Origin of the sequence: Exiguobacterium sp. E4787 (assembly GCF_018618375.1) — a bacterium.
Taxonomy (GTDB): Bacteria; Bacillota; Bacilli; order Exiguobacteriales; family Exiguobacteriaceae; genus Exiguobacterium; species Exiguobacterium chiriqhucha.
This window is the reverse complement of sequence record NZ_JACSLY010000001.1, coordinates 169,560-226,234: the sequence shown is the minus strand read 5'-3', so window position 1 is coordinate 226,234 and position 56,675 is coordinate 169,560. Positions and strand designations below refer to the sequence as shown.

General features: G+C 52.6%; 62 protein-coding genes and 2 tRNA genes (2 of these 64 cut by a window edge). 57 read left to right on the top strand and 7 right to left on the bottom strand.

Annotated features, from left to right (window positions below; genetic code table 11):
- Positions 1–1,444, top strand: partial view of a methyl-accepting chemotaxis protein gene (locus tag KNP80_RS01230; RefSeq protein WP_214831858.1) — the 3' portion only. 242 nt of this gene lie to the left of the window's left edge; only the last 1,444 of its 1,686 coding nucleotides appear in the window; its start codon lies beyond the left edge, outside the window; it ends in the stop codon at positions 1,442–1,444.
- Positions 1,445–1,487: 43 nt separating this feature from the next.
- Here KNP80_RS01230 and KNP80_RS01225 read toward each other — a convergent pair whose 3' ends face one another.
- Positions 1,488–1,934 (bottom strand): hypothetical protein, encoded by a 447-nt coding sequence (locus KNP80_RS01225; RefSeq protein ID WP_251128648.1) that lies wholly within the window; start codon positions 1,932–1,934, stop codon positions 1,488–1,490.
- A gap of 180 nt (positions 1,935–2,114) precedes the next feature.
- Here KNP80_RS01225 and KNP80_RS01220 point away from each other — a divergent pair, with 180 nt between their 5' ends.
- The 22 genes from KNP80_RS01220 to KNP80_RS01115 all read left to right on the top strand — a co-directional run bounded on the left by KNP80_RS01220 (position 2,115) and on the right by KNP80_RS01115 (position 24,593).
- On the top strand, positions 2,115–3,758 hold the full coding sequence (locus KNP80_RS01220) for a Na/Pi cotransporter family protein (protein ID WP_214714620.1): 1,644 nt from the start codon (positions 2,115–2,117) through the stop codon (positions 3,756–3,758).
- Positions 3,759–3,866: 108 nt separating this feature from the next.
- Positions 3,867–3,943: transfer RNA gene (locus KNP80_RS01215), tRNA-Met, on the top strand.
- Positions 3,944–3,948: 5 nt separating this feature from the next.
- Positions 3,949–4,022: transfer RNA gene (locus tag KNP80_RS01210), tRNA-Ile, on the top strand.
- Between the two features lie 125 nt (positions 4,023–4,147).
- Complete coding sequence (locus tag KNP80_RS01205) at positions 4,148–5,617, top strand: alpha-amylase (RefSeq protein WP_021065720.1); 1,470 nt, start codon at positions 4,148–4,150, stop codon at positions 5,615–5,617.
- An 84-nt stretch (positions 5,618–5,701) separates the two neighbouring features.
- Positions 5,702–6,310 carry a superoxide dismutase gene (locus KNP80_RS01200; RefSeq protein WP_021065721.1) on the top strand — a complete coding sequence of 203 codons (609 nt, stop codon included), beginning with the start codon at positions 5,702–5,704 and terminating at the stop codon, positions 6,308–6,310.
- A 166-nt stretch (positions 6,311–6,476) separates the two neighbouring features.
- Positions 6,477–8,534, top strand: coding sequence for a peptidoglycan D,D-transpeptidase FtsI family protein (locus KNP80_RS01195; protein WP_198662263.1), 2,058 nt, complete (start codon positions 6,477–6,479; stop codon positions 8,532–8,534).
- Positions 8,535–8,687: 153 nt separating this feature from the next.
- Positions 8,688–9,623 (top strand): PstS family phosphate ABC transporter substrate-binding protein, encoded by a 936-nt coding sequence (locus tag KNP80_RS01190; protein ID WP_029595243.1) that lies wholly within the window; start codon positions 8,688–8,690, stop codon positions 9,621–9,623.
- Positions 9,624–9,706: 83 nt separating this feature from the next.
- A complete protein-coding gene (pstC, locus tag KNP80_RS01185) occupies positions 9,707–10,651 on the top strand; it encodes a phosphate ABC transporter permease subunit PstC (protein WP_214717376.1) in 945 nt (314 codons plus the stop codon).
- A gap of 1 nt (position 10,652) precedes the next feature.
- Positions 10,653–11,564: a phosphate ABC transporter permease PstA gene (pstA, locus tag KNP80_RS01180; RefSeq protein WP_214717374.1), complete on the top strand. Its 912-nt coding sequence runs from the start codon at positions 10,653–10,655 to the stop codon at positions 11,562–11,564.
- Between the two features lie 103 nt (positions 11,565–11,667).
- A complete protein-coding gene (pstB, locus tag KNP80_RS01175; RefSeq protein WP_052013661.1) occupies positions 11,668–12,429 on the top strand; it encodes a phosphate ABC transporter ATP-binding protein PstB in 762 nt (253 codons plus the stop codon).
- 15 nt (positions 12,430–12,444) lie between these two features.
- Positions 12,445–13,107 (top strand): phosphate signaling complex protein PhoU, encoded by a 663-nt coding sequence (phoU, locus tag KNP80_RS01170; RefSeq protein WP_021065727.1) that lies wholly within the window; start codon positions 12,445–12,447, stop codon positions 13,105–13,107.
- Between the two features lie 117 nt (positions 13,108–13,224).
- On the top strand, positions 13,225–13,995 hold the full coding sequence (locus KNP80_RS01165; RefSeq protein ID WP_029595247.1) for a DUF4912 domain-containing protein: 771 nt from the start codon (positions 13,225–13,227) through the stop codon (positions 13,993–13,995).
- A gap of 14 nt (positions 13,996–14,009) precedes the next feature.
- Positions 14,010–16,211, top strand: coding sequence for a 1,4-alpha-glucan branching protein domain-containing protein (locus KNP80_RS01160; RefSeq protein ID WP_214833413.1), 2,202 nt, complete (start codon positions 14,010–14,012; stop codon positions 16,209–16,211).
- Between the two features lie 84 nt (positions 16,212–16,295).
- Entirely contained in the window at positions 16,296–16,460 is a 165-nt protein-coding gene (gene rpmG / locus KNP80_RS01155; protein WP_255313299.1) for a 50S ribosomal protein L33, read from the top strand.
- Between the two features lie 54 nt (positions 16,461–16,514).
- Positions 16,515–17,069, top strand: a complete 555-nt coding sequence (locus tag KNP80_RS01150) for a 5-formyltetrahydrofolate cyclo-ligase (protein WP_029595249.1) — start codon at positions 16,515–16,517, stop codon at positions 17,067–17,069.
- A gap of 8 nt (positions 17,070–17,077) precedes the next feature.
- The gene (locus tag KNP80_RS01145) at positions 17,078–17,818 is read left to right on the top strand and encodes a DUF92 domain-containing protein (protein ID WP_353047957.1); all 741 of its coding nucleotides are present in this window, start codon (positions 17,078–17,080) and stop codon (positions 17,816–17,818) included.
- A 169-nt stretch (positions 17,819–17,987) separates the two neighbouring features.
- Entirely contained in the window at positions 17,988–18,944 is a 957-nt protein-coding gene (locus KNP80_RS01140; protein WP_021065732.1) for an L-lactate dehydrogenase, read from the top strand.
- A gap of 154 nt (positions 18,945–19,098) precedes the next feature.
- The gene (locus tag KNP80_RS01135; RefSeq protein WP_214833407.1) at positions 19,099–20,151 is read left to right on the top strand and encodes a rhomboid family intramembrane serine protease; all 1,053 of its coding nucleotides are present in this window, start codon (positions 19,099–19,101) and stop codon (positions 20,149–20,151) included.
- A 15-nt stretch (positions 20,152–20,166) separates the two neighbouring features.
- Positions 20,167–21,189 carry a M42 family metallopeptidase gene (locus KNP80_RS01130; RefSeq protein ID WP_214717357.1) on the top strand — a complete coding sequence of 341 codons (1,023 nt, stop codon included), beginning with the start codon at positions 20,167–20,169 and terminating at the stop codon, positions 21,187–21,189.
- Entirely contained in the window at positions 21,186–21,380 is a 195-nt protein-coding gene (locus tag KNP80_RS01125; protein ID WP_021065735.1) for a YqgQ family protein, read from the top strand. Before KNP80_RS01130 ends, KNP80_RS01125 begins: the two co-directional genes overlap by 4 nt.
- A gap of 92 nt (positions 21,381–21,472) precedes the next feature.
- Positions 21,473–22,435, top strand: coding sequence for an ROK family glucokinase (locus KNP80_RS01120; RefSeq protein ID WP_029595252.1), 963 nt, complete (start codon positions 21,473–21,475; stop codon positions 22,433–22,435).
- A 241-nt stretch (positions 22,436–22,676) separates the two neighbouring features.
- Complete coding sequence (locus tag KNP80_RS01115; protein WP_214831855.1) at positions 22,677–24,593, top strand: LTA synthase family protein; 1,917 nt, start codon at positions 22,677–22,679, stop codon at positions 24,591–24,593.
- Positions 24,594–24,672: 79 nt separating this feature from the next.
- Here KNP80_RS01115 and KNP80_RS01110 read toward each other — a convergent pair whose 3' ends face one another.
- Positions 24,673–24,852 (bottom strand): DUF2759 domain-containing protein, encoded by a 180-nt coding sequence (locus tag KNP80_RS01110; protein WP_029595254.1) that lies wholly within the window; start codon positions 24,850–24,852, stop codon positions 24,673–24,675.
- A 157-nt stretch (positions 24,853–25,009) separates the two neighbouring features.
- On the opposite strand from KNP80_RS01110, the gene KNP80_RS01105 reads away from it, so the two are divergent.
- Positions 25,010–25,630 (top strand): MBL fold metallo-hydrolase, encoded by a 621-nt coding sequence (locus KNP80_RS01105; protein ID WP_029595255.1) that lies wholly within the window; start codon positions 25,010–25,012, stop codon positions 25,628–25,630.
- Positions 25,631–25,667: 37 nt separating this feature from the next.
- Here the strand turns inward: KNP80_RS01105 and KNP80_RS01100 are convergent, their stop codons facing one another.
- Positions 25,668–25,931, bottom strand: coding sequence for a DUF2626 domain-containing protein (locus KNP80_RS01100; RefSeq protein WP_021067727.1), 264 nt, complete (start codon positions 25,929–25,931; stop codon positions 25,668–25,670).
- A gap of 250 nt (positions 25,932–26,181) precedes the next feature.
- Here KNP80_RS01100 and KNP80_RS01095 point away from each other — a divergent pair, with 250 nt between their 5' ends.
- The 13 genes from KNP80_RS01095 (at position 26,182) to gcvPB (ending at position 34,946) form a co-directional block, all read left to right on the top strand.
- Positions 26,182–26,568 (top strand): Spx/MgsR family RNA polymerase-binding regulatory protein, encoded by a 387-nt coding sequence (locus KNP80_RS01095; protein WP_021067726.1) that lies wholly within the window; start codon positions 26,182–26,184, stop codon positions 26,566–26,568.
- A gap of 61 nt (positions 26,569–26,629) precedes the next feature.
- A complete protein-coding gene (locus KNP80_RS01090; RefSeq protein ID WP_251128802.1) occupies positions 26,630–27,433 on the top strand; it encodes an ATPase, T2SS/T4P/T4SS family in 804 nt (267 codons plus the stop codon).
- Positions 27,415–28,392, top strand: coding sequence for a type II secretion system F family protein (locus KNP80_RS01085; protein WP_029595258.1), 978 nt, complete (start codon positions 27,415–27,417; stop codon positions 28,390–28,392). Before KNP80_RS01090 ends, KNP80_RS01085 begins: the two co-directional genes overlap by 19 nt.
- Before the next feature lie 17 nt (positions 28,393–28,409).
- Entirely contained in the window at positions 28,410–28,721 is a 312-nt protein-coding gene (locus KNP80_RS01080; RefSeq protein WP_029595259.1) for a prepilin-type N-terminal cleavage/methylation domain-containing protein, read from the top strand.
- Complete coding sequence (locus KNP80_RS01075; RefSeq protein ID WP_029595260.1) at positions 28,718–29,155, top strand: prepilin-type N-terminal cleavage/methylation domain-containing protein; 438 nt, start codon at positions 28,718–28,720, stop codon at positions 29,153–29,155. Before KNP80_RS01080 ends, KNP80_RS01075 begins: the two co-directional genes overlap by 4 nt.
- Positions 29,142–29,378: a hypothetical protein gene (locus KNP80_RS01070; protein ID WP_021067721.1), complete on the top strand. Its 237-nt coding sequence runs from the start codon at positions 29,142–29,144 to the stop codon at positions 29,376–29,378. The genes KNP80_RS01075 and KNP80_RS01070 overlap by 14 nt, the downstream gene beginning before the upstream one ends.
- Positions 29,314–29,796, top strand: coding sequence for a prepilin-type N-terminal cleavage/methylation domain-containing protein (locus KNP80_RS01065; protein ID WP_165569415.1), 483 nt, complete (start codon positions 29,314–29,316; stop codon positions 29,794–29,796). Before KNP80_RS01070 ends, KNP80_RS01065 begins: the two co-directional genes overlap by 65 nt.
- Positions 29,796–30,074, top strand: a complete 279-nt coding sequence (locus tag KNP80_RS01060) for a hypothetical protein (protein WP_021067719.1) — start codon at positions 29,796–29,798, stop codon at positions 30,072–30,074. Before KNP80_RS01065 ends, KNP80_RS01060 begins: the two co-directional genes overlap by 1 nt.
- A complete protein-coding gene (locus KNP80_RS01055; protein WP_021067718.1) occupies positions 30,067–30,552 on the top strand; it encodes a shikimate kinase in 486 nt (161 codons plus the stop codon). The genes KNP80_RS01060 and KNP80_RS01055 overlap by 8 nt, the downstream gene beginning before the upstream one ends.
- On the top strand, positions 30,549–30,887 hold the full coding sequence (locus KNP80_RS01050) for a hypothetical protein (RefSeq protein ID WP_021067717.1): 339 nt from the start codon (positions 30,549–30,551) through the stop codon (positions 30,885–30,887). Before KNP80_RS01055 ends, KNP80_RS01050 begins: the two co-directional genes overlap by 4 nt.
- A gap of 147 nt (positions 30,888–31,034) precedes the next feature.
- A complete protein-coding gene (gene gcvT / locus KNP80_RS01045; protein WP_058763896.1) occupies positions 31,035–32,108 on the top strand; it encodes a glycine cleavage system aminomethyltransferase GcvT in 1,074 nt (357 codons plus the stop codon).
- A gap of 25 nt (positions 32,109–32,133) precedes the next feature.
- The gene (gene gcvPA / locus KNP80_RS01040; RefSeq protein ID WP_029595265.1) at positions 32,134–33,471 is read left to right on the top strand and encodes an aminomethyl-transferring glycine dehydrogenase subunit GcvPA; all 1,338 of its coding nucleotides are present in this window, start codon (positions 32,134–32,136) and stop codon (positions 33,469–33,471) included.
- Positions 33,471–34,946, top strand: coding sequence for an aminomethyl-transferring glycine dehydrogenase subunit GcvPB (gcvPB, locus tag KNP80_RS01035; protein WP_021067714.1), 1,476 nt, complete (start codon positions 33,471–33,473; stop codon positions 34,944–34,946). Before gcvPA ends, gcvPB begins: the two co-directional genes overlap by 1 nt.
- A gap of 87 nt (positions 34,947–35,033) precedes the next feature.
- Here the strand turns inward: gcvPB and KNP80_RS01030 are convergent, their stop codons facing one another.
- Positions 35,034–35,408 (bottom strand): rhodanese-like domain-containing protein, encoded by a 375-nt coding sequence (locus tag KNP80_RS01030; protein ID WP_081637957.1) that lies wholly within the window; start codon positions 35,406–35,408, stop codon positions 35,034–35,036.
- Positions 35,409–35,578: 170 nt separating this feature from the next.
- Here KNP80_RS01030 and mntR point away from each other — a divergent pair, with 170 nt between their 5' ends.
- Positions 35,579–36,007, top strand: coding sequence for a transcriptional regulator MntR (gene mntR / locus KNP80_RS01025; RefSeq protein ID WP_021067712.1), 429 nt, complete (start codon positions 35,579–35,581; stop codon positions 36,005–36,007).
- A 179-nt stretch (positions 36,008–36,186) separates the two neighbouring features.
- Entirely contained in the window at positions 36,187–36,714 is a 528-nt protein-coding gene (gene hpt / locus KNP80_RS01020; protein WP_029595267.1) for a hypoxanthine phosphoribosyltransferase, read from the top strand.
- A gap of 35 nt (positions 36,715–36,749) precedes the next feature.
- Here the strand turns inward: hpt and KNP80_RS01015 are convergent, their stop codons facing one another.
- Together KNP80_RS01015 and KNP80_RS01010 are read right to left on the bottom strand one after the other, a co-directional pair.
- Entirely contained in the window at positions 36,750–37,163 is a 414-nt protein-coding gene (locus tag KNP80_RS01015; protein ID WP_021067710.1) for an SA1362 family protein, read from the bottom strand.
- 16 nt (positions 37,164–37,179) lie between these two features.
- On the bottom strand, positions 37,180–38,124 hold the full coding sequence (locus tag KNP80_RS01010) for a DUF1385 domain-containing protein (RefSeq protein WP_029595268.1): 945 nt from the start codon (positions 38,122–38,124) through the stop codon (positions 37,180–37,182).
- 142 nt (positions 38,125–38,266) lie between these two features.
- Here KNP80_RS01010 and aroQ point away from each other — a divergent pair, with 142 nt between their 5' ends.
- From aroQ to spo0A, 15 genes are all read left to right on the top strand, one after another.
- Positions 38,267–38,704, top strand: a complete 438-nt coding sequence (aroQ, locus tag KNP80_RS01005) for a type II 3-dehydroquinate dehydratase (RefSeq protein ID WP_214831851.1) — start codon at positions 38,267–38,269, stop codon at positions 38,702–38,704.
- On the top strand, positions 38,700–39,767 hold the full coding sequence (locus tag KNP80_RS01000; protein ID WP_286038421.1) for a M24 family metallopeptidase: 1,068 nt from the start codon (positions 38,700–38,702) through the stop codon (positions 39,765–39,767). Before aroQ ends, KNP80_RS01000 begins: the two co-directional genes overlap by 5 nt.
- A 29-nt stretch (positions 39,768–39,796) precedes the next feature.
- The gene (gene efp, locus KNP80_RS00995) at positions 39,797–40,363 is read left to right on the top strand and encodes an elongation factor P (RefSeq protein ID WP_021067706.1); all 567 of its coding nucleotides are present in this window, start codon (positions 39,797–39,799) and stop codon (positions 40,361–40,363) included.
- A 111-nt stretch (positions 40,364–40,474) separates the two neighbouring features.
- On the top strand, positions 40,475–40,930 hold the full coding sequence (accB, locus tag KNP80_RS00990; RefSeq protein WP_021067705.1) for an acetyl-CoA carboxylase biotin carboxyl carrier protein: 456 nt from the start codon (positions 40,475–40,477) through the stop codon (positions 40,928–40,930).
- A 7-nt stretch (positions 40,931–40,937) separates the two neighbouring features.
- Positions 40,938–42,281, top strand: coding sequence for an acetyl-CoA carboxylase biotin carboxylase subunit (accC, locus tag KNP80_RS00985; protein ID WP_214831849.1), 1,344 nt, complete (start codon positions 40,938–40,940; stop codon positions 42,279–42,281).
- A 112-nt stretch (positions 42,282–42,393) separates the two neighbouring features.
- Positions 42,394–42,777 carry a transcription antitermination factor NusB gene (nusB, locus tag KNP80_RS00980; RefSeq protein ID WP_214720370.1) on the top strand — a complete coding sequence of 128 codons (384 nt, stop codon included), beginning with the start codon at positions 42,394–42,396 and terminating at the stop codon, positions 42,775–42,777.
- Positions 42,778–42,864: 87 nt separating this feature from the next.
- Entirely contained in the window at positions 42,865–43,701 is an 837-nt protein-coding gene (folD, locus tag KNP80_RS00975) for a bifunctional methylenetetrahydrofolate dehydrogenase/methenyltetrahydrofolate cyclohydrolase FolD (protein ID WP_214831848.1), read from the top strand.
- A complete protein-coding gene (xseA, locus tag KNP80_RS00970; protein ID WP_214720371.1) occupies positions 43,694–45,043 on the top strand; it encodes an exodeoxyribonuclease VII large subunit in 1,350 nt (449 codons plus the stop codon). Before folD ends, xseA begins: the two co-directional genes overlap by 8 nt.
- A complete protein-coding gene (gene xseB, locus KNP80_RS00965; protein ID WP_029595272.1) occupies positions 45,012–45,242 on the top strand; it encodes an exodeoxyribonuclease VII small subunit in 231 nt (76 codons plus the stop codon). Before xseA ends, xseB begins: the two co-directional genes overlap by 32 nt.
- Complete coding sequence (locus tag KNP80_RS00960) at positions 45,239–46,117, top strand: polyprenyl synthetase family protein (RefSeq protein ID WP_214720372.1); 879 nt, start codon at positions 45,239–45,241, stop codon at positions 46,115–46,117. The genes xseB and KNP80_RS00960 overlap by 4 nt, the downstream gene beginning before the upstream one ends.
- Positions 46,118–46,240: 123 nt before the next feature.
- The gene (gene dxs, locus KNP80_RS00955) at positions 46,241–48,133 is read left to right on the top strand and encodes a 1-deoxy-D-xylulose-5-phosphate synthase (RefSeq protein WP_214831847.1); all 1,893 of its coding nucleotides are present in this window, start codon (positions 46,241–46,243) and stop codon (positions 48,131–48,133) included.
- Positions 48,134–48,139: 6 nt separating this feature from the next.
- Entirely contained in the window at positions 48,140–48,961 is an 822-nt protein-coding gene (locus KNP80_RS00950) for a TlyA family RNA methyltransferase (RefSeq protein ID WP_214831846.1), read from the top strand.
- Between the two features lie 139 nt (positions 48,962–49,100).
- Positions 49,101–49,550: a transcriptional regulator AhrC/ArgR gene (ahrC, locus tag KNP80_RS00945; protein WP_021067696.1), complete on the top strand. Its 450-nt coding sequence runs from the start codon at positions 49,101–49,103 to the stop codon at positions 49,548–49,550.
- Positions 49,551–49,563: 13 nt separating this feature from the next.
- Complete coding sequence (gene recN, locus KNP80_RS00940) at positions 49,564–51,261, top strand: DNA repair protein RecN (protein ID WP_214831844.1); 1,698 nt, start codon at positions 49,564–49,566, stop codon at positions 51,259–51,261.
- The gene (gene spo0A, locus KNP80_RS00935) at positions 51,262–51,993 is read left to right on the top strand and encodes a sporulation transcription factor Spo0A (RefSeq protein WP_021067694.1); all 732 of its coding nucleotides are present in this window, start codon (positions 51,262–51,264) and stop codon (positions 51,991–51,993) included.
- A gap of 616 nt (positions 51,994–52,609) precedes the next feature.
- Here spo0A and KNP80_RS00930 read toward each other — a convergent pair.
- Positions 52,610–52,858 (bottom strand): DUF2627 family protein, encoded by a 249-nt coding sequence (locus tag KNP80_RS00930; protein ID WP_021067693.1) that lies wholly within the window; start codon positions 52,856–52,858, stop codon positions 52,610–52,612.
- A gap of 131 nt (positions 52,859–52,989) precedes the next feature.
- On the opposite strand from KNP80_RS00930, the gene KNP80_RS00925 reads away from it, so the two are divergent.
- The 3 genes from KNP80_RS00925 to KNP80_RS00915 all read left to right on the top strand — a co-directional run.
- Entirely contained in the window at positions 52,990–54,627 is a 1,638-nt protein-coding gene (locus KNP80_RS00925; RefSeq protein WP_214831842.1) for a sigma 54-interacting transcriptional regulator, read from the top strand.
- Between the two features lie 122 nt (positions 54,628–54,749).
- Positions 54,750–55,646 (top strand): phosphate butyryltransferase, encoded by an 897-nt coding sequence (gene yqiS / locus KNP80_RS00920; RefSeq protein ID WP_214831840.1) that lies wholly within the window; start codon positions 54,750–54,752, stop codon positions 55,644–55,646.
- 20 nt (positions 55,647–55,666) lie between these two features.
- Positions 55,667–56,675 carry the 5' portion of a Glu/Leu/Phe/Val family dehydrogenase gene (locus tag KNP80_RS00915; RefSeq protein ID WP_214720377.1) on the top strand. The gene runs 113 nt beyond the window's last position, so 1,009 of the gene's 1,122 nt are visible here — the first part of the coding sequence; its start codon is at positions 55,667–55,669; the stop codon falls past the right edge of the window.

Here is a 56,675-nt window from a genome sequence, read left to right as displayed (position 1 = left end):
GATGTTAACCCGTTCTTTAAAGTCGACGTATATGCAACAGGCTTCGATCCTAGCTGCAGACGGACTCGAAGCGAGTCAGTATTTGGTGACCAATGATAATATCGAAAAATTGAGCGGGAAAAAAGTTGAAGACCGGTTTAGCAATCGCCTAGATGAGATTTTAGTGGAAGACGTGAGTGTCAGTGATCAACATGATGAGTTTATCGTTGCGACGCCGATTCCTGAACTTCAGGCTCATTACATCATTGTTGTGACGAAACAGTCGGTACTCGGTTCGATGTGGGCACTACGAGAAATCGTCTTCGTTGGCCTGATCAGTATGCTCGTGTTCATGATTGGCTTGTTTGCCGTCATGATTCGTCATGAGGTCAAGCCGTTGACGCAGTTTGCCGAACGATTGCGTGAGTCGGTGGCGACGCGCTCATTCACAGCAGTCACATTAGACGCCAACTCAATTGAAATGCGAAGTCTAGAGCAGGCATACAATACGTTAATTGGATTATGGACGCGCTCGCTCGTGACGATGACCGAGACGTCAACAGCATTCGAATCAAGCTTGCCGCTGTTCAGAAGACAACTGGAGGCGAATGAACAGCAAATCGTGGGCTTTAAGGAAGTAGCGGCCACGGTCGCGCTGACAAGTCAGTCTTACCAGTCGTTCACGACCGAGTCGACCCATCGGTTTACCGATATCGCTGCCCACGTTCGTTCATTCGAAAAAGATATCGCTGCAATCGATCAACGGACAGAGTTACTAAATCGAACGATTGCGTCAGAAATGGAATCGTTCTCGAGCGTCAAAGGAGCGAGTGAATCGTTTGCCATCAAAGCGGCAGCGGTCCAGCAACGATTATTAGACAGCGAGGCGACATCAGAGCGAGCGGATGATGCGCTAAAGAAAATCCTTTCTGTCGCGGCTGCGACGAAAATGTTAGCGCTCAACGCCTCGATTGAAGCAGCACGTGCCGGTGAACATGGTAAAGGATTTGCCGTTGTCGCCAGCGAAGTCGGACAGTTGGCGAAAATAACGAACGAATCGACGTTATCCGCTGTGGCTACGATTGAAGCCATTCGGCAAGAACGAAGCGAAGTGTTCATGGAAATGGAACGCTTCGAATCCGACATTAAATCATTAGGGGCGGCATTGCGTAATGTCGAAGCGGGGATCGAGAAAATTGATCATGAGGTCACAAAACAAATGAGCCAATTCCAAGCGATCACGGAACAGACATCGCTGACCGGACAGCAGTTGCTTGAAATGGCGGAAGCGAATGGTCAATTGACCGAAATCGGAATGATGCTCGAGCAAAAACTGCATGACTTACAAGACGGTGTCGAAGAATGGACGGATACACAACGAGCTTTACAAATGGCAGGAACCCATCTCGGCAATCAAAGCGAACGTCTTCACGACGTCTTGCATGATTTGGCACCACTCCAATAAACAAGGCCGGACGAGCGCATAGAAGCGTTCATCCGGCCTTGTTTTATGATGTTCGTTTAATCGGGATTAGCGATAATGGAACGACTACATAAATGAATAATAGAAGAATCCCGAACCACGACGCGGACGGCGAAACGTGATACAGGACGACGAGACTGACTGTCGGAATGAGCGACATCGCGACCGCATACGGCCAAGCTTGGCGATACGGCCACATCTTTTTCGTACGCCATTTCGTGACGAGTTGGACGAGGAGGGCACTGAGGGCGACGAGTCCCATATAGAAGAAGAAAATCGCAAACGCATGTAAGAACAACCACATCGGCCAAAAGAAATTTGGTTGTAACACGATGTAATCGAGTGCCGTGACGGTCAACGTCAACACTAAACTCGCCATCATATAGGCGTGGAGTGGGGCCAAGCGGAGACGTAACGCCTGCTTGGACGGGTAAAGGCTATGGCGGATAAACTGAATCGTTGTCTTGAACATAAATGGAACTCCAATCTGTTATAGTACAAAACTAGAAAAACAAACAAAAATCATACAGTGGTTTAATAAAACCTTAACATTAAACCTGTTTACATCGAATGGGTGATGCGGGCATAATGAGTAGGGCATTAAAAACCAAGCAAACACAACTAATTCACAATCAAAAGGAGTACAAAAATCGTGGAATACAATTTGCAAGAAATGTTATTCATGTTTTTTGGAGGATTAGGGATCTTCCTCTTCGGTATCAAATCGATGGGAGACGGCCTCCAAAAGTCAGCAGGTAACCGCCTGCGTGACATCCTTGATAAGTATACATCGAATCCGTTCCTCGGAGTACTAGCTGGTATCATTGTAACAGTCTTGATTCAGTCATCGTCAGGTACGACTGTCATCACGGTCGGTCTTGTCAGCGCCGGGTTCATGACGCTCCGTCAAGCAATCGGGGTCATCATGGGGGCGAACATCGGGACGACAGTGACCGCGTTCATCATCGGTTTCGATGTCGGCGCCTACGCGTTGCCGATTATCGCTATCGGTGCGATTCTTCTTTTCTTCTTTAAAAAAGAGAAATTGCAACATTTGGGTCAAATCTTCTTCGGTTTCGGGATGCTGTTTTACGGTCTTGAACTTATGGGAAGCGGCATGAAGCCGCTCCGTTCGAGCGAATACTTCATCGACTTGACGCAATCGATGAGTGACAACCCGTTCCTCGGTGTCGTCGTCGGTACGGTGTTTACCGTCATCGTTCAATCGTCATCAGCAACGATCGGGATTTTGCAAGAGTTGTATGCCGGTGGATCAATCGACTTGGACGCGGCACTTCCGGTCTTGTTCGGAGACAACATCGGGACAACGATTACAGCGGTACTCGCTTCAATCGGTGCTTCGGTAGCAGCCCGTCGTGCGGCAGCAGCCCACGTCATCTTTAACATTGTCGGGACGACGATCTTCATGATCTTGTTGATCCCGTTCACACAATATATTTACTGGATCACAGATGTTTTAGCGATTGAAGACAAGATGCAAATCGCCTTCGCCCACGGGACGTTCAACGTCGTCAACACGTTCATCCAGTTTTGGTTCATCGGAACGATTGCTTGGATCGTAACGAAAATGGTTCCTGGTGAAGATTCAATCGTCGATACGAAAGCACAGCATTTGGATCCAATCTTCATCCAACAGTCACCATCGATTGCCGTCGAACAAGCGAAGTTTGAAGTCATCCGCATGGGCGACTTCGCAAAACTTGGCCTTGATGAAGCGCGCAACTACATGACGACTGGCGATAAGAAACATGCCGAGAAGTCAGCGCACATTGAAGAGGCGCTCAACTCGCTTAACTCAAAAATCACAGATTACCTCGTGAAACTCGCTGCCGTTGATTTGACGGAGCAAGAATCACAAGAACATAAGACACTCATGCATGCCATCAACGATATCGAGCGAATCGGTGACCACGTCGAGAATATTATCGAATTGATCGATTATAAGACGGCGACACGTGTCACACTATCGACCGGTGCTCAGAAAGAGTTGACGGAAATGTACGATTTGACACGGGCCACGCTCGAGAAGTCACTTCAAACGTTGGCGAGCGGAGACATGGTCGAAGCGCGTCAAGTCATCGAGATGGAAGCGAAACTCGATATGCTGGAGCGTCAGTTCCGTAAAAATCACGTCGTCCGCTTGAATACAGGCGAGTGTGACGGCCAAGCCGGAATGTTCTTCGTCGATATGCTCTCGAACTTGGAGCGAATCGGTGACCACGCCATGAACATCACAGAAATCACGCTTGAAGATAGAAACGAAGCAACAGTCTAATCCAACGGTCCTTCCGGCTCATTTGAGACGGAGGGACTTTTTGGTTCAATGTGACTTTTGATTGACAGTGACGCGTTCATTCAGTATATTATTACTGTATAACAACGTGGCGGTGTAGCTCAGCTGGCTAGAGCGTACGGTTCATACCCGTGAGGTCGTGGGTTCGACTCCCTCCGCCGCTACCAATAAAGGACCCTTAGCTCAGCTGGTTAGAGCAGACGGCTCATAACCGTCCGGTCGTAGGTTCAAGTCCTACAGGGTCCATTTTGTGAACAGCTTTCTGATGAAAGCTGTTTTTTGTTTTCATTTTTAGTTTTCAAACTTGAAGTCCTGGGTAAATATCCGTTAGCATTTTGTTTTTTGAAAAATATGAAATGAGGCGAAGCGAGATGGAACGAAATCATACGATGATGCAATTTTTTGAATGGCACGTCCCGGCTGACCAGAAACATTGGAAGCGATTGAAAGAACGAGCTTCTGAATTGAAGGAAGTCGGAATTACCGCATTATGGTTGCCCCCTGTCACGAAAGGACAGAGCGACGAGGATACGGGATATGGCGTGTACGATTTGTATGATTTAGGGGAGTTTGACCAAAAAGGAACGGTCGCGACCAAATACGGAACAAAAGAGGAATTACTCGAGGCGACGAAGCATGCCCAAGAACTTGGAATGCAAGTCTATATGGATGTCGTCTTAAACCATAAAGCCGGGGCCGATGCGACCGAGAAGTTCGATGTGCTCGAAGTCGACCCGGAAGATCGCACGAAAGTGCTGTCAGAAGAGCCGTTCGAAATTGAAGGCTGGACCAAGTTTGATTTCGAAGGTCGAAACGACAAACATTCCTCTTTCAAATGGAACTTCCATCACTTTAACGGTACAGATTATGACGCTGCGAACGACCATAGCGGTATCTTCTTCATCCTCGGTGAAAACAAAAAATGGAACGACAACGTCGATGACGAGTTCGGTGTCTATGACTATTTGATGTTCGCCAATATCGATTATCACCACCCAGAAGTCCGTGAAGAAGTTCTTAGCTGGGGCAAGTGGTTTATCGAAGAGACGCAGTGCGACGGGTTCCGACTCGATGCCATCAAACACATCAACTATGATTTCGTTAAAGAGTTCAGCCAGAAAATGAAAGCTGAAAAAGGCGACAACTTCTACTTGGTCGGTGAGTTCTGGAAGTCAGAGCTCGATGCATGCCGTGAGTTCCTCGACAACATCGATTATCACGTCGATTTGTTCGACGTGCCGCTCCATTACAACTTGCAGCGTGCCTCGACAGAAGGAGAATCGTTCGATATGCGGACGATCTTTGACGATACGCTCGTCCAGTCCCACCCGCTCCACTCAGTGACGTTCGTCGATAACCACGATTCACAACCGGCGGAAGCACTCGAGTCATGGGTCGAAGATTGGTTCAAACAAATCGCCTACGGTTTAATCTTGCTTCGCCAAGACGGGTACCCTTGTGTGTTCTATGGGGACTACTACGGCATCAACGGACCGCACCCGGCCGATGGGAAGAAAGTGGCAATCGATCCGCTCCTTTATGCACGCCGGGAGAAAGCGTACGGTCAACAGGACGACTACTTCGATGACGAACACGTCATCGGTTGGGTCCGTCAAGGTGTCGAGGAGATCGAGCGTTCGGGTTGTGCTGTCCTCATCTCGAACAGTGAAGCAGCCGAGAAACAGATGTTCGTCGGCGAGCACCGTGCCGGCGAGAAATGGGTCGATTTGACACAGACCGTCGATGAGGTCGTTGAGATTGATGAAGACGGACATGGGGTATTTAAAGTAGCGGCAGGTTCGATTTCGGTTTGGGCGTTACCTGAACAAGACGTCGAGTGAAGCATTACAATTGAGTCGACCGTCACAAATCTGTTACATTTAAAACGAACGTTGTTCAAACCAATTTAAAGGGGGATTTTAGTTATGGCTAAATTTGAATTACCACAACTTGATTACGCATACGATGCACTTGAACCACACATTGACGCACGCACGATGGAAATCCACCACACGAAACACCACAACACTTACGTCACGAACGTAAACAATGCACTCGAAGGAAAAGACGTGAACTACTCTTCACTCGAAGAGTTGCTTCAAAACCTCGATTCACTTCCTGCTGACATTCAAACAGCGGTCCGCAACAACGGTGGCGGTCACTGGAACCACTCATTCTTCTGGAAATTGTTGAAGAAGAACGAGAACGGTGCTCCGACGGGCGAACTCGCTTCTGCAATCGACGAAGCGTTCGGCAGCTTCGACGCGTTCAAAGAGGAGTTCACGAAAGCAGCGACAACACGCTTCGGCTCTGGTTGGGCTTGGCTCGTCGTGAAAAACGGCAAACTCGAAGTCACATCGACTCCAAACCAAGATTCACCGATCATGGAAGGCGTTCAGCCAATCCTCGGTCTCGATGTTTGGGAGCATGCGTACTACTTGAATTATCAAAACCGTCGTCCGGATTACATTCAAGCGTTCTTCCATGTCATCGACTGGGATTACGTCGCGAAGCTCTACGCAGACGCAAAATAATTACACTGTCCCGGGATTCGATTGAATCTCGGGATTTTTTCTACATTTCATTATTTTGTAAACAAATTATGATATAGTGAAAATCGAGTCGAAAAATAGAAATAACACTGACATATACGTTACCTATACTTATAGAAGGAATTGAATCAGAAAGGAGACAACTGAATTGGCCAGAAACCGTGTGAAAGTGCCGAAGAAACGGCGCAACCACCTTCCGTTGCGATTGAACTTATTGTTCTTTATCGTCTTCATCTTATTCGCGACACTCATTTTCCGTTTAGGCGTCGTCCAAATCGTCAACGGTGAGTTGATTGCCCGTGAAGTTCAGAAGACCGAATCAAGCAAAATCAAGTACGAGGTACCGCGCGGTAAAATCTATGACCGCAACGGCCAAGTGCTCGCCGACACCATCTCGAACTACTCGGTCATGTATCGCCGGTCGCAAGTGACGAAGACGGAAGAGCGGCTCGAAGTCGCCATCAAGCTCGCGGAAATCGTCGACGTGCCGGAGAAGGACCGTAAAGTGACGGAGCGGGACCGCAAGGATTATTGGATTGCCATCGATCCGGAGCGCTCGCAAGAACGGGTCCAAAACCTGTTGGCTGATTTATCGGAAGAAGAACGGGCCGCCTTGTCGAACCAAGACGTCGACCAGTTGTTGCTCGATTCCATCACGGACGCGGAAATCACGTTTGATGATGCGACCGAAGAAATCATCGCTATCAAACATAACATGGAGTCAGGCTATGCGCTCGACCCACAAGTCATTAAAATCGGGGCGTCTCCAAAAGAAATGGCACTGATTGAAGAAAACTTGGAACTGCTCCCTGGCGTCAGTGTCGAACCGTATTATCAGCGGGATTATCCGTTCGGTGAGACGTTCCAAAGCTTCCTCGGAAGTTATCGTCAAATCCCAGCCGAGCAGCGCGCTTCGTATCAAGCGAAAGGGTATGGCTTGAATGATCGGGTCGGAACGTCTTATCTCGAACAACAGTATGAGGACGTGCTACGCGGGACCCCGGCCTATGACGTCTTCACGACGTATAAAGGGGAACCGGTCGGAGAACCGACTCGCGTTAGCGGGAACCCAGGGAAAGATATCATCTTGTCGACGGACATCGAATTCCAAAAAGAAATCGATGAGATTTTGAAGAAAGCGATTCGAGCCGGCCGCTCGGGCAGCCCGCACTTTGACCGTGCCTTCGCCGTCGTCATGAACCCGCAAACGGGTGAATTGCTCGCCCTCTCGGGACAAGAGCTCGACTATGAAACGAACGAATTCAAAGACGTCTCGACCGGGACGGTCCTGCGGGCGAGTCAAATCGGCTCGACAATCAAGGGAGCGACGGTCGCGTTCGGACTTGAAGAAGAAGTCATCCAACCGGGTGAATATATTTATGACACGCCGATTCGTATCGGTTCGTCACTCAAGTCGTCGTACCGGAACATGGGGAACATCAACGACCTTGATGCCCTCGCGTTATCATCGAACATTTATATGTTCCAAATTGCCCTGCGGCTCGCCGATTACTACTCGACCGGCCAAATCGTCGGAGAGAACGTGACCGAGGCATTCAATACGATGGAACATTACTATAAGCAGTTCGGACTCGGGATTGAGACAGGGATCGACCTCCCATATGAATCAATCGGATTCCGTAGCGTACCGGACCGTGTTACGCTCCTCATGGATATGTCGATTGGTCAGTTCATCTCATACACGCCGATTCAATTGGCGCAGTATACGTCGACGCTTGCGAACGGCGGATACCGGATTCAACCGCATCTCTTGAAAGAAATCATCGAACCTGGCTCGCTCGACGAAGCGAACAAGCAAGTCGTCAGCACGTTCCAACCGAACGCGCTCAATAAAGTCGATATTCGTGATGAATTTCTTCAACGGGCGCGCCAAGGATTCCGGCAAGGGGTCGAGAGTGGAACGTCTCGTATCCTGCAACAGACGGGAATCACGGCGGCCGGTAAGACCGGTACCGCTCAAGCGATCGCGGAAGGGCCAGATGGTCAAGCGAAGCGAAACGCGAACGGTGAACCGATTAAGACACTCAACTCGAACCACGTCGGCTGGGCTCCATATGATGACCCGGAAATCGCTTGGGCCATCATCATGCCAGGCCTCGAGGCGGAAGGGATCAACACCCGTGTCGCGCACGACATCATGAAGGCGTATTTTGACTTAGAAGACGTCCAAGCACAGATTCAATAAAGAAGTCACTTCGGTGGCTTCTTTTTTTCGTCTTTACAATTCTTTTACGTTCCGTTTATTTCTCGTTAATAGTAGTTTATTAGGATGTTAATTGTAGGACAGAACAACGAAGCCACAACATAAATCAAAGCAAACTCAAGGAGGACGTCAGAAATGTCTTGGATGAAAAAATCAGCTTTAGTCGCTTCAATTACTTCGGTGGCCGTTATCGGTGCCGCGTGTGGGAACAATGAAGAGGGCGGCGCAGCCGACGGTGAAGGACTTTCAGGTAAAGTCGTCATGGACGGTTCGTCAACAGTCTTCCCGATCATGGAAGCCGTAGCCGAAGAATATTCAGCTGAACAGCCAGACGTTGAAGTCACGGTCGGTGTCTCTGGTACGGGTGGCGGATTCAAACGTTTCGTAACAGGCGAGACGGACTTCTCGAACGCATCACGTGAAATCAAAGAAGAAGAAGCGGCTGAAGCCGAGAAGAACGGTGTCGAGTACACGCAACTCGCTGTCGCACTCGATGGTCTTTCGCTCGTCGTCAACCCAGAGAACGATTGGGCGCAAGATATCACGATTGAAGAACTTAACAAGATGTGGACAGATACAAATGTGAAGACATGGAAAGACGTTCGCTCAGACTGGCCGGATGAAGAAATCTCATTCTTCTCACCAGGTAAAGACTCAGGTACGTTCGATTTCTTCAACGAAGCGGTCCTTGAAGACACGGACATCCGTGAAGACGCACAGTTGTCAGAAGACGACAACGTCCTCGTGACTGGTGTCGCCGGCACGAAAGGTGCAATCGGATTCTTCGGTTACGCATACTATATTGAAAACCAAGATACGCTTCGCGCGTTGAACGTCGAAGGCATCGAGCCGACGACTGATACGATCAACGATTTGTCTTACCCGCTCTCACGTGAGATTTACACATACGTGAACAATGCGTCATTGAAAGACAAGCCACAAGTCGCCGACTACACACGCTTCTTGAATGAAAATGCGGCGGTACTTGCTGAAGAAGTCGGGTATGTCGGAATGGAACAAGCACGATATGATGAGAACGCTGAAGTAATCGACGAGATTGCTGGCGAATAATAGCGCAGAAGGCAGAAGGTGAGAGTCGCTCTCGCCTTCTCGCCGTGCTTTCTAGTATGAAGAGGTAGGGAGCGATACACGAGATGAATCAACCAAACAAAGGGTTCTCAATTCGAGAGATGATTGAAACCAATAAGAAAAAGAAATACAGTACGACGAACGTGTTTGATAAAGTCATGCCGTTCTTATTATTCTTGAGCGCATTCGTTTCAGTCGTCACGACGGTCGGCATCGCGTTCACACTCGGTTTCGAACTGTTCAAGTTTTTTGAGCGCGTACCGGTCGCCGAGTTTTTAGGCTCGACGGAATGGTATCCGCTTAGTGCCGATCAACGTTTCGGCGTCTGGGCCCTCGTCATGGGAACGCTCCAGATTACGGTCATTGCCATGATTGTTGCTGTACCGCTTGGTTTGGCGTCAGCGATTTATTTGAGCGAATATGCGTCTGAACGTGCTCGCACGATTTTGAAGCCGATTCTTGAAGTACTCGCCGGTGTACCGACGATTGTCTTTGGATTTTTCGCCTTGTCGTTCGTCACACCAATCTTGCAAGCGATCATTCCTGGATTAAAGATTTATAACGCGCTTAGTCCGGGGATTGTCGTCGGGATTATGATTATCCCAATGATTGCATCGATTTCGGAAGACGCGATGAGCGCCGTTCCGAAAAAGATTCGTGAAGGTGCGCTCGGCCTTGGCGCAACACGTTTGGAAGTTGCCATCAAAGTCGTCATGCCGGCCGCGCTGTCAGGGATTATCGCCTCAATCGTCCTTGGGATGAGCCGTGCCGTCGGTGAGACGATGATCGTAACAATCGCGGGTGGGTCACAACCGAACTTCGAGTTCAACCCGCTGAACGCGATTCAAACGATGACGGCTTATATCGTCCAAATCGCCAAAGGTGATGCAGGCTACGGAACAATCGAATACTATAGCATCTATGCGGTCGGCGCATTGTTGTTCATCTTTACGCTCGTGATGAACTTATTCGCGAACTGGGTGACGCGCCGCTTCAGAGAGGAGTACTAATATGGCATTGCCGAACAGTGAGTTCAAGAATACGAAGAACTTGATGGACCGTGATTCCGTTTCACAACGGATTAAACGTCGTCTCCAATTAAATGAAATCTTTAAGTACGTCTTTTTAGCAGGACTCGTCTTTGCCCTGCTCGTATTATCGACGTTGATTTATGACGTCGTCTCTAAAGGTGGCGGCTGGGTGAACTTGGACTTCCTCCGCAACTTCCCATCCCGTCGTCCGGAACAGGCCGGTCTCTATCCAGCCTTGATCGGGACGTTATGGTTGATGTTCCTCATCGTGCCGATGGTATTTATCGTCGGTGTTGGTGCCGCGATTTATCTTGAAGAGTACGCGCCAAAAAACCGTGTCACGTCATTTATCGAAGTGAATATTTCGAACTTGGCTGGTGTTCCGTCAATCGTTTTCGGATTGCTCGGGTTGACGATTTTTGTGCGTGTAATGGAACTCGGCAACTCGATTATGGCCGGTGCCTTGACGCTTGGGCTGATGAGTTTACCGATTGTTATCGTCGCGTCACAAGAAGCGCTCCGTTCCGTCAAGATGGAATTGCGCCACGCGTCGCTCGCACTCGGAGCCTCGAAGTGGCAGACGACGTTCAACGTCGTCTTGCCATCGGCGATTCCAGGGATTATCACGGGAATCATCTTGGCCATATCGCGAGCAATCGGGGAAACAGCCCCATTGATCATGGTCGGAGCGGCGACGTTCATTTCGACGACGCCGAGCAATGTGTTCTCTGATTTCACAGCGCTCCCGATTCAAATCTACAACTGGACGAGCCGTCCGCAAGCCGAATTCCAAAACTTAGCCGCTGCCGGAATCATTGTATTGATGACGATGTTGATCATCATGAACTCGGCTGCCATCTATATCCGTAACAAGTACACGAACCGACATTAAGTCATAGCAGTAAACGAGGAGGACTCTCGAGATGATGAAACAAAAAGAACTCAAAGGAGATCATGAAGTGAATACAACGACGACTCAACCGAACGAAACGGTGATGCAAAAAGAAAGTGCCTATGTCGTGAACAACTTGAATTTATGGTATGGCGACGATCAAGCGTTGATCGACGTCAACCTCGACATCAAGAAAAACGAAGTGACGGCCATCATCGGTCCGTCGGGTTGCGGGAAGTCGACGTTCATCAAGACGTTGAATCGGATGGTAGAGCTCGTGCCGTCTGTCCGTACGAACGGTGAAATCTTGTATCATGGTCGCAACATCTTTGACCGCGATTATAAAGTCGAAGATCTTCGCACGTCGGTCGGCATGGTGTTCCAACAGCCGAACCCGTTCCCGAAATCGGTGTATGACAACGTGGCGTACGGGCCACGTACACACGGCATCAAAAACAAAAAAGTACTCGATGAAATCGTCGAGCGCTCGCTTCGCGGCGCCGCGATTTGGGATGAAGTGAAAGATCGCTTGAACGAGAACGCCTATGGCCTCTCGGGTGGACAGCAGCAACGTCTCTGCATTGCCCGCACACTCGCCATCGAACCGGACGTTATCCTCATGGATGAGCCGACGTCAGCGCTCGACCCGATCTCGACATTAAAAGTCGAAGAGCTCGTCCAAGAGTTGAAAGAGCAGTACTCGATTATCATTGTCACGCACAACATGCAGCAAGCAGCTCGTGTATCGGATAAGACGGCGTTCTTCTTGAACGGAGAAGTCGTTGAGTTCGATGCGACCGATAAAATCTTCTCGAATCCAACGGACAAAAGGACTGAAGATTACATTTCTGGCCGGTTCGGTTAAGAAGGGGAGACAATCATGGCACAAAATCGCACATTTTTTGATACGAAGTTAAACGAATTAGAAGACAAGGTCGTTCGCTTGGCGAATTTGACGATGCGTCAAACGGCTACGGCTATCGAAGTGCTTGAAAAACATGACCTCGTACTCGCTCAGACGGTCATCGACAACGATAACGAACTCGATGACCTCGAGCTCGAAATCAATGACGAGGCGATTCTGTTGATTGCGAAACAACAACCGGTCGCGACCGACCTTCGTCGCTTGATCGTGACGATGAAGTCGGCGACAGACCTTGAACGCATCGCGGACTATGCGACAAACATCGCCAAAGCCGTTGCGCGCATCGAGCACGTCCCGTACGTGTTAGATATCAAGCCGCTCAAACAGATGGCCGAGCAATTGATTGACATGCTCGAGCTGGCGACTCGTGCTTATCGTAAAGGCGAGGTCAGCCGGGTGCGTGACTTGAACGAGATGGACAAAGTCATCGATGACTTGAACTTGCAGGTCATCAAACAATACATGGGATCTGTGCCGACGATGGCTGTCGGGACGAACGATGTCTATGAGTTTTCGAACATCGCACGCTATTTAGAACGCATGGGCGATCACGTGACAAATTTCGGGGAACACCTCATTTTCCTCGAAAAAGGGAAACATTATGATTTAAACCAGTAAGAAGAGTGGTAAAGAACAACAGACCAGTTGTTCTTTACTTTTTTTTGTGCAGGAATTCACGGGTTGGAGGCGAATAGTAGAACACATGGATTTTTTTTAGGAAGGGAGCCACAATAGATGGAAGAGAAAATCGTTTCCTTGAAACAACAAGGACTAACGTTAAAACAGATTGCAGAACAATTAGACATGCCAATCGGGAAAGTCCAGTACGCTTGGCGCAAATGGCGTTCCCAACACGGTGAACCAGCCAAGCCGGTAGCCGCCGCTCCAAAAAGAAAGACCGAAGGGAAGAAAGCAATGACACCGAAATCGAAGCAAGTACCCGCCTCATCTGGGACGCAGGTCGCTTCGACGCTGCAACATGAGCTGCCAGTCCAATCACCGCTGTTAGATAAAGGTCCAGACGGATTCTGGAAGCTCCCAGACCGCTACGATCAAGATGTGATGCATGCGGTCGTTCAATCGCCGAACGCGGTCTACGTCTTCTGGGAAGTGTCGGACAGCGTCAAAGAGACGTTGTCGATGCAGTTCATGCGTCCGTGGGAAGATTTGCCGAAGGCGTTCCGGATCCTCGACGTGACATTGCTCGATTACGCGAGCGGACATGCGAACCGGTCGTATACGTTCGAATTGCCGGAGATGACGAACAGCTGGTTCGTTCGACCGCTCGATCCGAACACGACGTACGTGTTCGAGTTTGGGATTCGGACGATGGAAGGGGAGTTCCTTCCGTTGCTCGCAACTTCACCGATCGACACGCCACGGGCGGAGCCGGCCGGCCATGGTCGTTTCGCCGAACCGGTTCGACGTTGGCAATACGGGGAAGTCGAGTCTCCTGAACTGCTCGACACGCTACCTAAATATTCTGCATACCGATTCGTGCGCTGAGGAGGATTTATTTGATGAAACCAGGTTATTTTTCACTCGTCCTTCATGCCCACCTTCCGTACGTGCGACATGAAGAGAAACATCGCTTAGAAGAGAGATGGGTGTATGAAGCCATCTCCGAGACATATATTCCGATTCTTTGGCAAGTCGAGCGTCTGCAAAAGCCGCTCCATTGGACGGTCAGCATTTCACCGCCCGTCGTCGAGATGCTCGCCGATCCGCTCGTCCAAGACCGTTACGTGGAACATTTGGATGAGATGCTCGAATTGATTGGCATCGAACTCGCTGAAGAGCGGAGCGAACCAGAAATCGAGACGCTTCACTTTTATCGTCAGCGCTACATCGATTTGAAAAACACGTTCCTGCATTGGGAAAAAAACTTGAACCATGCGTTCCGTACATATCGTGAGCAAGGGTTCATCGATATGGTCACGTGTACGGCGACACACGGCTTCAACCCTCATTTGTTCACGGAACAGGCCGCTCGCGCGGAAATCCGTACCGGCTTGAACTGTTTCGAGCGTCATTACGGGTTCCGCCCGACCGGAATCTGGTTACCGGAGTGTGCCTATACCCCGGGTGTCGACCGCATCTTGTATGAAGAAGGTGTCCGCTATACGTTCGTCGATGAGCACGCCTTGCTCGATGCCGATCCGACGCCGGACAAAGGCATCGGGGCACCGGTCTACTCGCCGCATGGCGTCGCTTTGTTCCCGCGTGACCAAATCATCTCCGGGAAAATTTGGAGCTCGATGATCGGGTATCCGGGCCATCCTGACTATCGCGAGTTTTATCGTGACCTCGCCTATGATCGTGACTGGACGTATATCGAAAAGTTCATGCACCCGGAAGGCATTCGTTTTGATACAGGCTTGAAGATGCACCGCATCACCGGCGACACGGATGAGAAAGACTATTATGTCCGTGCCTGGGCCGAACATCAAATCGACAACCACGCCCTTGATTTCGCACAGACGCTCGAAGGGCATCTCGAGGCCCACGGTGGACAAATGTTCCCGCCGTTCCTCGTGACGGCACCGTTTGACGCCGAGCTGTTCGGTCATTGGTGGTTTGAAGGACCTGAATTCCTCGGAAAGGTCGCCGAGCGGCTCGAAGAGTTCGGGATTGAGACGATTACGCCAGCGCTGTTCCTCGAGCGCCACTTCCAAGACCTCGAGACGGTCCACGTCTCGATGAACACGTGGGGACGCAAAGGCTATGGTGATGTGTGGATCAACGAGCGCAACGAGTGGATGCTCCGTCACTTGCACATGATGGAGACACAGCTCGTCAAAGACGTGGCCGATTATCGTCACGCTTCACCGCTCGTCGATCGGGCGCTCATTCAACTCGTGCGACATTACGTCCTCGCCGTATCGAGTGACTGGGCCTTCATCCTCGACGGACAGACGACGGCCCAATATGCAGCCGAACGCTTCCGCGAGCACACACGCCTGTTCGCTGAGCTCGAGACCGCCCTGTATCAAGACAAGTTATCGGATGAACTGCTCGCCGACCATTATCGCGCGTATCCGTTCCTTGATGATGTGGACATTGACATTGACACGTTCCTGTCTCCGCACGACTATTACGTGACTGAGGAACGTGGCAGTGAAGGCGAGGCGATTCTCGTCTTGACGCCAGAATATACAGGCAACGTCGTCGGTGATCTCGGACGCCGTGTCATCGACGAGGTCGAAGCCCGGGCGGCGGAAGGCGAGACGGTGTACGTCTTGACCCCGTTCAAGGAAGGGTTACCGGAGTATGAACGTCACAACCACGTCCACGTGTACCGCGTCCGTCTGACGAGCCCGTTCTTGGAGCACGTGATGAACCAAGTCGCGGCCCAAAACGTGGCATACGTCAAACTTGCGCATGAGCTCGTGGCCAAAGTTCCGTTCAAAGCAATCCATCAATTTGATTGGATGACGATTCCTGCGGCACGTTCGCTTGCGAAAGCACTACAAGTTCCGTTATACTCAACTATGTTGTCCTTTGAAACGACCCGCAATCCGCACGGACACGGCGGTCTGTTCGATGCGATTCACCGAATCGAGAACAGCGTCCTCGCTGAAGCCGACACGGTGTACATCTGCGAACAACTATCGACTGAGGAAGTCGGAATGCGCTATGCGATTGGTGATAACGTAAAAACCTGCCTGCCGCTCGATGCTTCGCCATACGGGCAAAAACGTTTGAAAAAGAACACGAAATAACCTTGCTTTTTCAAATAAAAATTGGTAGGATAATTGAGTATGCTTAGACTGTAAAGCAAAAGCACTTGATACAACATTAGTAAGATGGGAGTGAAAGAAATGCGCGTTAAAATCACACTAGCTTGCACAGAAACAGGCGATCGCACGTACATCACGAAGAAAAACAAACGTAACAACCCAGAGCGCCTCGAATTGCGCAAATACAACCCACGTCTCCGTCGTCACACGCTTTACCGCGAAGTGAAATAATGAGACTGGCCGTCACTCATGTGGCGGCCTTTTTTTGAACAAGGGGGAATTGAAGTGATTGAAAAGAAACAACTTCGGCAAGACGTACATCGTCAAATCCGTGAACTCGACGATCGGTCGGACCGGGACCGCGTCATCATACATACATTGACCGAACTGAAGGCGTGGCAAGAGGCGGACACGGTGGCTGTCACGCTCGCCCTCGATTTAGAGATTGATACGTTGCCGCTCATCCGCTTAGCATGGAAGGCAGGAAAATCAGTGTTTGTGCCGAAAGTTACGAAACAGGGACTCACGTTCCATGAGATTCATTCGCTAGAAGACCTCGAGCCGGGCGTCATGAATATATTGGAGCCGACGACTGAAGCGACGATGCGCTCGATTGACGTATGTATCGTCCCCGGCCGCGTGTTTGACCGGTCCGGCTATCGAATCGGATGGGGAGGCGGCTATTATGATCGCTACCTCGCCACGTACAATGGGACGACCATCGCGTTGGCCTATGACGTTCAACTGCTCGATGAGATCCCGATTGAGCCACACGACATTCCTGTCGAATTCATCGTGACGGAAAGGGAAACGATTTTATGTTCGCCATCTTCGTTGTAACTTGTTTGGTGGCCTTTGCCGGCTATCGATTGCGCTCGTTGACCCGCTCCGGTGCCGTCTTAACGGTCGTGACTGGGACGGTCATCGGCTACGGTTTCGGTTGGTTCGGGCTCTATTTACTCGGTGTCTTCTTCTCGACATCGTCGCTCGCCTCGAAATATCGTGCCCGGGACAAGGCGCCTGTCGATGAGATTGTTGAGAAATCGGGTCCCCGTGATTTCGTGCAGGTGCTCGCCAATGGGGGTGTCGGCATGGTGACGGCGCTTGGAATGATTCTTGCGCCAAACGACGCCTGGTTATTCGCCTATGTCGCCTCGATTGCCGCGGCGACGAGTGATACGTGGGGATCTGAGTTCGGCGTCCTCGCCAAGCAGAAACCGCGCTCGATTCGGACGTTCCGTGAAGTCGAACCGGGAACGAGTGGTGGGGTGTCCGTGTTCGGTACGGTCATGTCGATTGTCGGGGCAACGGTCATCATCCTCGCCTTGCTTCCATTTATCGAGATCGATGTGACGTTCGCGCTCGTCTTGATCGCCCTTGGATTGAGCGGCAGCGTCGTCGACACGTTGTTAGGGGCCACGGTGCAACGGAAATACCGATGCCGTGTGTGCGGCAAGTTGACCGAGAAGAAAATGCATCATCGTGAGCCGGCGGCTTATGTGTCGGGCTGGCGTTTTCTCGGCAATGACGCCGTCAACTTTTTGTCGATCGCCGCGGCCGCGACGATTAGTTTCCTCTTGTTACGATGAGGGTAGTACAGAAAATGTAGATGTTTCAAACGAATGTGAATTTCGTCACAATATCGCCAAAGTGAAAACGGTTTCCTTAGTAGTGAGTGTTTGTGAATGATGTTACAATCTTTATGTAACAGACATAACAAAAACATGAAACAGATTGTTCGAAGGGTGGAGAATCAATATGGAAACATTAAATCATGCAAAAGTAACACGCGTCGCGCTCGTCGGTGCCGGAGCGGTCGGTGCCAGCTTTGCGTACCAATTGACGACAGCAAGTCTTTGTGAGGAACTCGTCATTATCGACATCAACAAATCGAAGGCGGAAGGCGAAGCGATGGACTTGAACCACGGCGTCTCGTTCGCTTCTTCACCGATGCGCGTCTGGGCAGGGGACTATACGGACTGTGGTGCAGCAGATATCGTCGTCATCACTGCCGGTGCACCACAAAAACCGGGTGAAACTCGCCTCGACCTCGTCGAGAAGAACGCCAAAATCATGAAATCGATGATTGGGGACATCATGGCATCTGGATTCGACGGCATCATCATCATCGCCTCGAACCCGGTCGACATCATGACACATTTGGCTTGGAAATACTCAGGTTTACCGAAGCACCGCGTGTTCGGATCAGGAACGGTACTCGATACGTCACGTCTCCGGTACATGCTCGGTGACTATTTCAACGTCGATCCACGCAACTGCCACGCCTACATCATGGGTGAGCACGGAGACACGGAATTCGCGGCCTGGAGCAACGCCCGCATCTACGGGAAGTCGGTCGAGCAGTTGCTTGAAGAGAACGACGAGTATACATGGGAAGACCTCGAAGACATCTACGTCAACGTTCGGGACGCGGCGTACCACATCATCGAGCGCAAAGGCGCGACGTACTACGCCATCGGCCTCGGTTTGCTCCGTCTCGTCAAGGCCGTGCTCCGTAACGAGAACACGTTGTTGACGGTCGGCGCACATTTAGATGGTGAATACGGCTTGAACGATATCCATATCGGTGTACCGGCCATCATCAACCGCCAAGGAGTCCGTCAAGTCGTGGAAATCGAGTTGTCAGACGAAGAAAAACAAAAGATGCATCATTCGGCAGAAGTGTTATTGAAAACGATGCAGCCTGTCTTATAAAAACGATTACTCGTTCTGTCATGACCGTAGTTGGCTCCCGCCACTACGGTTTTTTTTGGGCAGACGGAAGAGCGGGGCAGATTGGGGCGATGCTCGATTTTGTCGTCCCGCCTAAATTCCTTTAGAATGAAAGTATGGAAGGAGGTGAGCCAACATGACAGAACCAGCTTGTTTTTGGGAAGATGTATATCGTGCCGTCGAAGCAGGAGGACGCATCGAAGGCGTCTTAGAGCCGTCGCGGGCACTTTTATTGTTTGACACGAAAGCGGGGGATGTCTATCACCTCTACATACGGACAGATAAGGCGTGGGCGAACCATGTCGCCTTGGACGTCGAGGCGGTCATGAACTCGTTTCGCTTGGCCCGAATCGGCCGAGAGAAGCTCCATGTCCACATTTATGGGGACCCGCTCGTCGATGAAGAGCGTCTGTCGTCGCTCACGTTCCCGATTGCGGCAAAAGTGAAGCTCGAGATGCGGCCGTGCGCCGAAACGGAAACGTCATATCGCCCGCGTGCAGTCGCTCTCGACCAACAACGAAAAAATGAACTGAAGCAACGGTTCGCCTTTGGGAAGCCTCAGTTCGTCTACGCGATCATGTTTGTGACGTTCCTCGTCATGTGGTTCGCCGAATCAATCGGCTCGACGCTCGATCCGAACACGCTCATCCGCTTCGGTGCGAAAGTGAATCCTCTCATCGACGAAGGAGAATGGTGGCGTCTGATCACACCGATGTTTCTACATATCGGTTGGTTCCATTTCGCCATCAACATGTTCGCGCTCTGGTCACTCGGCCCGCTCGTGGAACGAATGTACGGGTCGACGCGTTTCGCCACCATTTATCTGTTGGCAGGTGTCATCGCCACGGTCGCGTCGTATGCGTTCAGCGAAGCCATCTCGGCCGGCGCGTCCGGGGCATTGTTTGGGCTTGTCGGCGCACTGCTCTATTTCGGACTTCGCGACCGCTCCTTATTTATGAAGACACTCGGCCCTCCACTGTTTATTATGTTAGGATTAAACGTGGGACTCGCTTTCGTCCTTGGCGCTAGTTTGGACCATTCCGCACACGCGGGTGGACTCGTCGGGGGCTTTCTGATGGCGGGAGTGGTCGGCTTACCGGATGAACACGTGAAGAAACGTCGCTTGCTATTTGCTGGGCTCGTGTTCGTGGCGTCCGGCGCATTATTTTGGCTCGGCTACAATCGATGACAAAGGAGTAAGAGTATGATTGAAACGTTGAAGCAATTGGTTGAAATTCCAAGTCCGTCCGGGATGACGGACGAGGCGATCGGATTCGTCGAACAAGAACTGACTGCACTCGGGATCCCCACGAAACGCTTGAACAAAGGAGCGCTTCTGGCGACATTTGAGGGCAAATCGGATCGTGCCCGTCTGTTGACGGCCCATGTCGATACGCTGGGCGCGATGGTGAAAGAAATCTTGCCGAGCGGCCGCTTGCGCTTGACGCAAGTCGGCGGATACGCCTGGACCGCAATCGAAGGGGAGAACTGTCTGGTTCATGCCGAGACGGGTGCGCCGATTGAAGGAACGATTCTCATTCATCAATCGAGCGTTCATGTCTATAAGGACACGAATAGCGCCGAACGGACGGCGTCAACGATCGAAGTGCGCTTGGACGCGGACGTCCATACAGCCGAAGACGTGAGGACCCTCGGTATCGAGGTCGGGGACTTCGTCTCGTTCGACCCGCGCTTCCGTCAGACCGACGCCGGTTATATCAAATCACGTCATCTCGATGACAAGGCGTCCGTTGCCATCTTGCTCGATTTGGCGAAAGATCTGGTCGGGGCGGAGTTGCCGCACCCGGTCCATTACTTGATCTCGAACTATGAAGAGGTCGGGTTCGGGGGCAATGCCGGGATTCCCAAAGCGGTGACTGAATATATCGCTGTCGATATGGGTGCGCTCGGGGACGGCCAACACTCGGACGAGTATACAGTTTCGATTTGTGCGAAAGATTCGTCAGGCCCGTATGATCTCGGGTTGCGCCGTCAATTCACCGCGTTATGTCGGGAACATGACATTGCCCATAAAGTCGATATCTATCCGTACTATGGATCGGACGCATCGGCTGCAATCGGAGCCGGCTACGATGTGCGCCACGCGCTCGTCGGACCAGGCATCGAGTCGAGCCATAGCTATGAGCGGACGCATCTCAAATCGCTCGAAGCGACGCGGGAACTGCTGTACCGTTTCGTGCTCACCACGATGGAGGACGAACGATGAAGAATTTTTATGACGTCCAGCAATTTTTGAAATCGTTCGGCACGATCATTTATATCGGGGAGCGCGATGCCGAGATCGGGCTCATGATGATGGAACTCGATGAGTTGCATGCGGGCGGAATGATTGAACAACGGGAATATGACACGGCCAAGATTATTTTGACCCATGAATTGAAAAATTCAAGAGATTGACAGAAAACCCCTAGTGCAAAGGTTTGCACTAGGGGTTTAATAGTGTAAACTATGGGATGAAAGCGATTTAATCGAGACGAGGAGTGGAACACATGAAGTGGTTATTAGGAATCGACATTGGTGGAACGACGGTGAAGATGGCCGTCCTCGATATGAACGGGATTATTTCTGACAAGTGGGAGATTACAACGGATATTCGTGAGAACGGGGTACATATTCCGACTGATATTGCCGCTTCATTCGAAGCCTATTTAGAAACGTCGGGCAAAGCGAAGCAAGATTTCGCAGGAGCGGGCATCGGGGCACCAGGCTTCGTCAATTTTTCAGAGGGTGTGGTCGAATATTCACCAAATATCGGCTGGAAAAACTTTGCGCTCGTCAGCGAGTTCGAGAAAGCGGTCGGTTTGCCGGCCGTCTTAGAAAATGACGCCAACGCTGCCGCACTCGGTGAAATGTGGAAAGGGGCAGGCGAAGGCGCGTCAGAATTGCTCGCCATCACGCTCGGCACAGGCGTCGGCGGCGGTGTCATCACGAACGGCAATATCGTCCACGGGGCTGCCGGTATGGCTGGGGAGATTGGCCATATCACGGTTGAGCGTGACGAGTCGAAAGCCGTCATGTGTGGCTGCGGCCGTAAAGGTTGCATCGAGACGATTGCTTCGGCTACAGGTGTCGCCCGTCTGGCGCTCCAAAAACGTAAAGGTCGGACGACGTCATTGAACGAACTAAACGAAGTGACGGCACGCGATGTATTCGAAGCGTATAAAGCGAATGATGTCGTTGCGACAGAAGTCGTGAACGAGATGACCGAATATCTCGGATTGACGATTTCGAATATCGCCAACACGTTGAATCCGAAGATGATTGTCATCGGCGGAGGCGTCTCGAAAGCACGCGAAGCACTCCTCAAGCCGCTCGATGAGCAATTCAAACGGTTCGCCCTCGAGCGCGTCTATGCGTCGACGGCGTTCAAAATCGCGGAACTCGAGAACGATGCGGGTGTCATCGGTTGTGCGTGGCTCGCTCGTAAACACTTTATCCCGACTCGTGTATAACGTTTGTCCATGTACGCCTGCGATTTGACGCAGGCGTGTTTTTTATTTGGAACGGGTATGGGATAATGTAAAATTTGTAATGACGGAGTTGATTTTTTGTTAAAAAAGGGGTAAGATTTGGACTTGATACCGGACTGTTATCGTACGTGAAATGGATAACAAGCCAATTGGACTTATAAAAAATAGGGGGACGCGAATCAGTTCATATCGTCGCCCGTTGAACAGAGGAGGAGGCCGTCAGATGAAGTCATCTCAGAGCTTCTCGAAGCTTACTATGCGACTGAATGATACGGTCCGCGCTTCGTTTCATGAATATCGGTTATTTTGGATTTTCTCGCTATTACTTTGGACGAAGACGTACGTAGTTTACCAATTTTTCTTCAATATCCCGATTGAAAACACCGCTCAGGCATTCATTTTGCTGATCAGCCCGATCAGCTCCACTCTATTCCTATTCGCGTTCAGTTTCTTCTTTAAAGGAAATAAGCAGAAATGGGTCTTGTACGTGCTGTATGCCGCAGCATCGTTCATCTTGTTTGCGGATGCCGTCTATTACCGCGAGTTTACCGACTACTTGACGATGCCGGTCATCTTGCAACCGTCGAACATGGAGACTTTGTCGACATCGTTCACGTCACTGTTGGAATGGAAAGATTTGATTATCCTCGGGGACGTTCTCGTCTTGCCGTTCATTCTATGGCGCATCAACGCGACAGCGACGGCGGCCTCTCATCGGAGAGCGCTCGTGACGTTCGCGACGGCCGTCGTCGTGTTCTTGTTCAACTTGTCGCTCGCTGAAACAGAGCGTCCGGAACTGTTGACTCGTTCGTTCGACCGAGAACTGTTGGTCAAGAATATCGGGACGTTCAACTTCCACGTCTACGATGCGATGCTCCAAACGAAAACGTCGGCCCAGAAGGCGATGGCTGACGGGTCAGAACTCGCCAAAATTGAGAAGTACACTCGTCAACACTATGCAGCACCGAACCCGGACTACTTCGGGAAATATAAAGGCAAGAACGTCATCGTCGTCTCGTTCGAGTCGGCCCAAAACTTCACGCACAACATGAAAGCGTCGAACGGTGAGTACATCACACCGAACTTGAACAAACTGATCGAAGAGTCCCACTACTGGCCGAACTATTACCATACGGTCGGTCAAGGGAAGACGTCGGATGCCGAGTTCGCACTCGACAACTCGCTATACGGACTTCCGCGTGGTGCCGTCTACTTCACGAACGCCGATAACGAGTATCAGGCACTCCCTGAATTGATAAAGGAAGATAATTACTACTCGGCCGTGTTTCATGCGAACAACAAATCGTTCTGGAACCGGGACTTGATGTATAAAAACATCGGCGTCGACCAGTTCTTCGATGAGAAGAGCTATGACCTCGGCAACCCCGAGGACATGACTGAATGGGGACTGCTCGATGACAGTTTCTTCGAACAGTCGATTCCGATGCTCGAGGAGCTACCAGAACCGTTCTATGCGAAGTTCATCACGCTCACGAACCACTTCCCGTACACGATGCCGAGCGAGGACTACGAACTCGTGCCGAAATTCGAGACGAGTTCGACGACGCTTAACAACTTCCCGCAGGCGCTTGCGTATCAAGATTACGCGCTCGGCTTGTTCATCGACGAGTTGAAGGCGAACGGTATGTGGGACGACACGATTTTCGTCGTCTACGGTGACCATTACGGAATCTCGACGAACCATAATGACGCGATGGCCGACTTGCTCGGCAAAGACGAGTTGACGCCATACGACGTCGCCAAGCTCCAGTCCGTCCCGTTCGCGGTTCATCTACCGGGACAAGACAAAGGTGAAGTGCACGAGACAATCGGCAGTCATGTCGATATGAAGCCGACAATCTTGCACTTGCTCGGGATCGACACGTCGGACACGGTAGGTTTCGGAAGTGACTTGTTATCGGAAGACCGGACGAGCCGCGCCATCTTCCGGGACGGTACCGTCATCACCGACGAATACGTCTGGACGCAATCGACATGCTATGACGCTTCGAGCGGTGAAGTCGTCGAGGACGTCTCGCTCTGTGGACCGGATAGTGCAGAAGCAGAGAAGATTCTCCAAATGAACGATGATTTGATTTACTCAGATTTGCTCCGCTTCAAAGAGCAGACCGAACAATAACCAATAGCGCCGTCCCGCTTAGCCGGGACGGCGCTATTGGTTATACAAAAAAAGACGACCAGAGTCGTCTTCGTGCTCATTAGCCTGGGATTCCACCGTAAATCAATGTCGCGACGCCGAAAAATCCGAATACGAGTACAGTGACCGCGGCGAAAGCAAGTGGAAAGAATTGGCGCTTCTTAAACGAACGGGCCATTCCCCAGATTGCAACGAGTGCAACGATGAGCGAGATCCATCCAAATGGTTCATACAAATGCATGACGAGTTCCCCCTTTATTATACGTCATGAAATTCATAAAAATTTCACTGAAATATCATTATTATTTTATCCGATAATGTAGACGCTGTCGAGAAAAGAAAGCCTCCGCTACAATTTTGCCACAATATCGATTAGAATGATGGGGGAGGTGTTCTGGATGAACATAGTAAGAATCACATCGGGCCTGGCCCAAGAGAACGGATACGTACTCGAAAAAGAAGGTACGGTCCTCATCGTCGACCCGGGCACGGATGACCCGAAATTCTTCGAGGCAGTGGAACGATTCGGTGGCTTGAACGCCATTCTGTTGACACATGCCCACTTTGACCATATCGGGGGAATCGATGCCTTGCGTGACCGTTACAACGTCCCGGTCTACGTCCATGAAGCGGAACGGACGTGGCTGATGGACGACGAGAAGAACGGGGCGGCGAAGTTTCATCTGCCAAGTGCGGCGATGCGACCGGCCGAACGGATCTATCAAGGCAAGACGCTCGAAATCGGTGCGTTCACCATCGAGTTGCATCACACGCCGGGTCATTCGCCGGGTAGCGTCACGCTTCACTTCCCGACCGAACGCATCGCCTTCTGTGGGGATTTGATTTTCAAACAGTCGGTCGGACGGACCGATTTGTACGGTGGTGACCAAGCGACGTTGCTTGGATCGATCGATCGCATGCGTCAGTTATTACCGGGTGAAACGGTGCTCTATTCAGGTCATGGGCCGAAGACGACGCTCGAGGCCGAGATTCGGACGAATCCGTTTTTCGACAGATAACTAAAAAAAGATTGTCTCACGAGGAGACAATCTTTTTTTACATTTGGAAGTTACTCCAATACGTGAAGACGACGAAGAAGACAGTCAAATAAGCGCCGAACACGTATACATACGTTTTTTCAGTGAGTTTCAAGTAGCCTAGTGCGACGAAGAAAATAGTTTGAGCTAAAAAGACAAGACCCATTACGACGAAGTCACCACTATGTTCGCTACTGCTTTGATCTCCACCGAGTGCGCCTACGAAAGCAAGCGCCGCGATCAACCCAGTCCAAAAGCCTAGGACACGGAACATTCTCGCCATGTTAATCCCCCCATACGTGCATTATTCCATTCTCATTCACTATTTTACCAACACATTCAGAAAAATGCTATGAAAACGTGTGAATTGAGCAAAATAATCGTGAAAAATATGTGAAATAAAAACGTTGGGCAAGGTTGTACAAAAAAATAAAAAAACTTGTACAAAATATGTACAAAACGGGTATAAGGTTGTATAATCAACTTACACACATCGAACGAATCGTTCCACACATTATAGAGGAGGTATTGAAATGGCAAATGAATTGATGTTCTACACGTACCCGAGCTGCACTTCATGCCGTAAGACGAAAGCGTTTTTACAGGAGCAGCACCTTGAGGTAAGCGAGCGCCATATCTTCCGCAACGCTCCGACCGTGGACGAATTGAAGACGCTATTGGCACTGAGCGAAAACGGAGTCGACTCGCTTCTCGCAACGAGAAGTCAGGCGTTCAAGCAATTAGATATTGACGTCGAAGATTTAAAGCTGAGCGAGTTGCTCAAGTTGATGAGCGAAAATCCGAAACTATTGAAACGCCCAATTTTGACGGATGGCAACGAAGTCATTGTCGGTTATGACAAGGCGACAATCGAAGCGTATGCCCGCCGTTTCGAATCGACAACTGCAAACGTTTCATGACGCAAGTCCACTTTCCAACGAGTGGGCTTTTTTTTATGCTCATGTTGAGGTGGCGGAGATGATGCGAATAGTTGAGCGAGTGATTGATGCGGCACGTACGTTGCAGGCAAGTGATGTCCATTTCATGCCGTTAGAGGACGAGGTGATGATTCAAGTACGGCATGGGGCACACTTGCAACGATTGGAGACGATGACACATACAGACTATGAACGATTGACCTTACATATGAAGTATTGGTGCTCGTTGACGGAAACAGATCATCGCGTGCCCCAGTCTGGTATGTACACCGGGTCAGTTGAGGCAATCCGGGTCACTTTCCTACCATCGTTCGACCGTACGCTCATGTCGTGGCGGCTTCCGAACGCCTCGTTCCACTTAGCGGAGTTGTTAGATGACAAGGACGTCCATCGGTTCAACGAATGGTCGACGTTGCGGCAAGGTCTGCTCTTAATCGGGGGCGCGACCGGGGCGGGGAAGACGACCGTCCTATATGCGTTTTTACAAAGTTTGGCCGGTCGACGCATCGTCACGATTGAGAACCCTCCGGAGAAGCAAGTGCCGGGCGTGATTCAACTCGAAGTCAATCCGAAAGCGGGACTCGACCATCGCACGTTGCTGAAAGAGACGCTCCGGGCCGATCCGGATGTAATTGTCATCGGAGAGATCAGGACGAGTGAGGAGTTGAGGGTGGCGCATGATGCGGCACTCAGCGGTCATATGACGATTGCGACGTTCCATACGGCGAGTGTGACCGATGGCGAACGGCGACTCGAACAGCTCACGGGGAAGATGGAAGTCACACGGCATTGGTGCATCCTGCACCGGGAAGACGAGGTGAGCTGTACGTGGTCCGAGACCAATTGAGCAAGGAGTTGGCCATCATTCGCCGCTTCCTCAGACTCCAGTCACGTGGAGTCGGGTTGAAGAAGACGTTCGAGACACTCGAACTGCATGAACGTGGAAAAATGAAACTAGTCATCCGTGAGATGCGGAATCAACTTGAGCAAGGACGCCCGCTCGCCAACGTGTTCGAGGGACTCGTCATCGACCCGAGGATGCGAGAGATGCTCGTCACAGCCGAACGGGGTCATCATTTTTTGGAAGGGCTTGAGCAAGTGCTCGTCTTATCGACGATGCGCCGCAATCTACGGCAAGAACTCAGCCAGTTGGCACGGTACCCGCTCGTGATTTTGACGATGCTGCTCGGGCTCGGTGCGATTTACGCCCTGTATATCTTCCCAAAGCTGTTGACGATGGTAGAGGTCGATACGCTCGATGGGCTGAACGCGATTCTTCTGTCGCGATGGTTTTTCCCAGGTCTGTTCGTCGGATTGCTCGTGACTGGGGCCGGCCTCTATTGGAACGGCCGACGCGGCCGACTCGTGCCGCTACGTGTCGTCGAGAGAGGTAGACGGCTGTATGTGACGTACTTGTTCGTCAGTGAGTTAGCCTTGTTGAGTGAAGGACAGGGTTCGGTCCGTCACATCATCGAGCGGCTGTCACGAGGAGACGGTGAAGTGGCGAGCATCGCGAGACGGATGCATGAGCGCATGTCGGCCGGGTGCGAACTCGAGGCGGCGGCGCGGCAAGAGCGTTTGCTCGAGCATGAAGTCGTCAGTCTGTTCGGCGTCGGGACGGTGAGCGGGGAGCTCGGATCAATCATGATGATTCATCGGGATCTCGTGTTCGAAGAGATGGAGCTGTATTGGAAGCAGCTGATCGCCAAGGCCGAACCGATGTTATACGGATTTTTAACGGTGATGGTCACGATGATCTTTTATACGATTTATTTGCCGGTCAAACTAATCATGTCTCAACTATGACAAGGAGGAATCTGATTATGACACACTTCAAATCAGAACAAGGATTCACGCTCGTCGAAATGGCCGCCGTCTTGCTAATTATCTCGGTGTTGCTCTTGCTCCTCGTCCCGTCGATGTCAGACGGGAAGTCACGAGCGGACAGCGTCAGTTGCGAGGGCAGTGTGCGCATCGTCGAGTCCGAAATCAATTTGTATTACGCGGAACATAAAGCGTACCCTGAGACGTTAGTGGCGATCGACCGTGCCACGACTGAGAGTCCGCTCGAATACAGTTGTCAGTCGCTCGTGTACACGTATGCGCCGACGACCGGTACGTTGACGAAACAGTGAGGCGAGACGGCTATACGTTAATCGAGACGGCGGCCGTCCTCGTCATTTTGGCACTCCTGCTCCTCATGGCGACCCCGGTCGTCCGGTCGATGGACCGGTTGGCATTATTCGATTTCACGGAGGCGCTCGTGAGTGACATCGCCGAAGTGGGACAAGCGCCCTACGTCGCCTCCGACGGCTCGTGTGTGCCGCGTTTACGTTGGTATCTCAAAGAACGGCGCTACCAAATCGCTTGCGGGACGACACCAATCGTGTCCCGCGTGGTGCCGGAAGGGGTCGATCTGAGTTTGCCGACCAATAGTGAAATCGTCTTTTCACGCACGGCAGCGACGTATGCGGGACAGTGGAAGTTCTATTCAGGAACGACGATGGTGACGTTAAAATTCAGGATGGGGACGTACGAGCCGGAGGTGTTGCGCGTTGAAGGGAAATGAGCAAGGAGTCACGTTTTGGGAGATTTGCCTCAGTCTGGCGCTCTTACTGGCTTGGGTCGGTGTCGTTGCCCCATTCATCGAGGCGGCGACGGAACGGGTCGAGCGCCTCGAGACGACCGTCCGTACGTATGAACGGCTCCAAGGGGAGGTGCTGCGCGATGCCGCGAACCCGAGCGGACGCCAAACAATCTGTGACGGCGACCTTTGCCTGCCGACGCTTTGATTCGGGCTTCACCTTGCTCGAAGTGAGTCTCACGATGTTGATCATCCCGCTCTTCATCGGGCTGATGGTCCACTTCCTCGTCCTCGGACAAGCATTTTATGAACAACCTCGGGCGAAAGTCCAGACGACGCCGCAACTGATGGTGCGGAAACTGTTCGAGAGCCGCGATTGTGACGTCGTGTCGGGCCGTCTCGTCGGTACGCATGTGCGCCCGGACGGGACGACATGGACGTGGACGCTCAAACAAATCGACCGGAACTTGGTCATGGTCGGAGACGGGGGAGGGAATTTGCTATTTTTAAGAGGAATCGAGGCGTACCGGGTCGAACCGGTAGGAGAAGGTTTTCGAATTCAATGGAACGATGCGACCGGGCCGCGCGAGAAGAACGTGATGTGCATGCGCGCGGATACTTTGTGATGTCGACGTTAATCGTACTGACGTGGTTACTCGGCGGGGCAATGTTTTGGTATACTGATATCGAACGAAGCACTGAACAATTGGCGCTCGATGCCTTGGCGATTCGCTTCGAGGCTCACGTGATGGTGGCGGAGCGGACGTGCGGGTCGACCGCGGTCGCGTTGACGAGACCGACCGGCACAATCCAATGCCGTCCGCTCGGCACTGGGACGATTGAGGTCGACGTACGTCTTCAGACCGGTGAACGACATAAAGAGGTGATTTATTTCGATGACTAAACCGTTTTACATCATTGGATTTATGGGTACAGGTAAATCAAGCTTAAAACAATATCTTGCAAAATCGAATCACGTCATCGATTTGGACGAGTTGTTTGAAACACATACCGGTATGGACATCCCGGCATATTTCGATCGTTACGGCGAAGCAGCGTTTCGGCTCCAAGAGAGTCGACTGTTACAAAATGCGCGCGCTGACTATATCGTGACGGGCGGAGGGATTGTTGAACGGGAAGCGAATATGGAATGGATGCGAGAGCAAGGTGTCATCATCACGCTCGACTTGCCGTTTGAAGCTTGTTGGGAACGGATTAAAGACTCGGACCGTCCACTCGTTCGTAACGGAAAAGCGGCCGTTCACACGTTGTACGAACGTCGTCGACCGCTCTATGCGCGCGCAAATCACGTGCTTGACGCTTCGCTCTGCACAGAGGCCATCGCGCATACATTGAATCAGTTGAAGGAGGTAGAAGGATGATTTGGATTAATCTTGGGATTATCGTACTCGCACTTGTCGGGCTCGGCTTGTATGGCTTCTTATTGTACCGTAATAAAATGAAGGCAGACCTTCGTCGCGTGAAGCGCTTGACGGAACGGTTCCAAATCCGTGCCGACGTCATCCAAGGGCTCGTCAATGAGATTAAACAACACGTGGATACGGTCAATGCATCGGTGAAACAGATGAAAGCCTATTCGGTGAAAGTGAAGGACGAGACGATGGAGCTGAAACAAGCGACCGTCGGCTTGACGAAAGAAATTAAACGGACCGCTGGAATCGAACGCCCAGACGTTTCCACTGAGACTAAAATATGAAATAATGAGGATGAAAACGTTTTCGTTTTCCATCCTCTTTATTTTTGCCCATTTTGGCTAGGCAGAGCCGCAAAAAATTGATAAAGTGGAATAGAAAACGAAATATTTCACGAAATACATTATTTACGTTCGGGATTGGGGGATAATATGGAGAAAGTATCGTTAAAACGTACGCCTTTATATGATTTGATTTCCGTTAAGGCGAAGATGGTGGATTTTGCGGGGTTTGAGATGCCGATCATGTTCTCATCGATTAAAGAAGAGCATCAAGCGGTTCGCAACAACGTCGGGATGTTCGATGTGTCACACATGGGGGAGATTCGCATCGAAGGACCGGATGCGCTCGAGAACGTGCAACGTCTTGTCACGAACGATGTGTCTAAATTACAGATCGGTCAGGCGCAGTATAATCTGTTCTGTTTACCGAACGGCGGTGTCGTCGACGACCTGCTCGTCTATCGACTCGATGAAGACGCATTTTGGCTCGTCGTCAACGCCTCGAATATCGAAAAAGATGTGGCGCACGTCCGTGAATATGTCACAGGGGACGTCACGGTGACGGATGAGTCGAACGCCTATGGTCAAATCGCCATCCAAGGACCGATGGCTGAACAAGTGCTCGGCCGTTTGACGGATTTGCCGCTGGCCGACATCAAGTTTTTCCGGTTCATGACCGGCGACGTGGCCGGCGTGTCGACCATCGTTTCACGCAGCGGCTATACGGGGGAGGACGGGTTTGAATTGTATGCCCGCGCCGAAGACGTAGCCGCAATTTGGTCAGCGTTAGAAGCTGAAGGCGTCACGCCATGCGGGCTCGGCTCGCGTGACACGCTCCGGTTCGAAGCGTGCCTCCCGCTCTATGGGCACGAGCTTGATGAGACGGTCACTCCGTTCGAGGCGAACTTGAACTTTGCCGTCAAACTCGATACTGAGTTCATCGGTAAGGACGCCCTCGTGAAGCAAAAAGAAGACATCCCGCGCCGATTGATCGGCTTGCGTTTGCTCGGGCGCGGTATCGCTCGTCAAGGCGCGACGGTCGAAGTTGACGGAGAGACGATTGGTGTTGTCACGACTGGTACGATGCCGCCGACGGTGAACGAATCAATTGCCTGGGCGCGCGTCGATCGCCGTTTCGCGGAGGCGACACACTTTATTGTTGAAGTTCGGGGTAAAAAAATAGAAGCCGAACGTGTACCGACACCGTTTTATAAACGTAAATGAAACAGGGGGATTCAGAATGAATAGAATGGAGTTTCGTTATTTACCGATGACAGAGCAAGATGAGCGTGACATGTTGCAGACGATTGGCGTAGAGTCGATTGAAAACCTACTCGAGGATATCCCAGCATCGCTCCGGGAGACTGCTTCTTTAGCGGCCATCGGTGCGCCGCTTCCGGAAGTTGACCTCGTTCGTCATATGACGAAGCTGGCTGAAAAAAACGTGCACACGAAATCGACTCCGAGTTTCCTCGGGGCCGGGATGTACGATCACCTCTCTCCGAGCGTCATGAACCATATGCTTCTCCGTTCCGAGTTCTATACTGCTTATACGCCGTATCAACCTGAAATCTCGCAAGGTGAACTCCAAGCGATGTTCGAGTTCCAAACGATGATTTGCGAATTGACGGGGATGGACGTGGCCAACTCGTCAATGTATGACGGCATCACTGCCCTCGCTGAAGCAACGTATCTGGCGAGTGCCCATACAAAGAAAAAACGTGTCGTCGTATCAGGAGCGGTCCATCCGGAAGCGAAGGATGTCATCCGAACATACGCAGGTGGGCCAGGGCTCACGGTCGAATATACGGACGTGAGTGCGGGAGTGACCGATATATCTGACATCGATTTGACGGATGCCTCGTGCCTCGTCGTTCAATATCCGAACTTCTTCGGTCGTGTCGAGGACTTGTCAGCCCTCGCGAAAGCAGCGCACGACGCCGGCGCCTTGTTCGTCGTGTCGAGCAATCCGCTCGCGCTCGGTATTCTGGAATCACCGGGTGCGCTCGGTGCCGACATCACAGTCGGTGACGCCCAACCGTTCGGAATCCCGCAAAGCTTCGGCGGTCCTTCATGTGGATACTTCGCCGTCAAACAAGCACTCATGCGCAAACTTCCAGGCCGCCTCGTCGGTCAAACGGTCGATGAGGATGGGAAGCGCGGTTTCGTCTTGACGCTTCAGGCGCGGGAACAACACATCCGTCGTGACAAAGCGACGTCAAACATCTGCTCGAACCAGGCGCTCAATGCGCTCGCGGCATCAATCACGATGTCTGCCCTCGGGAAGTACGGGATTCGTGACATGGCCGTCCGTAACATTCAAACGGCCCATTACATGAAAGAAGCACTCAAGACTGCTGGATACACGGTAATCGATGAAGGGCCGATGTTCAATGAGTTCGTCGTCGACTTCGGAGTCGATGCGGAAGATGTGTCGCGTCATCTGCTCGAGGCCGGCATCATCGGCGGCTTGCCACTCGGCTCGTATGAGACAGAACGGCAGACGCAAATGTTGCTCTGTGCGACGGAGCTTCGGACGAAAGAAGAAATCGATCAATTTGTTGAAGTGGTTGGGGGGATGAAGTGATGCAACACGAACAAACATTAATTTTCGAAGTGTCACGTGCAGGACGAACGGGCTATAACTTGCCGACACCGACCGTGCCGGAAGTCGATTTGGACACGCTCTTACCGGCTTCGATGATCCGTCAAGAAGCGGCCGAGCTTCCGGAAGTATCGGAACTTGATGTCGTCCGCCATTATACGTCGCTGTCGACACGCAACCACGGTGTCGATTCCGGCTTCTATCCGCTCGGCTCGTGCACGATGAAATATAACCCGAAAGTGAATGAAGATATGGCCCGCCTCCCCGGCTTCGCCCATATCCATCCGTTGCAGCCGGTCGAGTCGATTCAAGGGGCGCTCGAGCTCATGGTCGACCTGCAAGAACAACTTGCCGAAATCACCGGCATGGATGAAGTGACGCTTCAACCGGCAGCCGGGGCCCATGGAGAATGGACCGGTCTCATGCTCATCAAGGCGTTCCACCATCACAACGGTGATATGGAGCGGACAAAAGTACTCGTGCCGGATTCGGCACACGGAACGAACCCGGCCTCGGCCGTCGTTGCCGGTTTCGAGACGGTGACCGTCAAATCAGATGAGCGTGGGCTCGTCGATTTGGAAGACTTGAAGTCAAAAGTCGGGGCCGATACGGCAGCGCTCATGCTGACGAACCCGAATACACTCGGTTTGTTCGAGGCCGACATTTTGGAGATTGCCAAAGTCGTCCACGAGGCCGGCGGTAAGCTTTATTACGACGGAGCCAACTCGAATGCGATTTTAGGCATCGCCCGTCCTGGGGATATGGGCTTCGACGTCGTCCACTTGAACTTGCATAAGACGTTCACGGGCCCGCACGGTGGTGGCGGTCCAGGATCCGGACCGGTCGGAGTGAAGCGCGACTTGATTCCGTATTTGCCGACGCCGATTGCGCGCCGTGCCGAAACGGGCTTCACACTCGATTATGATCGTCCGCAATCGATTGGCCGCATCAAACCGTTCTATGGCAACTTCGGGATTAACGTCCGTGCCTACAGCTACATCAAGACGATGGGCGCGGAAGGGTTGACGCGCGTCTCACGCGAAGCGGTATTGAACGCCAACTATATGTTCGCCCGCTTGAAAGATGCGTTCGATGTGCCGTACGATACGTTCTGCAAGCATGAGTTCGTCTTGTCTGGAAAACGTCAAAAAGCGCTCGGCGTGCGTACGCTCGATATCGCCAAACGATTGCTCGATTTCGGCTACCATCCGCCGACGATTTACTTCCCGCTCAACGTCGAGGAGTGCATCATGGTCGAACCGACGGAGACGGAATCGAAAGAGACGCTCGACGCATTCTGCGACGCGATGCTCCAAATCGTCAAAGAGGCAGAAGAGAATCCGGAAATCGTTCAGACGGCCCCGCATACCACGGTCGTCAAACGACTCGACGAGACGCTCGCTGCTCGCAAGCCGGTGCTCAAATACGAACGACGCCAACCGTCGTCCATCAATTGAAACCGAACCCGTTCGCTATAAGCGAGCGGGTTTTTTGGCGCAAAAAAACGTCCATCTCCGCTAGAAGGAGTGGACGTAGTGAGCGGGTCAGTCTTTTTTGACTTTCCCTTTCCAGTTTTTGAAGCCGCCGTCGAGCATGTAGATGTCCGTATAACCATTTTTCATGAGCAGCTTGGCCGCTTGGTTCGTACGTGACTTGCCTTGGCAATACATGAGGATCGGTTGATCTTTGCGAAGTTCTTTCATGCGCAGTTTCATTTGTCCGACCGGGATGTTACGGGCGCCGACGATGTGGCCTCCCTTGTACTCGTTCGGTTCACGGACGTCGATCAATTGACCTTTACGGAGCGATGCACGGAACTCTTCTTGCTTCATTTTCTTCAAACCGCGAGCCGGCAAGAAACGCCAGACGATGTATGCGATGAGCGCAGCCCATAGGATGATGACGAGGATAGTTTCGATTCCCATTGATGTTCTCCCTTTCTCTATTAAGTTTCACCAACATCCATTATAAAGAATTTAAGGTCATGAGACAATGATTGACTGATGGATTTCCCCGTTCTGCTTTCGGTTTCTAAATGGTTGCGTTAAAATAGAGATTGCAGAACGGAACATAAGGGGAGGCTATGCCCATGCCGACACCGAGTATGGAAGATTACTTAGAACGAATTTATTTGCTGATGGTGGAGAAAGGATACGCTCGCGTATCCGATATCGCCGAACATTTAGGGGTGCATCCCTCCTCTGTCACGAAAATGGTGCAAAAGCTCGACCGGGAAGACTATTTGATTTATGAGAAATATAGAGGTCTCATGCTGACGAACAAAGGCCAGAAAATCGGGAAACGGCTTGTCGAACGGCATGCGATGCTCGAGTCATTTCTACGCTTGATTGGCGTCGACGAAGCTCACGTCTATGAGGATGTCGAAGGGATTGAGCACCACTTAAGCTCAAATACGCTCGACTGTATGACCCAATTCGTCGAATTTTTCGAAGACAAACCGGAACTGATGGCACAGTTTCGTGCGTTTCAAGAGGTGAACCGCTCTGAAGACGAGTGAATGTAAACGACCGCGACCGATGAATCGAATCGGAAACGGTCGTTTTATACGTAAATCTAACCTAAAACCGAACGATGACTTCATATTTTTCAAGTAAAGTCTATTTTTAAGCCGTTTTTATGATAGAATGGGTGCTGGTAAGAAAGATAAGGGGGTGACGGCGAACAATCGCCGACATTATGGATATTCAAATCAAAGGGAAACTGTTTGACGAAGCGCAGATTAAACAACGTGTGGCGGAACTCGCCCAACAAATCGAACGCGATGCGGCAGGGACACCGATCGTCCTCGTGGCCGTCTTAAAAGGGTCGCTCGTCTTCGCAGCCGACTTGATGCGCGAGATGACGGGCAGTGTCCAACTCGACACGGTCGCGACGTCGTCATACGGGAAGAAATCGGTCTCGAGTGGGAACGTCCAACTCCGTAAAGATTTAGATCTCGATGTCGAAGGAAAGTACGTCGTCATCATCGAGGACATCATCGATACGGGACAGACGCTCAAATTCTTATGCCAGCACATGACGTTACATCAACCGGGAGAATTGAAGATTTGTACACTTCTCGATAAACCGGCCCGCCGGCTCGTCACGTTGGATGCGGATTATGTCGGTTTCGAGATTCCAGATGAATTCGTCATCGGGTATGGCATCGATTATGCCGAACAGTACCGCAATCTGCCGTACATCGGCTTCGTCGAGACAGAATGAAAAACGAACCAGGCCGGATATGGCCTGGTTCGTTTTCACATATTGGCTTTCTTTTTCTTCTTGCCTTTCTTGCCTTCGATGACGGTCAAGTGAGGGGCGTCACTGCGATGCGCCGAGCGGGTCGGACGCTTCGACAGTTTCGTCACGTTCGAACTGGGTTTCACTTTCTTCTTGGCCGCAGTGGACGGCTTGACTTTCGGATTCGCACCTGGGCGTTGCATCCGTTTTTTCGAGGCTTGAGCGGTCTTCCGGTAACGCATATCCTCAGCCGAAATTTTCGGCGCCATGAAAACTCGATAAATCACATAGAAAATTAACCCGAAAATCCCGATGAAGAGCAACTGTCTGAACAATCGACCAGGGTCGGTCGCGAGCATATGTCCGACACCGATGAAGCCTAAGATGAACACGATCGTGGCTGCGGTCGAGCCGATTCTTTGTCTGATCATGGTGCTTTCCTCCTCTTTATCCCTCTCTTTGCACGGCCGGTTGACCTAGTTCTGAACGTTCCCATGTCTCGAACGCCTCGATGGCGACACGGATTTGTTCGTCATTCGGTTCGCGCGTCGTCAACAATTGTAAAGACAACCCAGGCTTGCCGAGAACGGACAAGAAGCGATGTTCACGGAAGCGGTTTGTGAATTGGAGCACCTCGAACGAGATGCCGATGACCACTGGCAACAAAGCGATGCGGCTGACGAGTCGGACCCAGAGGGGGTCGATCGGGACGATCATGTAAACGCCGATGCCGACGAAAACGGTGAATAGGATGAAACTCGATCCACAGCGATAGTGGAGGCGTGAGCTTGCCCGAACGTTATCGACGGTAATCGGTCGTCCGGACTCATAACAGTTGATCACCTTGTGCTCGGCCCCGTGATATTGGAACACGCGCCGGATAAGTGGCGTCAAGGAAATCAAATAAAGGTAACTGAGCAACAATACTAATTTTATTCCCCCTTCGAGGAGGTTTTGAATCACATGACCGGACAATGCGGGCACGCTTTGGAACATGGCGGCGAGAAGGGCCGGGGTGACGTTGAAAATCAGCTTCCCGAACACGTATGAGATGACGCCGACGATGGCGATCATGACGACCATCAAGATGTTCTGTTTTTTCTCTTCTGGTTTCGTTGCCTCGTCCTCACTCGGGTCGACGTCATAACGATCGCTTGCGAACGTCATATGGGCCGAACCATTTTTGAGTGATTCGTATAGCGCGACCACACCACGCAGGAATGGGATTTTTTTTAACGATTGGACCCACGGGACGAGAATGCGGGGCTGCTGGAACGTCTCGATCGACCCGTCTTTCCGTCGAATCGCCGAAGCGCTCTCGGCGCGTCCTTGAAACATGACGCCTTCCACGAGCGCCTGGCCACCGACGGGAATCATTGGTTTAGTTTTCATGTCATTTCCTCGATTCCTACAGTTATATAGTTGAATTATACCGTGATTCACGTAAAAAACGAAACCTCACGAACGTCGATTGTCGCACGAACCGTTAAATTTGTTACAATAGAGGCGACTTGACGAACAGGGGGGAAGACTTGTGCATATACTCGTCTTAAATGGACCGAATTTGAATCTGCTCGGGAAGCGGGAACCGGACGTATACGGGGACGTCTCGTTGAAGGGATTGACGGCGGAGCTATTGCTCGCCGCCCCGGAGGATGTTCAGTTGACGTTCGTCCACTCCAACCATGAAGGCGAACTGATCGATGCGCTCCATGAAGCGTACGATTATGCGGGGGTCATCTTTAATGCGGGGGCGTACACGCATACGTCGATTGCGCTCCGGGATGCCATCGCCGCCATCAAAGCCCCGGTCGTCGAAGTACATATCTCGAACGTGCATGCACGGGAGTCGTTTCGTCATGAATCGAAACTTGCCGCCGTTTGTCTCGGTGTCATCAGCGGTTTCGGCTTGACGAGCTATACGCTCGCGTTGCAGGCATTGCTCGTACATTGGAGGAATCGACATGATTGAACGGGTCAACAAACTGCAAGGTCAGCTAGAAGCGAACGGCATCGACGGATTGCTCGTGACGAAACGGGAAAACATCCGCTACTTATCTGGTTTCACCGGGTCGAGCGGTGTCCTCGTAATCACGGCGCAGTCGGCGAGCTTCATCACGGATTTCCGCTACACGGAACAAGCCGCTAGCCAAGTAAAAGGCTTCGACATCATCGAGCATAAGACGTCGCTCATCAAGTCGGTGGCGGAAGTCGTGACAGAGCAAGCGGTGAAGCGCCTCGGCATCGAACAAGATGACATGACGGTCGGCCAGTTCCGGACGTATGAAAAAGAAGTCGCAGCCGAGCTCGTCGAGACGTCAGGTATCGTCGAAAAGCTACGCTTGATTAAGGATGAGTCAGAGATTAAGATAATGAAGGAAGCCGCGGCGATTGCGGACGCGGCGTTTGCGCACATCCAGACGTTCATCCGTCCAGGGCGGACCGAAAAAGAAGTCGCGAATGAACTGGAAATGTTCATGCGGGCCCAAGGTGCGGACTCATCTTCGTTCGATATGATCGTTGCGTCAGGGCATCGTTCGGCATTGCCGCACGGTGTGGCCAGCGACAAGGTCATCGGAGCGGGAGAACTCGTGACGCTCGATTTCGGTGCCTACTATCAAGGATACTGCTCGGATATCACACGTACGCTCGCTATCGGGGACATCTCGGACGAGTTGCGGACGATTTACGATACGGTGCTCCGGGCTCAACTCGCAGGTGTCGAGGGCACGAAAGCTGGCATCACGGGAATCGAGGCGGACGCATTGACGCGTGACGTGATTAAAGACGCGGGCTACGGTGAATACTTCGGACATTCGACAGGCCACGGTCTCGGCATGGAAGTGCATGAGGCACCAGGCTTGTCATTCCGTTCGGAGACGGTGCTAGAGCCGGGGATGGTCGTCACGATCGAACCGGGTATCTATATTGCTGGGATCGGCGGTTGCCGCATCGAGGATGACGTGGTCGTCACGGAGACGGGGAACATCCGTCTCACGCAGTCGCCAAAAGAGTTAATTACGATTGAGGCTTGAGTCTCAGCTCATTTTAGGAGGAAATCAACATGGTATCAGTTAACGATTTAAAAACAGGCTTAACGGTCAAGACGTCTGACGGTTCGATTTGGCAAGTCATCGAATTCCAACACGTCAAGCCAGGTAAAGGCGCGGCTTTCGTCCGCACGAAAATGCGTAACTTGCGCACAGGTGCGATTCAAGAGACGACGTTCCGTGGTGGCGAGCGCATCGAACGTGCGCACATCGAACGGAAACGCATGCAGTACCTCTATCCGATGGGCGATACGTACGTGTTCATGGACACAGAGTCGTATGAACAGCTCGAATTGACGGGCGAGCAAGTGAAAGCGGCGCTCCCGTACATGCTCGAGAACATGGAAGTAAGTATCGCTGACTACGACGGTGAGATTCTCGGAATCGAGCTTCCGACGACGGTCGTCTTGACGATTGTCGAAGCCGATCCAGGCGTCAAAGGCGACACGGCATCGAACGTGAAGAAAAACGCGACGGTCGAAACGGGCCACATCATTCAAGTGCCGCTCTTCATCGAGCCAGGCGAAAAAGTAACGGTCGACACGCGCACAGGCGAGTTCACGGGCCGCTATAACGGGTAAACCAAGGGTGTCCATTCTTCGGAATGGGCCCTTTTTTGTCGTTGCATTCACTGGTCTGACCAGTTATAGTAGAGTAGAGATTAGTACCAGGTATAAACAGGGGGTTATTTCATGCAAATCGAACACATTAAAGAGCTGATCACATTACTCGATCAGACGTCCGTTCACGAGATGGAACTCGAGACGCCGGAGTTTAAACTTTCATTGAAAAAAGAAGCGGCTCCACAATTCGCCGCCACTCATACACCGATCGTGCACGCGGCCCCGGTCGCAGCACCTGCGCCAGTCGTCGAGACAGAACAAGAAGCGGCACCAACACCTGCGCCGAGCAACTTGCGCACGATCACGTCACCGATGGTTGGGACGTTCTATTCGCGTCCGGCACCGGACAAAGACGCTTACGTACAAGTCGGCGACCGCGTCGAAGCCGGACAGGTCGTCTGTATTTTAGAAGCGATGAAACTGTTCAATGATGTCGAGACGGAAATCAGCGGGGAGATCGTCGAGATCCTCGTCGCGGATGGCGATTTAGTCGAATACGGCCAAGCGCTCTTCAGCGTGAAGTGAGGTATGTATGAAACTACTCATTGCTAACCGTGGAGAGATTGCGGTCCGTATCATCCGGGCCGCGAAAGAGTTAAATATCCCGACGGTCGCCGTATTCTCGGAAGCGGACCGCGAGGCGTTGCACGTCCGTCTTGCTGATGAGGCATACTGCATCGGACCGAACCCGTCGAAAGACTCATACTTGAATATCCCGAACGTCTTGTCGGTCGCGTGCGCGGTCGATGCGACGATGATTCATCCAGGTTATGGCTTCTTAGCCGAGAACGCCGAGTTCGCCGAGATGAGCGAGGCGTGCGGCATTCAGTTCGTCGGACCGAGTAGCTATGCGATTCGGAAGATGGGCATCAAGGACGAGGCGAAACGAACGATGATTGAATCGGGCGTTCCGGTCGTCCCGGGGTCGAGCGGTGTCGTCACCGACGAGGAAGCGATCGAACTCGCCCGCGAGATTGGATATCCGGTCATCATCAAGGCGACGGCCGGGGGCGGAGGGCGTGGAATCCGTGTCGCCTTTGACGAGTCTGAGCTTTTGAAAGGGCTCACCGACACACGTAAAGAAGCGAAGCAGGCGTTCGGCAACGGTGACGTCTATTTGGAGAAATACATTGAGTCGTTCCGCCACGTCGAGGTGCAAGTGCTCGCCGATCAATACGGCAACGTCATCCACCTCGGGGAGCGGGACTGTACGATTCAGCGCCGGATGCAGAAGTTGGTCGAGGAAGCGCCATCCCCGGCAATCGATGAGACGACCCGTCAAGCGATGGGCGACGCAGCCGTGAAAGCGGCCAAAGCGATTCAGTATTCGGGTGCGGGTACGATCGAGTTCATTTACGTGCCGGAATCGAACGAGTTTTATTTCATGGAGATGAACACGCGAATCCAAGTCGAACACCCGGTCACCGAAATGATTACCGGCTTCGACCTCGTCCAAGCACAACTCGAAGTCGCACTTGGCCATCCGCTTGCGATTAGCCAGGCGGACATCAAATTTAGTGGTCACTCGATCGAATGCCGCATCAATGCGGAAGACCCGTTTGCAGATTTCCGTCCGATGGCCGGGAAAATCGATCAGTATATCGTTCCTGGCGGCATGGGCGTCCGAGTCGACAGCGGTCTCTATGCCGGTGCTGTCATCCCGCCGTTCTATGATTCGATGGTGGCGAAGCTGATCGTCCATGCCCCGACTCGGGAAGAGGCAATCGCGAAGATGCTTCGCGCACTCCACGAGTTCACTGTATCGGGCATCCACACGACGATCCCGTTCCATCAACAAGTCATGGCCCATGAACGTTTTCGAACAGGGGCGTTCGACACGAAATTTGTCGAAAAAGAAATGACGCTCACGAAATGACCTTGACCAGGAAGCCCGAACATTATTTGGGCTTCCTGGTTTTTTGTACTGAATTTATGGAGGCTTTATGCTAAACTATCACAATGAAAGCATGCAAAAGGAGAGTATCTGAATGAAACGTCATGAAGCACGGGAAAAAGCGATCCAAACGCTTTTTCAAATCGAAGTATCAAAACTTGAGGTAGACGAGGCCATTGAATTTGCCCTCGATGGCATGGATTCAGATCCATTCTACGAACAACTCGTCGTTGAGACGTTAGAAAAGAAAGATGAGATTGACGAATTGCTCATCGAAAACTTGAAAAACTGGAGACTCGATCGTCTCGGAAATGTCGAGCGGACGATTCTCCGCATGGCGACGTACGAGTTGCTCTACGTCGAGACGATTCCGGACAAAGTGACGATCAACGAGGCGGTCGAACTCGCCAAATCGTTCGCCGATGAGGAAGCGGCCAAGCTCGTCAACGGCGTGCTCGGTAACATCATCAAAGCGTAAGCGAAGACAAGAATACGGTCTGTTAAACAAATAGAGAAGACACCACACCAACTACAGAGAAACCTAAGACAACGGGGGATGAGAGAGATGGCAGTAGTGATCGACGGGAAACAAATCGCAGCATCATATCGGGAGACGTTGAAAGAACGTGTCAGTGCGCTCCGTGCGCGCGGCATCGTACCGAAACTGAAAGTCATTTTAATCGGGGATGATCCGGCGAGCCACAGCTACGTCCGGGGGAAAGAGCGGGCAGCGGCTGACATCGGCATCGATTCGCAAGTAATTCGCTTCGATGACACGATTTCAGAACGTGAAGTGCTCGAACTGATTGATTCGATGAACGCGGACGACGAGTTGCACGGTATTCTCGTGCAGTTGCCGTTGCCGAAGCATATCGATGAGAATCGCGTCATCATGCGCATCTCACCGGACAAAGACGTGGATGGGTTCCATCCGACGAACGTCGGGAAGATGATGCTCGGTCTCGAGACGCTATTGCCATGTACACCGCACGGGATTCTACACCTCGTCAAGACGCAGACCGACTTGGTCGGCAAGCACGTCGTCGTCGTCGGTCGCAGCCAAATCGTCGGGAAACCGGTCGGGATGCTGTTCTTGAACGAATCCGCGACGGTGACCTACTGCCATTCGAAGACGAATGATCTCGGGTCGATGACACGGCAGGCCGATATTTTGATTGTCGCCGTCGGTCGGGCCGGTCTCGTCACAGCTGACATGGTCAAACCCGGGGCGATTGTCATCGATGTCGGTGTCAACCGCGTCGACAGCCGTCTCGTCGGGGACGTCGACTTTGCAGGTGTCCGTGATGTCGCGAGCGCAATCACCCCTGTTCCGGGTGGTGTCGGCCCGATGACAATTACGATGCTCATGCACAACACGGTCGAGGTCGCCTCTCGTGGATAATCCGATTCAAGTTTCCGAAGTCGTCCGTTACGTGAAGCGACAGCTCGACGATGACCCGATTTTGCAACAACTTGCCGTCATCGGCGAGATTTCGAACTTCAAACGTTACGCCTCCGGGCACTGTTATTTCACCCTCAAAGACGAATCGTCGCGGATGAAGGCGGTCATGTTCTCTCGTGACGCCCGGACGCTCAACTTCGAACCGAAAGACGGGATGAATGTGATCGTCGTCGCCCGCGTGACGATGTACGAATCGACAGGCGACATCCAGCTTTACGTGGAACTGATGCGACAGGACGGCATCGGGATGTTGTTCGAACGGTATGAGGCACGAAAACGTGAGCTTGAGGCGAAGGGATGGTTCGCAACGGAACGGAAACGTCCACTGCCGGCCTTCCCGGAGCGAATCGGGATTATCACTTCGCCGAAAGGAGCGGCCCTCCACGATATTGCCACGACACTCAGGCGTCGTGCGCCGCACGTGGCCATCACGTTTGCGCCCGTCGCCGTCCAAGGCGATCAATCCGCCCCGCAAGTGGCGAGCGCGATTCGATGGATGAACGAACGCACCGATTGCGACGTGTTAATCGTCGGCCGAGGTGGCGGGTCGATTGAAGAGTTATGGGCGTTCAACGAGGACGTCGTCGTCGAAGCGATTCACGAATCTAGGATTCCTGTCATCTCGGCCGTCGGGCACGAAACCGATTTCACGTTGGCTGACTTTGTCGCCGACGTGCGAGCCGCGACTCCGACGGCGGCGGCAGAGCTCGCGACAGCGACGATCGAGGCGCAACGAAAAGACGTCGAACGGTTGACGGCCCAGTTGACCCGGTCCGTCACGAATCAGATGTCGTCGATTCGGGAACGGCTCGGTCGGGCGACGAACAGTTACGGCTTAAAGTCGCCCCGCTTCACGCTCACACAAAAGCGGGAGCGGTTCGAACAAGCCGAGATTCGGCTCGAACAAGGTGTCACGAAACAAGTGACACATGCCAAACATCGCCTTGCCCAGTCCCGACAACAGCTCGATGTCCGAAAGCTGGCGCAGACGCTTCGTCGCAACGAGGAGACACACCGACAATTCGACGGTCGCCTCAAGCGCATCCGGCCACTCGAACGACCGACGGACCGCTTTGCAGCCCAAGTCGGTCGCTTGAACGCGGTCAGTCCTCTCGCCGTGCTCGCTCGAGGATATACGTTGATTGAGCAGGATGGGACGTACGTGAAAGATGTCAAACAACTACATGACGGCCTGGTGACAATCCGGTTTCGGGATGGCCAAGCCGTTGCGGAAGTGAAGGAGAGACATGATGGCGAAACAACAAGCAGAACAGACGTTTGAAGCGGCACTCGCCCGCCTCGAGGAAATCGTGACGCAACTCGAGACAGGAGAAGTCGCCCTTGAAGAAGCGATGACCCTCTATGAGGAAGGTGTCCGCTTGTCGGCACTCTGCCAGGCCAAACTGACGGCCGCGGAACAGAAGATGGACGAGATTCTCGAACTCGATGGGACGCTCCGTGAAAAGGGTGGCACCGTATGAGCGCGCAAGCCTATCTTCAAGAGTGGAAACAGGAAGTCGAGACGGCGACACGCCGTCTCATTGACGCGTCGTCGATGCCGGAACGTTTATTCCAATCGATGACGTACTCACTCGAGGCAGGGGGGAAGCGGATTCGTCCGGCTCTCCTTTATGCCGTCCTCGATACATATGGACGTCCGCGGGCGCTCGGTCATGAAGCGGCCGTCGCCCTCGAGATGGTTCACACGTACTCCCTCATCCACGACGACCTTCCGGCGATGGATGATGACGACGTAAGGCGTGGGCGTCCGACGAATCATCGTCGGTTCGATGAGGCGACCGCGATTCTCGCAGGCGACGCCCTATTGACGGACGCGTTTCGGATTCTGGCCCATGCGGAGCTCGAACCAGTGAAGAGCGTCGCACTCATCGCCCGCTTCAGTGAAGCGGCAGGTAGCGCCGGCATGGTCGGCGGTCAGCTCGATGACATGCTCGCTGAAAAACGGAGCGGTGTGACACTGTCGACTCTGCAATCAATCCATGAGCGGAAGACTGGGGCGCTTCTCGTGTATGCCCTTGAAGCGGGGGCCATCCTTTCGGACGCTTCCGAGACGGATCGTCAGGCGCTCGCACGGTTCGGAAAACATCTCGGGGTCGCCTTCCAAATCCAAGATGATATTTTAGACGTCGAAGGAGACGAGGCGCTCATCGGGAAACGAGTCGGTTCGGACGAAGGAAACGATAAAGCGACGTATCCGAAACTGCTCGGTCTCGATGGAGCGAAAAAAGCGCTGGAACAAGAAGTCACGGAAAGTGAGGCCGCACTGGCCGAACTTTCGGTCGAGGCCCCGCTTTTACGGGAGCTTCTCGACTTCGTCGTACGACGCAATCATTAATCTCGGTGACACGATGAGCACATCGTGTCACCTTTGTTTTTGTGAATGTATAGCATCTATGGACACATTCTTGTAAAATGTAAGGTACGAATCAGTAATAAGACAGGAGAAAGGATGGTCATCATGGACTTGACATCCATTCAAGACCCGTCATTCTTAAAAAAGATGTCGGTACCCGAGTTAGAAGCGCTCGGCGCAGACATCAGACGGTTTTTGATTGAAAAATTGGCTGAAACGGGAGGGCACTTGGGACCAAACCTAGGGGTTGTCGAATTGACGCTTGCCTTGCACCGTGTATTTGACAGTCCGAAAGACCAACTCGTATGGGACGTGGGGCATCAAGCGTACGTCCACAAAATCTTGACAGGACGAACGAGTCAGTTCGATACGCTGCGTCAATACAACGGCTTATGCGGATTCCCGAAGCGTTGTGAGAGCGATCATGACGTCTGGGAGACGGGGCACAGCTCGACGTCCTTATCGGCCGCGATGGGAATCGCCATCGCGAACGAGTTGAAAGGACGCTCGAACGACCGGGCCATCGCCATCATCGGGGACGGGGCGCTCACTGGGGGAATGGCGCTCGAAGCGCTCAACCATATCGGCGCCGAGAAACAAAATGTCATCGTCATCTTGAACGATAACGAGATGTCAATCGCGCCGAACGTCGGCGCGATGCACAACATGCTCGGCCGGATGCGGTCGTCACGTAAACTGAAACACGCCCGTGAGGAAGTCGAGACGCTCATCAAACATATCCCGATCGTCGGCAACTCGCTCGAACGGAGCGGGGAACGCGTGAAGGATATGCTGAAATCAGCGCTCATCCCAGGGACGTTCTTCGAAGAGCTCGGATTCACGTACTTCGGACCGACGGACGGTCACGATTTACGCGACCTGCTCGAGACGCTCGAGTACGCCAAGAAAATCGATGGACCGGTCATCGTTCACGTCATCACGAAAAAAGGCAAGGGCTATCGTCCGGCCGAACTCGATGGTGTCGGCACGTGGCACGGTCTCGGACCGTATAAAATCGAGTCGGGAGAAGTCATCAAAGGCAAGGTCAAAGGACCGAGCTATTCGAAGGTCGTCGCTGAGACGATCACGAAAGTCGCCGAGACGGACGAGCGCGTGACACTCATCACACCAGCGATGAGCGTCGGCTCAAAACTCGATTGCTTCAACAAGCAATTCCCGGAGCGGATGTTTGACGTCGGCATCGCCGAGCAACATGCGGTCACATTGGCCGGAGGACAGGCGACACAAGGATTGAAGCCGGTCGTCTCGATTTATTCGACGTTCTTCCAACGCGCCTATGATCAGCTCGTGCACGACATTTGCCGTCAAAACTTGAACGTCGTCTTCACAATCGATCGTTCTGGTCTCGTCGGAGCGGACGGGGAGACGCACCAAGGGGTATTCGATATCGCCTTTATGCGTCATGTCCCGAACATTCGCATCTTGATGGCGAAAGACGAGGAAGAGTTGCAACATCTTGTCTATTCAGCGCTGAAGTATGACGACGGTCCAATTGCCGTCCGCTTCCCGCGTGGTGAAGGAATCGGCACACCGATGAGCGAGACGCTTCGCGAATTGCCGCTCGACGTCTGGGAGACGGTTGCAGACGGAACGGACGTCGCCATCTTGACGTTCGGTCCACAAGTACAAGACGCGCTCGAAGTACGCGCACTGCTTGAAGGACAAGTGAGCGTCCGCGTCATCAACGCTCGGACGATTAAACCGCTCGACGACGCTATGCTCTCCGCTTTATATGCGGAAGGCATCCCGCTCGTCACGTTAGAGGAAGCGGCGCTCGCCGGTGGCTTCGGTAGCAGTGTGCTCGAACATGCGAGCGATGCCGGGCAGTTCCCGCGTGTGCTCCGACTCGGCATTCCGGACCGCTATATCGAACACGGCGGCGTCAATCAGCTGCTCGAAGAAATCGGGCTCCGTCCGACGCAAATCGCTGACTCGGTTCAGCAGTTCGTTCAAGTGACAAATCGACAGAATGTGTGAGGAACTATGGAAAAACGAAAGAAAACTAGATTAGATGTGCTCCTCGTCGACCGCGGCTTAGCGGAGACGAGAGAGAAGGCGAAGCGGTCTGTCATGGCCGGGCTCGTCTATAGCGGGACTGAACGGCTCGAGAAAGCCGGCGACAAAGTGTTCGACGACATCCCGCTCGAAGTGAAAGGCCAAGTGTTGCCATACGTCGGACGGGGGGGACTGAAGCTTGAAAAAGCGCTCCAAGTCTTCCCGTTCGATGTGGCTGGTAACATCGGCATCGATATCGGTTCATCGACAGGCGGGTTTACTGATTGCGCGCTCCAAAACGGCGCTGCGCAGATGTATGCCGTCGACGTCGGTTATAACCAATTGGCATGGAAGCTGCGGAGCGATGACCGTGTCGTCGTCATGGAGCGGATGAACTTCCGCCATGCGACCGCGGACCAGTTTCCGGTGGCGCCGGACTTTGCGACGATTGACGTCTCATTTATCTCGCTTCGGCTCATGATTCCGCCGTTGAAGACGATCTTGAAGCCTAACGGCATCGTCATGGCGCTCGTCAAACCGCAATTTGAGGCCGGGAAGGCCGATGTCGGCAAGAAAGGCATCGTCCGGGACCGTGCCATCCATGAACGGGTCGTCGACGACATGGTCCGTTACTTCGCCTCGGAAGGGTTCGAAGTTGCGGGACTCGACTTCTCGCCGATCACCGGTGGGGATGGGAATATCGAGTTCTTATTGTTCGCCCGTTTCATCGGCGTCGGCAGTGTCGACCCAGCCATCGACGTGGACGCGGTCATCGACGCCGCCCACGCGCAATTGAAGAAGAACGCTTGAGCTGCAGACGTCTTGTCTGCAGTTTTTTTGTGTCCGCTCGCCGATCCAGGGAATTCATCCCGCGAAAGCTAGACCTTTTTTCGACAATACTTTAGAATGATACTGAGTATGCGAAACATAAAATGAGGTGTCAGCGAGTATGAACAAAGGACAGCGCTTGATTAAAATTCGAGAAATCGTGACCAATCGTGAAATCGAGACACAAGACGAGCTCGTCGATGAGCTACATCGCTCTGGATATCCAGTGACGCAGGCAACTGTGTCACGAGACATTAAAGAGCTTCATCTCGTGAAAGTGCCGCTCAATGACGGCCGCTATAAGTATAGTCTGCCGGCCGATCAACGCTTCAATCCGTACGGCAAGATGAAACGAATCCTCGGCGACAGTTTCGTCTCGGTCGACTCGGCCCAAAACTTGGTCGTCATGAAAGTATTACCGGGCAATGCGGATGCGATTGGTGTCTTGATTGACCATTTGTCATGGGATGAATTGATTGGAACGGTGTGCGGGGACGACACAATCTTGATGATTGCCCGCGACGAAGACCAGGCGAAGCGAATCATCGAACGACTACTCGGAATGTTATGAGGTGAACTATCGTATGTTAGCAGAACTATCGATCAAACAATTTGCGATCATCGATGAACTGAATATCACGTTCAACCGTGGGATGACCGTATTGACGGGTGAGACCGGAGCCGGAAAATCAATCTTGCTCGATGCGATCGGCCTGCTCGTCGGGGGCCGAGGTTCGAGCGAGTTCGTCCGCTATGGCCAAGACAAGGCGGAGATCGAAGGGCTGTTCAACGTCGAACCAGACCATCCGATCATCGAGGCGGCGACCCAATACGGCATCGAGATTGAAGAAGGGACCGTCATTTTGCGCCGCGACCTACATAGCAGCGGAAAGAGCGTTTGCCGTGTCAACGGCAAGATGATGCCGCTGTCGACGCTTCGTGAGCTCGGACGGCTGCTCGTCGATATTCACGGCCAGCATGAACACCAGCACTTGATGGATGCCGAATACCATCTCGGCATTTTAGATAGTTTTGCCGAAACCGAGCTTGCCCCGCTCCTCGAACGTTATCGAGAGGCTTACGTCGATTGGAAGAACGTCGCCGACGAGTTGAAACGATTGAGTCAAAGCGAACAAGAGCTGGCCCAGCGCATGGACCTGCTCGCGTTCCAGACGAATGAGATTGAGGCGGCCGAACTGAAGGTCGGGGAAGAACAGGCGCTCACCGAGGAACGGAACGAGCTCGCCAACTTCGAGCGGATTCATCAGCACGTCCGGTTATCGTATGAGGCCGTCGCGGATGAGGCGAAAGGTCTCGATCAAATCGGAATCGCCATGCGCGAGATGGAGGAAGCTTCCTCATTGTCGACTTCGCTCGCGCCGATGTCCGAGACGATCTCGAACGCTTACTTCTTGCTCGAGGACGCCAAATTCCAGTTGCGTGACCAGCTCGATTCACTCGAATTTGACCCGATTCGACTTGATGAGATTGAGACGAGGCTCGCCTTGTTTCAACAGTTGAAACGGAAATACGGGGCCACGATCGACGAGGTCATCACGTATGGGGAGAAAATCGCCGACGAGTTAAAATCGATGACGAATCGGGAAGAACATTTGCAAGAACTATCGGACCGGCTCGCCCGGCTCGAACAAAAAGTGCGTACGACCGGACTGGCGTTATCGGCGGCACGCAAACAAGCGGCAACAGAGCTCGAGAAAGCGATTCAACGTGAATTGAAGGAATTGTATATGGAGAAGACCCAGTTCGAAGTCCGGTTCAAAGAAGGGTCGTTCAAAGCGGACGGACTTGACCAAGTCGAGTTCTATATGATGACGAACGTCGGCGAACCGTTCAAGCCGCTCGCCAAAGTCGCTTCAGGCGGAGAACTGTCCCGTGTTATGCTCGCGTTGAAGTCGATTTTCTCGCGCACTGTCGGTGTCGCATCCATCATTTTCGACGAAGTCGACACTGGTGTGTCGGGACGTGTTGCCCAAGCGATGGGCGAGAAGATTTTCCGGTTATCGGTCGGATCGCAAGTGCTCTGCATCACCCATTTGGCCCAAGTGGCCGCCATGGCGGACCAGCATTTGTATATCACGAAGACGGAGACGGATGAGCGCACGAAGACGAACGTCTCGCCGCTCGGGCATGCCGAACGGGTCGATGAGCTCGGACGGATGATTGCCGGGGCGCAGATGACGGAATTGACGAAACAACACGTGGAGGAACTGCTCACTATGTCTCTCCAATTAAAACGGAAGTTTATCGAAGGGGTGTCTTAATTGATCACATTATGCATCGCGGACGACAATCGAGAAATCGTCGATTTGTTGACCCGCCAACTCGAGTCCGAAGACGACTTAAAAGTCGTTGGGACCGCCTACGACGGCGAGGCATGCTTAGACGTCGTCAAGACACACCAGCCGGACGTGCTGCTGCTCGACATCATCATGCCTCACTTAGACGGCATCGGCGTCCTCGAACGGTTACAGACGGAATTGGCGCACGCTAAACCAGAAGTGATTATGCTCAGTGCGTTCGGGAAAGATGAAGTCACGAAGCAGGCAGTTCAACTCGGCGCTTCTTATTTTTTGGTCAAGCCGTTCAACATTCAACAATTGATCACGAAAATCCGCGAACTCGCCGCCGGTTCGAGCCGTGAGTTCGAAGCGATGTCGCCGGAAGAACTCGACATCTCGCTCTTGCTGCAACAACTCGGCATCTCGCCGCGCATCAAAGGGTTCAAATATATCCGCCAAGCCGTCGTCTACGTCCGAGAGCGTCAGGAGCTGCTCGGATTGATCACGAAGGAGCTCTATCCGATGATTGCGAAAGAGCATGAGACGACCTCGTCCCGCGTCGAGCGGGCGATGCGCCACGCCATCAAGACGGCGTGGGAGAACGGGATGCGGGACCACGAGATGTTCAACGGTCGCCCTGAGCGCGAGCGCAGTCCGAAAAACTCGGAATTCATCTCGTATTTCGTCACATATCAATCGTTTAAACAGCAATAATCGATCAGGAGACCCTCCTCCTGATTTTCTTTTACTCTGTGAAAGAAAGCGCTTGCAAATCATGCAGAACTTGTTATAATAAAGGTGTACCAAGTTACTTGGACGAGCGTCAGATGAACGCTTTCTAACGCGTTCCGGAACGTGTTAGAGCAAGAAATCATCTCGGACCGCTATCCGTCAATAGCTCAGAGGTGGGAACGACATCTCAAATCGTCATCGTCCCGACGAGAGGTCGCGACGTACGCTCATTCGCGAGGCGATTCCGGCATCGAGTTCGAAGCTAGGGACCGTGTCCGGGGAAAACGAATCGTTCAGTTGACCAAAAGGAGTGTTGTCAACCGTTGAACAGTTTATGGCAAGCGTTCGACTTCACGATGGATGGTTCGACATGACCCGATGAATAATCGTTAGTAACTCGAATGGGTACGTTTCCGTTCACGCAAGACGGCAGTTACTACTTTCTTTCAAACTTCTTCATTAAGAAGACCATTGGAGCCTCATGTCACAAGATTGTAGCAAGTAGGAGAGGAGATCATCCGTAGTGATCACAATTCAATACGAATAAAAAGGTTCCGCACTTGAAATGAAGTCAAGTTAGGGAACCTTTTTTGTGTGTTCAAGAATCTATTCGTGGGACTTTGCCTGTTTTCTTGTCACGATTGAAGATATAACCTGCCACGAAACCGATCCCGCCCATCGCGATCAACAGTCCAAACGTTCCTTGTAACATCGAGGCGGCTGCCACCGACTCGATCCAAGAGAACGGGACGCTCGTCTTGAGGAAGAAACTGTCGCGAAGTAACTTGATGCCATAGACACCGAAGAGGCCAGGGATGATTAAGATCAACAGTGCGATGATACGCATAAGATCTCCTCCTTAACACTCATAAGTTTACCAGAAAATACATAGCTCGACACGGCCTTTTTTGTGAGGTTGCGAAATCAGTTCAGGTTCAGTAGCATGAATGCAGAACGGTAAAAATGGGGGATGTCTGAATGAATAAACGATTGATGATTGTCGGTGCGGGGAAAGGCGGGACCGAGGTGCTGAAAATGTTGCTCGACTCGCCGCTCGTCACCGTCGTCGCCGTCATCGACCCGGAGCCGACGGCCGAAGGGATGCAACTCGCGCGGAACCAGGGGATTATGACGGCGGAGGATTGGCGGGCATGTGCCGACAAGCGTCTCGATTTCGTGATTGAGACGACGGGCCGCTCCGAGACGTTCGATGAGTTGAAAGGACATTTCGCCGACGCGGTCGTCTTGCCCGGCGAGTTCATCCGCATCGTCGTCGAACGGCTGAAGCAAAATCAACAGATGCTCGAGGCGATTATCGATTGTACGAGCGAGGCCATCTCGGTCGCCGATCACAACGGGAACACGATTTTAATCAATCCGTCCTATACGCGACTGACGGGATTCAAGAAAGAAGACGTCGTCGACAAGCCGGCGACGGCCGACATCGGCATGCAGGAGAGTGTCCACTTGAAAGTGCTGTCGACCGGGCAAGGAGTCCGCGATATCCGGATGCAAATCGGGGCGACTCGGCGCGACATTCTCGTCAATGCCGAACCGATTATCGTCGAAGGGAAGTTGCGCGGGTCGGTCGGTGTCATCCGGGACGTGTCTCAAATCCGAGCGCTCCGTGACGAGCTGCAAGAAGCGAAGACACGCATCCGCAACCTCGAGGCGAAATACCAGTTCGCCGACATCATCGCGTCGAGCGACGCGATGCGCTTCGTCATCGAACAGGCCCGCCTCGCCGCGGTCACGCCGGTCACCGTCCTTATTCGCGGGGAGTCGGGGACGGGCAAGGAACTGTTCGCCCACGCCATCCACGGTGAGTCCCCGCGCAAATACAAGAAATTCGTTCGCGTCAATTGCGCGGCCATCTCCCCGACGCTCCTCGAGAGTGAGTTGTTCGGCTACGAGGACGGCGCCTTCAGTGGGGCGAAACGTGGTGGGAAGGTCGGCTATTTCGAAGAGGCCGATGGCGGCTCACTCTTCTTAGACGAAATCGGCGAACTGCCGGTCGATGTCCAAGTCAAACTACTCCGTGTCCTGCAGGAGCATGAAATCGTGCGGGTCGGGGGTACGAATGCGATTCCGGTCGACGTCCGCATCATCGCGGCGACGAACGCCGACCTTGAACAAAAAGTGGCGGACGGCACGTTCCGTGAAGACTTATATTATCGAATCAACCGGATGCCGATCCACATCCCGCCGCTCCGGGATCGGCTCGAAGAAATCGAGCCTCTCTGCGAACGCATCGTCCGCAAGCTGAACCAAGAGTACGGCCGCAGCGTGCGCGGGGTGAACCGCGAGGCGACCGAGCTGTTGAAGAATCAATATTGGAAAGGCAACGTCCGAGAGCTCGAGAATGTCCTCGGGCGGGCGATCATCTATATGGCGAGTTCCGAGCAGTGGATCGCGCCGCACCACCTACAGCTGTCACCGCGCGTTGCATCGGCCCGACCGACCGACGCGCTGTCGTTACAGGATGCCGTGTCGCGTTATGAGCGTGATTTGATTGAACGGGCCATCGAAGAGGCGGACGGCAACAAATCAGAGGCCGCCCGGCGATTACACATTTCGATTCGGACACTGTATAATAAACTTGAACGTATGCAATAAATTGCCTGCACTTTTTTTCGTGCCATGCAAAAAAGTGCAGATTAAACGACCTATTAAAGCGCTTTCAAAAGTGGAAACAAAATTGCTTGTTAGTAGATGAAGACAGGCAAGGGGGGACATGCATGAATTTTGAACGGATGCTCGAAAAGGCGAAGCAGTTAGACGGGCGAACCGTCTCGATTGCCGGGGCCGCCGATGTGGAGGTCATTCGCGCCGTCAAACTCGCGACCGATCACGGTCTATCTCGATTTAAATTGATTGGAGATGCCCGGGAGATTAAACGATTATGCGACGAGCACGGCATCGAAGATCACGCGGTCGATATCATCCACGTCAAAGGCGATAAAGAGATTGCCAAACGGGCGACGCTCGCGGTCAAGACAGGGGAAGCGGATGTGCTCATGAAAGGAATGGTCGCGACGTCGACGTTCATGAAAGCCGTGCTCAGCCGCGAGGCAGGACTCCGGACGAATCGGACGCTCAGCCATATCGCCTTATTTCAAATCCCGAACCGGGAACGATTAATCGGCGTGACCGACGCGGCCATCCATATCGCGCCGACGCTCGAAGAGAAAGTGGACATCATCGCCAACGCGGTCGATGCGATGACAGACATCGGGTACGAGCTACCGCGTGTCGCTGCCATCGCCGCCGTCGAAGTGGTCAATCCACAGATGGCCGCCACGACAGACGCGGCGCTGCTCGCCCAAATGAACCGTCGCGGCCAAATCAAAGGATGTGTCGTCGACGGACCGCTTGCGCTCGATAACGCCGTCGACATGGTCGCGGCCAAACAAAAAGGCATCGAGAGTGAGGTCGCCGGACAAGCCGACCTATTGCTCGTCCCATACATAGAGGTCGGCAACGTCCTTTATAAGTCGATGATGTACTTTGCCGAAGCGAGCGTGGCGGCGATCGTCGTCGGCGCAGCCGCACCGGTCGTTTTGACGAGCCGGGCCGATACGGCCGAGGCCAAACTGTACTCACTCGCATTCGCGCTCTTGCACGCTAAAAAATAAATTTTATGGAGGAATCATCAATGATGGAAACAAACATGGAACCACGCTTTCGAATTTTCGACGTCTTGCAGGCCGAGGACTATGAGCAAATCGTCTTTTGCCAAGACCAGGCGTCAGGACTGAAGGCGATTATCGCCATTCATGACACGACACTCGGACCGGCTCTCGGGGGGCTGCGGATGTGGAACTATGCATCGGAAGAAGAAGCGCTCACGGACGTCCTTCGTCTCGCAAAAGGGATGACGTACAAAAACGCGGCGGCGGGACTGAACCTTGGTGGCGGGAAGGCGGTCATCATCGGCAATGCGAAGACGGACAAATCAGAGGCGTTGTTCCGTGCATTCGGTCGTTACGTGCAATCGCTCAGCGGACGCTATATCACGGCCGAGGATGTCAATACGTCTGTCGCCGATATGGACTTCATCCACATGGAAACAGATTACGTGACCGGCGTCAGCCCGGCGTTCGGATCGAGCGGCAACCCATCGCCGGTGACGGCGTATGGCGTGTATCGCGGCATGAAGGCGGCAGCGAAATGGAAGTTCGGTTCGGATTCGCTCGCCGGCAAGACAGTCGCTGTCCAAGGGGTCGGCAACGTCGCCTACAACTTGTGCCGTCACTTACATGAAGAAGGGGCGCACTTGGTCGTCACCGACATCAACGAAGAGGCGCTCAAACGCGCTGAGACGGACTTCGGAGCGACGGTCGTCAAACCGGACGAGATTTATGCGGTCGATTGTGACATCTTCGCCCCGTGTGCGCTCGGTGCGATCATCAATGACAAGACGATTCCGATGCTCAAGGCTCAAATCGTCGCCGGTGCGGCCAACAACCAGCTCGCCGAGGATCGTCACGGGGATGTGCTCGAAGAGCGCGGCATTCTGTATGCGCCGGACTTCGTCATCAACGCGGGCGGTGTCATCAACGTGGCCGACGAGCTCGAAGGCTATAACCGTGAGCGGGCGATGAAGAAAGTCGAACTCATCTATGACAACATGCAGCGCGTCTTCGAGATCGCCGAGCGCGACG

What these genes read in the sequence shown, in the direction of transcription:
- KNP80_RS01200 (WP_021065721.1), top strand. Translation starts at nt 5,702, where the DNA reads ATGGCTAAATTTGAATTACCACAACTTGATTACGCATACGATGCACTT.
- KNP80_RS01015 (WP_021067710.1), bottom strand. Translation starts at nt 37,163, where the DNA reads ATGATCAGACAAAGAATCGGCTCGACCGCAGCCACGATCGTGTTCATC.
- folD (WP_214831848.1), top strand. Translation starts at nt 42,865, where the DNA reads ATGGCAGTAGTGATCGACGGGAAACAAATCGCAGCATCATATCGGGAG.
- KNP80_RS01190 (WP_029595243.1), top strand. Translation starts at nt 8,688, where the DNA reads ATGTCTTGGATGAAAAAATCAGCTTTAGTCGCTTCAATTACTTCGGTG.
- KNP80_RS01120 (WP_029595252.1), top strand. Translation starts at nt 21,473, where the DNA reads ATGAAGTGGTTATTAGGAATCGACATTGGTGGAACGACGGTGAAGATG.
- mntR (WP_021067712.1), top strand. Translation starts at nt 35,579, where the DNA reads ATGCCGACACCGAGTATGGAAGATTACTTAGAACGAATTTATTTGCTG.
- KNP80_RS00960 (WP_214720372.1), top strand. Translation starts at nt 45,239, where the DNA reads ATGAGCGCGCAAGCCTATCTTCAAGAGTGGAAACAGGAAGTCGAGACG.
- KNP80_RS01110 (WP_029595254.1), bottom strand. Translation starts at nt 24,852, where the DNA reads ATGCATTTGTATGAACCATTTGGATGGATCTCGCTCATCGTTGCACTC.
- yqiS (WP_214831840.1), top strand. Translation starts at nt 54,750, where the DNA reads ATGAATTTTGAACGGATGCTCGAAAAGGCGAAGCAGTTAGACGGGCGA.
- KNP80_RS00925 (WP_214831842.1), top strand. Translation starts at nt 52,990, where the DNA reads ATGAATAAACGATTGATGATTGTCGGTGCGGGGAAAGGCGGGACCGAG.
- KNP80_RS00950 (WP_214831846.1), top strand. Translation starts at nt 48,140, where the DNA reads ATGGAAAAACGAAAGAAAACTAGATTAGATGTGCTCCTCGTCGACCGC.
- KNP80_RS01055 (WP_021067718.1), top strand. Translation starts at nt 30,067, where the DNA reads ATGACTAAACCGTTTTACATCATTGGATTTATGGGTACAGGTAAATCA.
- KNP80_RS01140 (WP_021065732.1), top strand. Translation starts at nt 17,988, where the DNA reads ATGGAAACATTAAATCATGCAAAAGTAACACGCGTCGCGCTCGTCGGT.
- rpmG (WP_255313299.1), top strand. Translation starts at nt 16,296, where the DNA reads ATGGGAGTGAAAGAAATGCGCGTTAAAATCACACTAGCTTGCACAGAA.
- efp (WP_021067706.1), top strand. Translation starts at nt 39,797, where the DNA reads ATGGTATCAGTTAACGATTTAAAAACAGGCTTAACGGTCAAGACGTCT.
- KNP80_RS01125 (WP_021065735.1), top strand. Translation starts at nt 21,186, where the DNA reads ATGAAGAATTTTTATGACGTCCAGCAATTTTTGAAATCGTTCGGCACG.
- pstC (WP_214717376.1), top strand. Translation starts at nt 9,707, where the DNA reads ATGAATCAACCAAACAAAGGGTTCTCAATTCGAGAGATGATTGAAACC.
- pstB (WP_052013661.1), top strand. Translation starts at nt 11,668, where the DNA reads ATGCAAAAAGAAAGTGCCTATGTCGTGAACAACTTGAATTTATGGTAT.
- KNP80_RS01115 (WP_214831855.1), top strand. Translation starts at nt 22,677, where the DNA reads ATGAAGTCATCTCAGAGCTTCTCGAAGCTTACTATGCGACTGAATGAT.
- KNP80_RS01225 (WP_251128648.1), bottom strand. Translation starts at nt 1,934, where the DNA reads ATGTTCAAGACAACGATTCAGTTTATCCGCCATAGCCTTTACCCGTCC.
- accB (WP_021067705.1), top strand. Translation starts at nt 40,475, where the DNA reads ATGCAAATCGAACACATTAAAGAGCTGATCACATTACTCGATCAGACG.
- KNP80_RS01205 (WP_021065720.1), top strand. Translation starts at nt 4,148, where the DNA reads ATGGAACGAAATCATACGATGATGCAATTTTTTGAATGGCACGTCCCG.
- KNP80_RS00930 (WP_021067693.1), bottom strand. Translation starts at nt 52,858, where the DNA reads ATGCGTATCATCGCACTGTTGATCTTAATCATCCCTGGCCTCTTCGGT.
- KNP80_RS01100 (WP_021067727.1), bottom strand. Translation starts at nt 25,931, where the DNA reads ATGGCGAGAATGTTCCGTGTCCTAGGCTTTTGGACTGGGTTGATCGCG.
- ahrC (WP_021067696.1), top strand. Translation starts at nt 49,101, where the DNA reads ATGAACAAAGGACAGCGCTTGATTAAAATTCGAGAAATCGTGACCAAT.
- KNP80_RS01095 (WP_021067726.1), top strand. Translation starts at nt 26,182, where the DNA reads ATGGCAAATGAATTGATGTTCTACACGTACCCGAGCTGCACTTCATGC.
- KNP80_RS01130 (WP_214717357.1), top strand. Translation starts at nt 20,167, where the DNA reads ATGATTGAAACGTTGAAGCAATTGGTTGAAATTCCAAGTCCGTCCGGG.
- KNP80_RS01105 (WP_029595255.1), top strand. Translation starts at nt 25,010, where the DNA reads ATGAACATAGTAAGAATCACATCGGGCCTGGCCCAAGAGAACGGATAC.
- KNP80_RS01065 (WP_165569415.1), top strand. Translation starts at nt 29,314, where the DNA reads ATGCCGCGAACCCGAGCGGACGCCAAACAATCTGTGACGGCGACCTTT.
- gcvPB (WP_021067714.1), top strand. Translation starts at nt 33,471, where the DNA reads ATGCAACACGAACAAACATTAATTTTCGAAGTGTCACGTGCAGGACGA.
- KNP80_RS01165 (WP_029595247.1), top strand. Translation starts at nt 13,225, where the DNA reads ATGGAAGAGAAAATCGTTTCCTTGAAACAACAAGGACTAACGTTAAAA.
- KNP80_RS01080 (WP_029595259.1), top strand. Translation starts at nt 28,410, where the DNA reads ATGACACACTTCAAATCAGAACAAGGATTCACGCTCGTCGAAATGGCC.
- KNP80_RS01090 (WP_251128802.1), top strand. Translation starts at nt 26,630, where the DNA reads ATGCGAATAGTTGAGCGAGTGATTGATGCGGCACGTACGTTGCAGGCA.
- nusB (WP_214720370.1), top strand. Translation starts at nt 42,394, where the DNA reads ATGAAACGTCATGAAGCACGGGAAAAAGCGATCCAAACGCTTTTTCAA.
- hpt (WP_029595267.1), top strand. Translation starts at nt 36,187, where the DNA reads ATGGATATTCAAATCAAAGGGAAACTGTTTGACGAAGCGCAGATTAAA.
- KNP80_RS01135 (WP_214833407.1), top strand. Translation starts at nt 19,099, where the DNA reads ATGACAGAACCAGCTTGTTTTTGGGAAGATGTATATCGTGCCGTCGAA.
- phoU (WP_021065727.1), top strand. Translation starts at nt 12,445, where the DNA reads ATGGCACAAAATCGCACATTTTTTGATACGAAGTTAAACGAATTAGAA.
- xseB (WP_029595272.1), top strand. Translation starts at nt 45,012, where the DNA reads ATGGCGAAACAACAAGCAGAACAGACGTTTGAAGCGGCACTCGCCCGC.
- recN (WP_214831844.1), top strand. Translation starts at nt 49,564, where the DNA reads ATGTTAGCAGAACTATCGATCAAACAATTTGCGATCATCGATGAACTG.
- KNP80_RS01160 (WP_214833413.1), top strand. Translation starts at nt 14,010, where the DNA reads ATGAAACCAGGTTATTTTTCACTCGTCCTTCATGCCCACCTTCCGTAC.
- pstA (WP_214717374.1), top strand. Translation starts at nt 10,653, where the DNA reads ATGGCATTGCCGAACAGTGAGTTCAAGAATACGAAGAACTTGATGGAC.
- KNP80_RS01050 (WP_021067717.1), top strand. Translation starts at nt 30,549, where the DNA reads ATGATTTGGATTAATCTTGGGATTATCGTACTCGCACTTGTCGGGCTC.
- KNP80_RS01010 (WP_029595268.1), bottom strand. Translation starts at nt 38,124, where the DNA reads ATGAAAACTAAACCAATGATTCCCGTCGGTGGCCAGGCGCTCGTGGAA.
- gcvPA (WP_029595265.1), top strand. Translation starts at nt 32,134, where the DNA reads ATGGAGTTTCGTTATTTACCGATGACAGAGCAAGATGAGCGTGACATG.
- dxs (WP_214831847.1), top strand. Translation starts at nt 46,241, where the DNA reads ATGGACTTGACATCCATTCAAGACCCGTCATTCTTAAAAAAGATGTCG.
- gcvT (WP_058763896.1), top strand. Translation starts at nt 31,035, where the DNA reads ATGGAGAAAGTATCGTTAAAACGTACGCCTTTATATGATTTGATTTCC.
- KNP80_RS01060 (WP_021067719.1), top strand. Translation starts at nt 29,796, where the DNA reads ATGTCGACGTTAATCGTACTGACGTGGTTACTCGGCGGGGCAATGTTT.
- accC (WP_214831849.1), top strand. Translation starts at nt 40,938, where the DNA reads ATGAAACTACTCATTGCTAACCGTGGAGAGATTGCGGTCCGTATCATC.